This is a genomic window from Desulfovibrio desulfuricans (assembly GCF_024460775.1).
Taxonomy (GTDB): Bacteria; Desulfobacterota; Desulfovibrionia; order Desulfovibrionales; family Desulfovibrionaceae; genus Desulfovibrio; species Desulfovibrio desulfuricans_E.
In genome coordinates this window covers 285,332-343,002 of sequence record NZ_JANFYZ010000004.1, presented here as the reverse complement: position 1 = coordinate 343,002, position 57,671 = coordinate 285,332, and the positions used below count along the sequence as shown (strand labels likewise).

Annotated in this window: 45 protein-coding genes; 17 read left to right on the top strand and 28 right to left on the bottom strand. The window is 56.9% G+C overall.

Going from position 1 to position 57,671, the window contains the following annotated elements:
• The first annotated feature begins 46 nt into the window (after nucleotides 1-46).
• Nucleotides 47-631 (top strand): MerR family transcriptional regulator, encoded by a 585-nt coding sequence (locus NE637_RS07325; protein ID WP_192113128.1) that lies wholly within the window; start codon nucleotides 47-49, stop codon nucleotides 629-631.
• A 187-nt stretch (nucleotides 632-818) separates the two neighbouring features.
• On the opposite strand, the gene NE637_RS07320 is transcribed toward NE637_RS07325, so the two are convergent.
• The 3 genes from NE637_RS07320 to NE637_RS07310 form a co-directional block, all read right to left on the bottom strand.
• Nucleotides 819-1,283 carry a GNAT family N-acetyltransferase gene (locus NE637_RS07320; RefSeq protein WP_227118192.1) on the bottom strand — a complete coding sequence of 155 codons (465 nt, stop codon included), beginning with the start codon at nucleotides 1,281-1,283 and terminating at the stop codon, nucleotides 819-821.
• Between the two features lie 3 nt (nucleotides 1,284-1,286).
• The gene (locus NE637_RS07315) at nucleotides 1,287-2,024 is read right to left on the bottom strand and encodes a DsbA family protein (RefSeq protein ID WP_256267627.1); all 738 of its coding nucleotides are present in this window, start codon (nucleotides 2,022-2,024) and stop codon (nucleotides 1,287-1,289) included.
• Between the two features lie 97 nt (nucleotides 2,025-2,121).
• Nucleotides 2,122-2,511, bottom strand: coding sequence for a response regulator (locus NE637_RS07310; RefSeq protein WP_192113131.1), 390 nt, complete (start codon nucleotides 2,509-2,511; stop codon nucleotides 2,122-2,124).
• 305 nt (nucleotides 2,512-2,816) lie between these two features.
• Between NE637_RS07310 and NE637_RS07305 the strand changes: the two genes are divergently transcribed.
• A complete protein-coding gene (locus tag NE637_RS07305; RefSeq protein ID WP_022659024.1) occupies nucleotides 2,817-3,605 on the top strand; it encodes a ParA family protein in 789 nt (262 codons plus the stop codon).
• Nucleotides 3,606-3,613: 8 nt separating this feature from the next.
• Here the strand turns inward: NE637_RS07305 and NE637_RS07300 are convergent, their stop codons facing one another.
• Nucleotides 3,614-4,018, bottom strand: a complete 405-nt coding sequence (locus tag NE637_RS07300) for a hypothetical protein (protein ID WP_215647504.1) — start codon at nucleotides 4,016-4,018, stop codon at nucleotides 3,614-3,616.
• A gap of 394 nt (nucleotides 4,019-4,412) precedes the next feature.
• On the opposite strand from NE637_RS07300, the gene NE637_RS07295 reads away from it, so the two are divergent.
• A complete protein-coding gene (locus NE637_RS07295) occupies nucleotides 4,413-5,357 on the top strand; it encodes a ParB/RepB/Spo0J family partition protein (protein WP_215647505.1) in 945 nt (314 codons plus the stop codon).
• Between the two features lie 97 nt (nucleotides 5,358-5,454).
• On the opposite strand, the gene NE637_RS07290 is transcribed toward NE637_RS07295, so the two are convergent.
• The 12 genes from NE637_RS07290 to NE637_RS07235 form a co-directional block, all read right to left on the bottom strand.
• On the bottom strand, nucleotides 5,455-6,852 hold the full coding sequence (locus NE637_RS07290) for a transcription antitermination factor NusB (protein WP_227118191.1): 1,398 nt from the start codon (nucleotides 6,850-6,852) through the stop codon (nucleotides 5,455-5,457).
• A gap of 1 nt (nucleotide 6,853) precedes the next feature.
• Entirely contained in the window at nucleotides 6,854-7,672 is an 819-nt protein-coding gene (locus tag NE637_RS07285) for a DUF116 domain-containing protein (protein WP_192113135.1), read from the bottom strand.
• Between the two features lie 168 nt (nucleotides 7,673-7,840).
• Complete coding sequence (fmt, locus tag NE637_RS07280) at nucleotides 7,841-8,854, bottom strand: methionyl-tRNA formyltransferase (protein WP_227118189.1); 1,014 nt, start codon at nucleotides 8,852-8,854, stop codon at nucleotides 7,841-7,843.
• Complete coding sequence (gene def, locus NE637_RS07275) at nucleotides 8,827-9,345, bottom strand: peptide deformylase (protein WP_192113137.1); 519 nt, start codon at nucleotides 9,343-9,345, stop codon at nucleotides 8,827-8,829. Before def ends, fmt begins: the two co-directional genes overlap by 28 nt.
• Nucleotides 9,346-9,360: 15 nt before the next feature.
• Nucleotides 9,361-11,235 carry an aspartate--tRNA ligase gene (gene aspS / locus NE637_RS07270; protein ID WP_192113138.1) on the bottom strand — a complete coding sequence of 625 codons (1,875 nt, stop codon included), beginning with the start codon at nucleotides 11,233-11,235 and terminating at the stop codon, nucleotides 9,361-9,363.
• The gene (gene hisS / locus NE637_RS07265) at nucleotides 11,228-12,484 is read right to left on the bottom strand and encodes a histidine--tRNA ligase (protein ID WP_227118188.1); all 1,257 of its coding nucleotides are present in this window, start codon (nucleotides 12,482-12,484) and stop codon (nucleotides 11,228-11,230) included. The genes aspS and hisS overlap by 8 nt, the downstream gene beginning before the upstream one ends.
• 57 nt (nucleotides 12,485-12,541) lie before the next feature.
• The gene (purF, locus tag NE637_RS07260; protein ID WP_192113140.1) at nucleotides 12,542-13,945 is read right to left on the bottom strand and encodes an amidophosphoribosyltransferase; all 1,404 of its coding nucleotides are present in this window, start codon (nucleotides 13,943-13,945) and stop codon (nucleotides 12,542-12,544) included.
• A gap of 5 nt (nucleotides 13,946-13,950) precedes the next feature.
• Nucleotides 13,951-14,763, bottom strand: a complete 813-nt coding sequence (locus NE637_RS07255; protein ID WP_022659035.1) for a tetratricopeptide repeat protein — start codon at nucleotides 14,761-14,763, stop codon at nucleotides 13,951-13,953.
• A 9-nt stretch (nucleotides 14,764-14,772) separates the two neighbouring features.
• On the bottom strand, nucleotides 14,773-17,319 hold the full coding sequence (gene gyrA, locus NE637_RS07250) for a DNA gyrase subunit A (RefSeq protein ID WP_192113231.1): 2,547 nt from the start codon (nucleotides 17,317-17,319) through the stop codon (nucleotides 14,773-14,775).
• Nucleotides 17,320-17,531: 212 nt separating this feature from the next.
• Nucleotides 17,532-19,937, bottom strand: coding sequence for a DNA topoisomerase (ATP-hydrolyzing) subunit B (gene gyrB, locus NE637_RS07245; RefSeq protein ID WP_227118187.1), 2,406 nt, complete (start codon nucleotides 19,935-19,937; stop codon nucleotides 17,532-17,534).
• Complete coding sequence (gene dnaN / locus NE637_RS07240; protein ID WP_227118186.1) at nucleotides 19,937-21,091, bottom strand: DNA polymerase III subunit beta; 1,155 nt, start codon at nucleotides 21,089-21,091, stop codon at nucleotides 19,937-19,939. The genes gyrB and dnaN overlap by 1 nt, the downstream gene beginning before the upstream one ends.
• Before the next feature lie 150 nt (nucleotides 21,092-21,241).
• Nucleotides 21,242-22,579, bottom strand: a complete 1,338-nt coding sequence (locus tag NE637_RS07235) for a DnaA/Hda family protein (protein ID WP_227118185.1) — start codon at nucleotides 22,577-22,579, stop codon at nucleotides 21,242-21,244.
• A gap of 371 nt (nucleotides 22,580-22,950) precedes the next feature.
• Between NE637_RS07235 and NE637_RS07230 the strand changes: the two genes are divergently transcribed.
• The 3 genes from NE637_RS07230 to NE637_RS07220 all read left to right on the top strand — a co-directional run bounded on the left by NE637_RS07230 (nucleotide 22,951) and on the right by NE637_RS07220 (nucleotide 26,502).
• Entirely contained in the window at nucleotides 22,951-24,447 is a 1,497-nt protein-coding gene (locus NE637_RS07230; RefSeq protein ID WP_227118184.1) for a M23 family metallopeptidase, read from the top strand.
• 96 nt (nucleotides 24,448-24,543) lie between these two features.
• Nucleotides 24,544-24,768, top strand: coding sequence for a hypothetical protein (locus NE637_RS07225; protein ID WP_227118183.1), 225 nt, complete (start codon nucleotides 24,544-24,546; stop codon nucleotides 24,766-24,768).
• 237 nt (nucleotides 24,769-25,005) lie between these two features.
• Nucleotides 25,006-26,502, top strand: coding sequence for a sigma-54-dependent transcriptional regulator (locus NE637_RS07220; protein ID WP_192113145.1), 1,497 nt, complete (start codon nucleotides 25,006-25,008; stop codon nucleotides 26,500-26,502).
• A 152-nt stretch (nucleotides 26,503-26,654) separates the two neighbouring features.
• Here the strand turns inward: NE637_RS07220 and NE637_RS07215 are convergent, their stop codons facing one another.
• From NE637_RS07215 to NE637_RS07185, 7 genes are all read right to left on the bottom strand, one after another.
• A complete protein-coding gene (locus NE637_RS07215; RefSeq protein WP_227118182.1) occupies nucleotides 26,655-27,326 on the bottom strand; it encodes an RraA family protein in 672 nt (223 codons plus the stop codon).
• A gap of 50 nt (nucleotides 27,327-27,376) precedes the next feature.
• A complete protein-coding gene (locus NE637_RS07210; protein ID WP_227118181.1) occupies nucleotides 27,377-28,468 on the bottom strand; it encodes a mandelate racemase/muconate lactonizing enzyme family protein in 1,092 nt (363 codons plus the stop codon).
• Between the two features lie 66 nt (nucleotides 28,469-28,534).
• Complete coding sequence (locus NE637_RS07205; protein ID WP_227118180.1) at nucleotides 28,535-29,038, bottom strand: tripartite tricarboxylate transporter TctB family protein; 504 nt, start codon at nucleotides 29,036-29,038, stop codon at nucleotides 28,535-28,537.
• Nucleotides 28,986-30,539 (bottom strand): tripartite tricarboxylate transporter permease, encoded by a 1,554-nt coding sequence (locus tag NE637_RS07200; RefSeq protein WP_227118179.1) that lies wholly within the window; start codon nucleotides 30,537-30,539, stop codon nucleotides 28,986-28,988. Before NE637_RS07200 ends, NE637_RS07205 begins: the two co-directional genes overlap by 53 nt.
• Nucleotides 30,540-30,593: 54 nt before the next feature.
• Nucleotides 30,594-31,556 (bottom strand): tripartite tricarboxylate transporter substrate binding protein, encoded by a 963-nt coding sequence (locus tag NE637_RS07195; protein WP_192113149.1) that lies wholly within the window; start codon nucleotides 31,554-31,556, stop codon nucleotides 30,594-30,596.
• A gap of 89 nt (nucleotides 31,557-31,645) precedes the next feature.
• On the bottom strand, nucleotides 31,646-32,806 hold the full coding sequence (locus NE637_RS07190) for a UxaA family hydrolase (protein WP_022659048.1): 1,161 nt from the start codon (nucleotides 32,804-32,806) through the stop codon (nucleotides 31,646-31,648).
• Between the two features lie 4 nt (nucleotides 32,807-32,810).
• Nucleotides 32,811-33,095 (bottom strand): UxaA family hydrolase, encoded by a 285-nt coding sequence (locus tag NE637_RS07185; protein ID WP_192113150.1) that lies wholly within the window; start codon nucleotides 33,093-33,095, stop codon nucleotides 32,811-32,813.
• A gap of 333 nt (nucleotides 33,096-33,428) precedes the next feature.
• Here NE637_RS07185 and NE637_RS07180 point away from each other — a divergent pair, with 333 nt between their 5' ends.
• From NE637_RS07180 to NE637_RS07130, 11 genes are all read left to right on the top strand, one after another.
• Nucleotides 33,429-35,066 (top strand): sigma-54-dependent Fis family transcriptional regulator, encoded by a 1,638-nt coding sequence (locus NE637_RS07180; protein ID WP_192113151.1) that lies wholly within the window; start codon nucleotides 33,429-33,431, stop codon nucleotides 35,064-35,066.
• A 139-nt stretch (nucleotides 35,067-35,205) separates the two neighbouring features.
• Complete coding sequence (locus NE637_RS07175; RefSeq protein ID WP_227118178.1) at nucleotides 35,206-37,125, top strand: SurA N-terminal domain-containing protein; 1,920 nt, start codon at nucleotides 35,206-35,208, stop codon at nucleotides 37,123-37,125.
• Between the two features lie 222 nt (nucleotides 37,126-37,347).
• Nucleotides 37,348-39,177 (top strand): glutamine--fructose-6-phosphate transaminase (isomerizing), encoded by a 1,830-nt coding sequence (gene glmS, locus NE637_RS07170; protein WP_215647518.1) that lies wholly within the window; start codon nucleotides 37,348-37,350, stop codon nucleotides 39,175-39,177.
• Between the two features lie 256 nt (nucleotides 39,178-39,433).
• Nucleotides 39,434-40,228, top strand: coding sequence for a type III pantothenate kinase (locus tag NE637_RS07165; RefSeq protein ID WP_022659053.1), 795 nt, complete (start codon nucleotides 39,434-39,436; stop codon nucleotides 40,226-40,228).
• 132 nt (nucleotides 40,229-40,360) lie between these two features.
• On the top strand, nucleotides 40,361-41,662 hold the full coding sequence (eno, locus tag NE637_RS07160) for a phosphopyruvate hydratase (RefSeq protein ID WP_192113155.1): 1,302 nt from the start codon (nucleotides 40,361-40,363) through the stop codon (nucleotides 41,660-41,662).
• 189 nt (nucleotides 41,663-41,851) lie between these two features.
• Nucleotides 41,852-42,709, top strand: coding sequence for a bifunctional methylenetetrahydrofolate dehydrogenase/methenyltetrahydrofolate cyclohydrolase FolD (gene folD / locus NE637_RS07155; RefSeq protein ID WP_215647519.1), 858 nt, complete (start codon nucleotides 41,852-41,854; stop codon nucleotides 42,707-42,709).
• Nucleotides 42,710-42,733: 24 nt separating this feature from the next.
• Nucleotides 42,734-43,174, top strand: coding sequence for a DUF805 domain-containing protein (locus NE637_RS07150; RefSeq protein WP_215647520.1), 441 nt, complete (start codon nucleotides 42,734-42,736; stop codon nucleotides 43,172-43,174).
• A 140-nt stretch (nucleotides 43,175-43,314) separates the two neighbouring features.
• Nucleotides 43,315-44,394 (top strand): iron-containing alcohol dehydrogenase family protein, encoded by a 1,080-nt coding sequence (locus NE637_RS07145; RefSeq protein WP_192113158.1) that lies wholly within the window; start codon nucleotides 43,315-43,317, stop codon nucleotides 44,392-44,394.
• Between the two features lie 96 nt (nucleotides 44,395-44,490).
• On the top strand, nucleotides 44,491-45,678 hold the full coding sequence (locus NE637_RS07140) for a DegT/DnrJ/EryC1/StrS family aminotransferase (protein ID WP_192113159.1): 1,188 nt from the start codon (nucleotides 44,491-44,493) through the stop codon (nucleotides 45,676-45,678).
• 94 nt (nucleotides 45,679-45,772) lie between these two features.
• Nucleotides 45,773-47,461, top strand: coding sequence for a cytidine 5'-phosphate N-acetylneuraminic acid synthetase (locus tag NE637_RS07135; protein ID WP_227118177.1), 1,689 nt, complete (start codon nucleotides 45,773-45,775; stop codon nucleotides 47,459-47,461).
• Nucleotide 47,462: 1 nt separating this feature from the next.
• Entirely contained in the window at nucleotides 47,463-48,170 is a 708-nt protein-coding gene (locus NE637_RS07130; RefSeq protein WP_225530015.1) for a cytidylyltransferase domain-containing protein, read from the top strand.
• Between the two features lie 244 nt (nucleotides 48,171-48,414).
• On the opposite strand, the gene NE637_RS07125 is transcribed toward NE637_RS07130, so the two are convergent.
• From NE637_RS07125 to NE637_RS07105, 5 genes are all read right to left on the bottom strand, one after another.
• Nucleotides 48,415-49,830, bottom strand: a complete 1,416-nt coding sequence (locus NE637_RS07125; RefSeq protein ID WP_215647521.1) for a phospholipase D-like domain-containing protein — start codon at nucleotides 49,828-49,830, stop codon at nucleotides 48,415-48,417.
• 141 nt (nucleotides 49,831-49,971) lie between these two features.
• Nucleotides 49,972-50,394 carry a universal stress protein gene (locus tag NE637_RS07120; protein WP_227118176.1) on the bottom strand — a complete coding sequence of 141 codons (423 nt, stop codon included), beginning with the start codon at nucleotides 50,392-50,394 and terminating at the stop codon, nucleotides 49,972-49,974.
• 58 nt (nucleotides 50,395-50,452) lie between these two features.
• On the bottom strand, nucleotides 50,453-55,336 hold the full coding sequence (locus NE637_RS07115) for a response regulator (RefSeq protein ID WP_227118175.1): 4,884 nt from the start codon (nucleotides 55,334-55,336) through the stop codon (nucleotides 50,453-50,455).
• Nucleotides 55,337-55,461: 125 nt separating this feature from the next.
• A complete protein-coding gene (locus NE637_RS07110; protein ID WP_227118174.1) occupies nucleotides 55,462-56,202 on the bottom strand; it encodes a tetratricopeptide repeat protein in 741 nt (246 codons plus the stop codon).
• A gap of 102 nt (nucleotides 56,203-56,304) precedes the next feature.
• Nucleotides 56,305-57,519 carry an MFS transporter gene (locus NE637_RS07105; protein WP_225530016.1) on the bottom strand — a complete coding sequence of 405 codons (1,215 nt, stop codon included), beginning with the start codon at nucleotides 57,517-57,519 and terminating at the stop codon, nucleotides 56,305-56,307.
• Nucleotides 57,520-57,671 lie beyond the last annotated feature (152 nt).

The following is a 57,671-nucleotide window of genomic DNA, read 5'->3' as shown; positions in this document are numbered from 1 at the left end:
CCTCGTAGCGTTTTTCAGGCGTCCTTTGCCCGACGCGGGAGGAGACATGGCTCGCAAGGCTGTAGTTGCTGAAAGCCTGTTGAGTATTGCGGATATTTCGCGCCATTTTTCCTTGCCTGAATCCACCACCCGCTATTACTGCAAACGGTTTGCCCATTTTATCCCCAGTGTTGGCGATGGCCGCAGACGCCGTTATCGCCGAGAAACGCTGGATGTCATTGCGGCTGTGCTTGAACAGATGCAAAAATCCCGCACGGCAGCGGCGGTTGAAGATGCGCTCAACGCGCGCTTTCCGCGAAATGCCGTTGCTGTTGCAGATGCTGATTCTTCCACAGCCCTTGCTGAAGTTCCTTCGGGCAATGACTTTTTCCCTTCCGCCGCGCTTCAGATTCTGGAGCGCCAGACAAACGCTATTGAGGGCATTGCCCATTTGCTGCAACTTGTTGTGCAGCGCCTCCCTGCCCCAGGCGGCAGCAATACGCCAGAGGTCGGACAGTTGCGCCAGGAGGTTGCAAACTTGCGTGTTTTGCTTGATTCGTCCGAAAAAACGCAACAAGCCGATCTTGATCAGTTGCGCTCATGGATGACCAAGGTTATCCGCAATCGCGGTGGTTCAGGACAGTCAGAATAATTTTGCCAAAGCAAGCAGAAAGGCCGCGCAATTGCGCGGCCTTTCTCATGGTCATTTTTACGTTTCCAGACACATCGAAATCAGGAGCTGGTTGCGCTTTTGCCGCACCGTAACGCGACTGATTGACATGCCGCTCCGCCTGTCTACTCTGCGGATATACTCCGCCAGAACAGCACGCTGAGGCGTGTCACTCACCACCGAGCTTGCTGATTTTTTCCAGCCAGACCAGTTCAACCCCGTTTGCGGTTTGGCCCTTTTTGTACGGAACAAAACCAAATTTTTCATATAACCGCAAGTTGCGGTCACTTTTTGCGCTGGTGAAGAGTTCATACCGAGCGGCCTTTATTGCGGACAAAATTGCCGTCATCAAGGCTGAACCGTAGCCCCTGCCTTGCCATTGCGGCAGTACCGCAAGGCGGCCAATGTGGGCTGTACCTTCTGCATGGTGCGCCCTGACCGTTCCTGCCAGCGTCTGCCCGTCCAATGCCTTGAGCATGACGCCAACGCGCCATTCCTCCACCAGATCTTCAAGCGTTTGCGTGAGAGGCGGAATATCCCAATTTTCTACTTGCCTCGCTTCGCTTTCAAATGCGGCCTTTTGCAAGGCCAGTATTTGCGGCAAGTCGGATTCTGTAACTGGCAGGATTGCCATGTGCTACTTGCTGTTTTTCAGCGCCATATCAATAGCGCTCTTAAAGAGATCAAGCGGCAGAGCTCCGCGAACCACAAGGTTGTTCACAAGAAAATACGGAGTCCCTTCAATGCCGAGCTTTTGGGCATCCATCTGATCTTCGGCAATGATGTCTGTAACCTTTTTGCTGTGTACATCCTTGGCAAGGCGCTTCATGTCCACGCCAAGGCCTTCGGCAGTCTTTTTCAAAAAGGTTTCACCCTCGGCAATCAGCTTGTCCCTGTCTGCAAACAGAGCCTTGTAGAACTGCCAGGCCTTTTCTTCACTCTGCTGGGATATGGCTACAAAATATGCTGAGGCAATGTTGGCTGGCCCTTTGTCGTCCAAAGGCATGTTTTTGAAAACAAGGCTCACGTCTTTGCCGTATTCCTGCAAAATCACGTCCACAGTTTTGGAGGCCTGCTGGCAAAAGTGGCAGGTAAAATCAGAAAAAGCCACAATGCGCACCTTGGCCTTGGGTGATCCCATGACCGGACGGCCCTCTGTTTTAACCGTTTTGGTCACCTTCATATCCTGCGCCCACTGGGCCTCAAGGCTGTGCTGACGGCGCAGATTTGACCCCTGCTGTGCGATATCAAGTACAGATTCGCTTTGCCTGCGCAGCACATCCATGACCAGTTCTGGCCGCTCACGGAACAGCTTTTCAAGCAGTTTTGGCAGATTTTCTTCCGTGACTTCCACAGCATTTGCAACGGCGCTCATGCCGGGCACAATCCCAGCAGCCATGCTAGAGGCCAATATAAAGGACGCCATCAATTTTTTACTAAGCATACACTATCCTTATTTTCTGCGCTCTCACTTAGCCCTGCTCCGCCTCAAGGCGAATCTGGGTAGCGGCATCTTCAATTTTAAAGAGCAGCTCATCAATGTCAACAGGCTTCATCAGGTAACCAAATGCTCCCTCGCTCATGGCCTGAACAGCGAGCTGCATGTCCGCATGGCCAGAAAGCAAGATCACCTGAGTTTTAGGCCATCGGGAATGAATAATCTGCAAGGCGGACATGCCATCCATAACCGGCATTTTTACATCCATAATTACAATGCCAAAGGGGAACTGCTCCATGGCATCCACGGCCTGTTGCCCGTTAGCAGCGGATTGGCACTCATACCCTCGGCGACCAAGGCGCTTGGAGAGTATTCGCGTTACATCTGATTCGTCATCAACCAACAGCACTTTTGCTAGTTCCATACTTTCTCCAGCCAAGAGATTGTGCCATTTTTTTACGCGCTTTAGCTTTACGGAGCAAGTTTTGTTGCTCAATATGCTTTAAGCCTTGACGCTCTCAATACTCTCTTTTACAAACAACCCATTGCAGCTTTCAGCGCCGCCCTCATGTTTCATGTGAAACACGAAGTTTTTCCCTTCAAGTGAACCATGAAATGGCGGCAAAGCCAGAAATTTCATGCTCGTTGACGTATCTGCTCCTGACAGGATCGCCTGATGGTTGAAGCAGCAGTTCCTCTAAAATCAGTCAAAATGACTGGGAGGCCTCAATGGCGCGCATTATTTCCATCGCGAATCAAAAGGGCGGGGTGGGCAAAACCACCACTGCCATCAACCTTTCCGCTGCTCTTGCAGTCATGGAAAAAAAAGTTCTGCTCGTTGATTGCGATCCGCAGGCAAACAGCACCAGCGGCATAGGCCTGCACCAGGAAGACCTGCACGGCGACCTGTACAACACCTTTTATGAGCCAGAAAAGTTGAAAGAAAATATAGCCAAAAGTCGATCGCCATTTTTGGATATTCTGCCCGCTAGCACCAATCTGGTGGCAGTTGAACTGGAACTGGTGGACAAAATGGCCCGCGAATTTTTTTTGGACGAATGCCTCAAAAGCGTGCGCAACGACTATGAGTATATTATCCTCGACTGCCCTCCTTCTCTGGGGCTTTTGACGCTCAATGCCCTCTGCGCGTCACGCGAACTGCTCATTCCCCTGCAATGCGAATTTTTTGCGCTTGAAGGCATCGTCAAGCTGCTGCAAACCTATGAACAGGTGAAAAAAAGACTCAACCCCGATCTTTCTCTGCTGGGTGTAGTGCTGACCATGTATGACACGCGCAATCGCCTGACTCGCGAAGTTAAAAACGAAGTGCGCCGCTGCTTCCCCGAGCACCTGTTTGAAACAGTTATTCCCCGCAACGTACGCCTTTCTGAAGCGCCCAGCCACGGCAAATCCATCATCCACTATGATATTAAATCAAAGGGTGCGGAAGCATACCTTGGTTTGGCCAAAGAAATCGTGCTGCGCAGGCCAAGCAAAAAAAATACGGTTCTGCAATAGGGACAGGCTTATTCTTTTGGGGTGGAGTGCTCTACCGCAACGTGCTTGTGAAAATGCTTCTGCCGAATTGTGGTTCCGCATGCACGGCAATGAAAAACAAGTAGGCCGCCAATATTCGCATTAGTCAGAATAAACGGACGTTGGGGATCATTGCGCCAATCCTCGGTGCTGGCAGCACAGTGGGGGCAGGTAACTGAAGGGCTGTAGGGATATTTGAAATCCCAAAACTTCATAAGCTCTTCAAAACTTTCCAGCGGGCCGGCGGTCTGTTCGAGTTCTTGCGGCTTTGCGTCGGCTGCCAAAATGCTGCGAACCTTGGGTTCCATTTTTTCCCAGAGGGGCCAGGGAATGATCACAGAAGAAATATTGCCCTTGATATCGGTGATATACTGAAGCTGCGGGTTATCCTGCATGACGAGTCCTTGAAGTAAAAAGCGGGGCCAAACCAAAGTCGAACTTTGGAGCAAAAAAGATACGCCTCGCGCAAGAGCAAAATACTGCCCATTGCGCAACAAAAACAGCCAGGCAGATTTCTGCCAGAAAACAATAGCGCATAAGGTGCCGCGCCCCAAGGGCAAATGTCAAGGAGACTGCAACGAAGTGCAGGTGGTTTGCACAACAAGGTTGCGCCCCTTAAAAAGCCCCTGCAACGTGCAGCAAAAGTTTAGCACATACAAATTTTGAATGAAGGCAATCACACAAGCGGTTTGTCGAAACGGCAATCCGCAATGACAACGGACCTGCACCACTGGGGTCCGGAACAATGGTTGTATTGCCGCAACCACAGCTTATGCTGGAGGGATAAAAATGAGCAGCAGCAAGGGATTGGGCAGAGGGCTTGACGCACTGTTTGGCGGAACCGCGCCAAAGCAGGAACCGCAAGGGCAGGAGAGCGCTGTTAACCTGATGCCGATTACGGCCTTGCACCCCAACCCCAATCAGCCGCGCAGGCACTTTGACGATGCCGCATTGCGGGAACTGGCCGATTCCATCAAATCGCAGGGGATTATCCAGCCGCTGCTGGTACGTCCGCTGGGCAGCGAAAATACCTACCAGATTGTTGCGGGCGAGCGCCGCTGGCGGGCAGCGCAACTGGCAGGTCTCAAAGAAGTACCCGTTTATGTGCGCCAGTTGAGCGATAAAGAGGTCATGGCTGCTGCTCTTATTGAAAACTTGCAGCGCGAAGACCTCAACCCCATTGAAGAAGCCGAAGCCCTCCAGGCCTTGCGGGATGCCCTGGAGCTAACGCAGGAGGAACTGGCAAGTCGACTTGGCAAAAGCCGCCCAGCAATCGCCAACGCATTGCGTTTGCTGCAACTGAGCGCAACTGCACGGGCCGACATTCAGGCCGGATTGCTCAGCGCGGGGCACGCGCGCTGCCTGCTGGGCATTGATGCGCCCATTGCTTCCGAAGCGTTGCGCCAGCGCATCCTGAGCCACAAACTGACCGTGCGCGAAGCAGAAGACGCAGCCGCCTTCTGGCGTGGGCACAACGCCCTGCCATGGGAACAGGAGGACACGACTCCGCAACCTCGCGCCAAAGCCCCCAGAAAGAAAAGCCCGCAATTCAAGACGTTGCAAATGAATCTTTGCTCCAGCATTGGCTGCAAAACGCAGGTAAGCGGCGATGAAAACAGCGGCCGCATTGCGTTTGCATACGGCAGCCGCGAAGAACTTGAACAGCTTTTGCAAAAACTGGGTGTGACCCTGCCGGAAGCTGAAGAAGAATCTACAGAAAATCCCGCCGGATAAGCAGCGGGAAAATACGCGAGCAGAACAGATACCCTGCCAATCCAAAGATAAGCGCAACCGGAACATTCCGCATTGCGCTTATCTTTTTTTAAAGGGATCAAACCTTACGTAGCAAAGCGCCATACATGCCCTCAAGCCAGGGGTGCTCATGTGGAGTCTGCCACTGCCTGAGCACCTGCAGACCATCTGATTCGCGCACAAGGTGCTCAATCTGCTTTTCATTCTCATTGGGCCGCAGCGTACAGGTAATATAGGCCATCTGGCATCCCGGCCGCATCTTTGCCGCAAGACTGAACAATATGGATTGCTGCAATCCCTCATGGCTATTGCCCTCGTGTGGGGGCCTACGGCGGATATCAGGCCTGCGGGCAAGCACGCCAAGCCCGGAACAGGGAGCATCCACAAGCATATGACCATCCCAATGTTCAAGGGGTGGTTTGACTGCATCGGTTAGGGCAACAGACGGACAGCCAAGTCCCAGCCGCGAGCACTGCCCCGGCAAGCCCGCAAGGCGCTGCATGCTGCGGTCTGTGGCTAAAGGAACCACAATCCTCCGCTCAAGCAGGGCAACAGTCTTGCCGCCAAAACCAGCGCAGACATCCCAAACGGGTTTTTCCCAACCATAGAGGCCAAGCTCTTCAAGAACAAGCTGCGAACCTGCGGATTGATACGAAAGCGCGCCTTCGCGGTGCAAGTCGTGCAAGGACTGACCACAAACAGCAGACGGCTGTGCACCCGGCGCAAAAGCAATCCCCCACTGCCCTACCGCTTCGCCTCCACTGGCAAGCAGTGCCTCTCGCAATGACATGGCAGCGGAATACTGTGCATTTACGCGCACTGCACTCCAGGGTCGATCAAACGACCGGCGGGCAAGCTGCAAGGCAGCATCGCGCCCGTAGTGCTTGTACCAGTGCCCCATGATCCACAGCGGCAAAGAATAGAAAAGCGCCATGTGCTCCGCGCATCCGGCTTCCGCGCCGTGCGGCAGATAAAAATCCTCATGCATGGGGGCGTCTGCAAGGCGCTGTACTGAACGCAAGGCCCCGTTGGCTACACGGGCCAACCCTTGACCGTACAAGGCCTGTGCAGTCTCTACAGCGCTAAAAACAGCGGCATGATCCGGCACCTTGTCCTGAAAAAGCAGGCCATATACCGCAAGGCCCAGCACATGCAGAAGAGGGTGCGGCAAAGATTGGGGGCGCGGCAACACTCTGGACAAAATAAACGCAATGCGAAGTTCCGTTCGCAAGTATCCGTATACAAGCTCTGAGCACAGATTGCGCTCAACCGGGGCAAGTCCTGAAGATTCTGCGCTGCAAGCCACAGATGAAGCGCTGGAGAATGCCGTTGCAAGCGCCTGCTGGGCTGTCATGCCGGAATCAACCAACAATAAGGCCCACAGCGCGCAGTGACGTGCCGTGGGGGAAAGCTTGCGAATTTTCCCAGGCAATGGCGCAACAGCAGTGCCAGATTGGGCAACGCGAATTTTAGCCATATTATGCCCTGCCCTGATGCAAGGGTTGAGAAAGGCCAAGAAAAATCCGTACGGCGTCTTCCAGTGCCTTCATAGGCACAAGCGTATCAACGCACGGCCCATGCGGCCTCTGGTTGAGAACGCCAAAAACTGGCAAAGGATAACTGTCCTGAATGCCGGATGTAAGGTCACGTTCGCAAGCAACAGCAATAATGCAGCGCGGGCGCGTTTGCACCACAATGCGGCGGGCAATGGTGCCGCCCGTGGCAATGGCAAGCCGCACGCCATATTTGTCCCTCAAAGCAAGTAACTCACCAACCGGGCATTTGCCGCAACGCTGACAGTTGTCCGGATTATGAACAAGCCGCTGGGGGCACAAGGCCTGCTGAACGCAATGCGGTAAAAGCAGCAAAAGCTCCTGCGGCTGCGCCGTACAGCCACTGGCAAGCACCAGTTCGTTGTTCACCTTGATAAAGCTGCGCCGCACTCTTCCTCTGTCAATACCAACTGCCTTTGCAAGCAATTCCATAAGTGGAAAAAACAGACGGATGGTGACATGCCGCACACTGTCTACACCAGGAAGAGATTTACCCGTATAAATATGAAATATAAGAATAATGCAGAGCCATAACAAGGCGATGATAACAACAAAACCAAAACCCATGCTCAGCGTAGGCAGCCAGTGTTGCGTAGAAAAAAAACCAACCCACGGCAAAATAAGAAAAAACGCAACCCCGAGGCACAGCAGAAGGCACGAGGCCAGCATGAGCCCGATAAAAACGCGCTTTCGCGCACCACCATACTGCTCTGGCGGCAAAGAAAAGGGCGACTTACGAAACATGTGACCTCGGTTTGATGAGTCAGAAGCAAAAAATAGCCTTGAGCCTAAAAATCGCACAAAACTGCCCTTATGAAAAGCGCAAGCACGCAACATGATGCATAGGTCAAAAAAAGAAAAAACGAGGCTCAAAAGAGCCTCATTAAAAATACCCATTGCGGAAAAAAGACATTACTCCCCTGGTTCAGGAGCTCTTGCCAGACCGCAAACACCCCTTGGCAACCCGCGCAACACTCCGTTGAGCAGATCACGCACGGACATCTCTTTTTTCCCTTGAGGCTTGACCGTAGACAGCACATACCAGCAATCAGCGCAGGCAATGCTCAACCCCTCAGCATCGATCCGCAATGTACCCGGAACATGGCCTTGTGCAGATTGCCCCACCCTGCCAGGAGCAAGAATGAGCGAAAGGGGGTCGCGTTGCTTGCCATCGGAATCAACAGTTTCAAGCACAGCACGCGCACCTGGCCACGGGGTAACACCCCGCACCCGCGCATGTACCTGCACGACAGGAAGCGACCAGTCGATAAAGCCGTCTTCCTTGGAAATTTTAGGAGCGTAGGTGGCGAGAGCATCGTCCTGATCCACAGCCTGTGCCTTGCCATCAAGAATATCATCAAAAACGCGCACAAGCAGTTCTGCGCCAATTCCTGCAAGGGCATCGTGCAGGGAACCGGCCGTATGCTCACCGATGGGCAGGCCATCGGTGGCGAAAACCGGCCCCGCATCGAGCTTGCGCACAATGCGCATAATGGAAATGCCAGCTCGGGCGTCAGGATGCCAGCCTTCCATCACTGCCCGCTGAATAGGGGCAGCACCACGCAGGCCAGGCAAAAGCGAAGCATGCACGTTGATGGTATCAAGCGTGGGCATGGCAAGGACAGCGTCCGGCAAAATGAGGCCATAGGCCGCCACAGCCAGCAGGTCTGGTTTGAAAGCCGCCAGCTCCGCCTGGGCTTCTGCACCCTTCAGGCTGGCAGGCTGCATGACGGGCAGGCCAAGTTGCAAGGCGAGCTTTTTTACAGGAGATTCAGCAAGTTTGTGGCCGCGCCCTGCTGGTCTGTCCGGCTGGGTGTATACCGCCACTATTTCGCCACGAGGCCAGGCCGCCAGCCTTTTCAGGCTGGCGGCGGCAAACTCGGGCGTTCCCATAAAGACTATACGGCACTTTTTCGTTTGAGCCATTTTTTCACCTTGCTGTCGTACAGGGTGCGGCGCAGGCGGCTGATCTTGTCGATAAACAGTATGCCGTCCAGATGGTCATATTCATGCTGGATAATGATGGCCGGGAATTCTTCCAGATCTTCATCAATGATATTGCCGTCCAGATCCGTTGCATGCAGGTGCACGTTGCTCATGCGCTTAACGTCGGCCCTGTAGTTCATGGGAACAGAAAGGCAGCCCTCCTGTTCGCTCAGAACTTCCTCGCCGGAGAGGGTCAACACAGGGTTAATCAGCACCCTGGGCTGCTTTTCCTCGTCCTTCATGGCCGGATCCATCACAAGCATACGGATATTGCGCCCGACCTGCGGCGCAGCAAGGCCAACACCAGGGGCAGCGTACATGGTTTCAAGCATGTCGGCAGCAAGCTGGCGAATGTCGTCCGTCACCTCGGCAACAGGTTCACAAACCTCTTTGAGCCTGGGGTCAGGATAGGTGACAATATCAAGAATCATGCAGACGTCTGCCTCCTACGCTTTGTCGGCTGTAGCGCCGTCCTTTTTCTGCTCTGCGCCGGGCACTTCACGCAAGCGCAGACCGAGATCCCGCAACTGACGCGAAGACACCGGGGAAGGCGCGTTGGTCATGAGGCAGGTTGCCTTCTGCGTCTTGGGGAAGGCAATGACATCACGGATGCTGGACGAACCAGAAAGCAGCATAACCAGCCGGTCAAGGCCAAAAGCCAAACCGCCATGCGGCGGCGCACCAAGATCAAGCGCCTGAATGAGGAAACCGAACTGCTCTTCGGCCTGCTCTGGCGTAAAGCCAAGAGCTTCAAACATACGGCGCTGCACTTCACCGGAGTGGATGCGGATGGAACCGCCGCCCACTTCGCAGCCATTGAGCACCATATCATAGGCGCGGGCGCGCGCCTTGGCCGGGTCAGTAACCATCAGTTCCATATGGCCGGGCGCAGGCGAGGTGAAGGGATGGTGGCAGGCCACATAACGCTTGGCTTCCTCGTCGTATTCGTACAGCGGAAAGTCCGTAACCCACAGGAAGTTGAAGCTGTTTTCAGGAATCAGCTTCAAGTGGTTGGCAAGATGCACACGCAGGTTGCCAAGGGCGGCGTTGACCATGGAAGCCTCGCCCGCCTGGAAAAAGACAATGTCGCCGACCTGAAGATCAAGCGCTTCTGCAATGCCCTTGCGTTCTTCGTCCGAAAGGAACTTGGCGATGGGCGACTGCCATTCGTCGGCCTTGATCTTGATCCAGGCCAGACCCTGAGCGCCATAGATTTTGACAAATTCGGTAAAGGCATCAATTTCCTTGCGGGTCATGGATTCGCCGCCAGGAACCTTCATACCCTTGACCAGCTGCGCAGTGGCAAAAAGCTTGAAGCCGGAGCCACGCACAATATTCGTGATATCCACAAGCTCAAGGCCAAAACGGGTGTCGGGCTTGTCCACGCCATAACGGGCCATGGCTTCGTCCCAGGGCATGCGAGGGAAGGGAAGAGTCAGATCCTTGCCCATCACGTCCTTGAACACGCGGGCCATGAGGCCTTCTGCGATGCCCATGACCTGTTCTTCATCCGCAAAGCTCATTTCAAGGTCAACCTGGGTGAACTCGGGCTGACGGTCGGCACGCAGGTCTTCGTCGCGGAAGCAGCGCACGATCTGGAAGTAACGTTCCATACCGGCAACCATCAGCAGCTGTTTGAACAGCTGGGGCGACTGCGGCAAAGCGTAAAATTCACCATTATTCAAACGGCTGGGAACCAGAAAGTCGCGGGCCCCTTCAGGGGTGGACTTGGTAAGCACCGGGGTTTCCACTTCCGTAAAGCCGTTGTCGTCCAGAAAACAGCGGGCGGCCTGCGAAACCTTGTGGCGCAAACGCAGATTGGCCTGCATGCGCGGACGGCGCAGATCAAGATAACGCCAGGTAAGGCGCAGGTTCTCGCCGGCATCACTACGGTCTTCAATGGCGAAGGGCGGCGTTTTGGAGGTGTTGAGCAGCTTCCACTCGTGAGCCACGATTTCAATCTGGCCAGTGACCATATTGGCGTTGACCATGCCTTCGGGGCGAGGACGCACCTTGCCCTTGACCGCAAGCACATATTCCGAACGCAGAATATGCGCGTTCTCGTGCGCAGCAGGAGCAATATCCGGGCTGAAAACAACCTGCGTGAGGCCGTCACGGTCGCGCAGGTCGACAAAAATCAGGCCGCCGTGGTCGCGGCGGTACTGCACCCAACCCATCAGGCAAACATCTTCACCATCATTGGTAATGGTCAACTGACCGCAGGAATGGCTGCGCTGCCAGTCACCAAGCTCAGTGACAAATTTCTGGTGTTCGCGCTGCACATCCTGCTGCGCGTCCTGCGTCTGCATCTGTTCAGTCATTGTTGGTTCCCGTTTGCAAGAATTGGAGTACGCCTGACTGCGGCACAGAGCACTGCTCGCCGCTTTCAAGGTTCTTAACGACCACTGTGCCCTGAGCGGCTTCATCAGGGCCAATAATCAGACAATGCCCAGCGCCGGACTTTCCAGCCTGACGCATAAGGCTTTTAAAGCCGCCTTCACTGAAATTCATCTCGCCAGTCAGCCCGGCGTCACGCAGCTTCTGGGCAAGCTGCCAGCCCTGAGCGCGGCTCTGGGCGTCCATGGCAACCAGATAAAAATCGGCTGCCTGGCCACTGCCCTCGCCCATCATGAGGGCAAGGCGTTCCATGCCGCAGGCAAAGCCAACGCCCGGAACATCAGGCCCGCCAAGGCTCTTCACAAGGCCGTCATATCTGCCGCCGCCGGCCACAGCCGCCTGAGCGCCAATGCTGCCGCTTACCACCTCAAAAGTAGTGCGGCAATAGTAGTCAAGACCGCGCACAAGCCTATGATCAAGCTCAAAGGCAAGCCCCTGCCCTTGCAGCAGCTCCAGCACCGTATCAAAGTGGGCGCGGCATTCGGGGCAATTGTAATCAATAAGCTTGGGGGCATTGTCCGTAATGGCGCGGCAGCCGGGCTGCTTGCAGTCAAGCACGCGCAAGGGGTTTGTTTCCACCCTGCGGGTGCAGTCCGGGCAAAGGGCGTCCTTGTCAACTCCGGCAAGGTATTCGAGCAAGGCCGCCTTGAACTTGGGGCGGCATTCCGAACAGCCAAGGGAATTGATCTTGAGCGTCAAATCCGTAAGGCCTAGGTCTGACAAAAAGCGCAGCAGCATGCTGACCAGTTCTGCATCAGCCATGGGGCTGTGGCTGCCAAGGCACTCGCAGTTGATCTGGTGGAACTGGCGCATGCGGCCCTTCTGCGGGCGTTCATAACGGAACATGGGGCCAGTGGTGAACAGCCGGCTCACAGGTTCGCGGTTGGTCAGCCCGCTCTCGATATAGGCGCGCATAACACCAGCCGTGGCTTCAGGCCGCAAGGTAAGCGAACGGCCTTTGCGGTCAGGAAAAGTATACATTTCCTTTTGCACCACATCGGTTTCCTCACCGATGGAACGGCAAAAAAGCTCCGTAAATTCCAGCAGCGGCGTACGCAGTTCCACAAAACCGTAGCGTCCAAAAACCTGGCGCGCGGTATTTTCAATACGCGTGAACTGGTCGCTGTCCGGCGGAAACATATCCGCAAAACCCTTGATACGTGCAATACTCATGGCTTCCTCATAAAAAACTGGCTGCCCTGACGTGCAAGACGGCGCGAAAGAAATGGTCTACCTGCTGGCGCAAGGGGATTCAAGGCTGAATTTTCCGGCGCAGTCGTCACAGGGCACGGGATATTCGCCAGTGAAGCAGGCCATGCAATAATGCTGCGGCTTGCTCACAGAACCCAGCAAGCCTGCGATGCTGAGATAATGCAAAGAATCCACATCCAGCTTGCGGGTAATTTCCGCCAGATTGTGCTGAGCTGCAATAAGCTCCCCGCGTGAAGAAAAGTCTATGCCATAAAAGCAGGGAAACTTGACCGGCGGGCTGGAAATGCGGATGTGCACCTCTTTTGCGCCCAGCTCCCTCAGCTTTTTGACGCGCGTCATCATGGTGGTGCCGCGCACAATGCTGTCGTCAATGATGCAGATGCGCTTGCCGTCAATCATTTCGCGCACAGGGTTGATCTTAACCCTCACCCCAAAGCTGCGCATGCTCTGCGAAGGCTGGATAAAGGTACGCCCCACATAATGGTTGCGGATCATGGCATGCTCATAGGGCAGGCCGGAGCGTTGGGCAAAGCCAAGTGCGGGATAAATGCCCGAATCCGGAAAGGGCATCACGTAGTCCACTTCCGGCGCAGATTCATCAGCCAGATTCCAGCCCATTTTTTTGCGGCACAGATAAACCTGCTCGTCAAAAATATATGAGTCAGGCCGGGCAAAATAGACCAGCTCAAAAATACACTGGCGGGGCTTCTCGGGCAGCGGCCCCATAAGGTGATCGCTGCGCACGCTGTTGCCGTCTACAATAATCATCTCGCCCGGTTTCACAGAACGTTCAAAATCGGCCTCAAGCAGATCAAAGGCGCATGTTTCGGAGGCGAACACGGGGCTGCCGTTCATACGGCCAAAAGCCAGAGGATGGAAGCCGTGGGGGTCGCGCACCGCCACCATAACGCCGTCTACCATAACCAGCAGACAGTACGCGCCGCGAACCCGGGCGCAGGTTTCCTTGACTGCGCCGGGCAGATCGTTGTGCCTGAGCGCGCGCACCAGCAGATGCATGAACACTTCCGTGTCATTGCTGGTAGAAAATATGGCGCCCTCGTTCTCGAGGTCTTCGCGCAGCTGCGCGGCATTGACCAGATTGCCGTTGTGCGCAAGCACCACATCCCGCCCCTTGAAATGGGCAAGAAATGGCTGGGCATTGCTGCTGGAGGAACGCCCGGTGGTGGAATAGCGCACATGGCCTATGGCCGTTCTGCCTGTCAGAGCCTTGAGGTGCCCCTCTGAAAAAACATCGGGCACAAGGCCCATGCCCTTGTGTTCGTGTACGCCGTCGGTGTCAAAGGTAACTATGCCCGCGCTTTCCTGGCCGCGATGCTGCTGTGCATACAAACCGAAATAAGCCAGACGAGCCGCTTCCTCGTGGTCATAAATGCCGAATACGCCGCATTCGTGCTTGATCATAGGCCTTACTTCTTCAGTTTTTTGCGCAGATGCGCAATGCGATTATCAATGACCGACGGATTGGGATAATCGTCGCGGGCCAGTTCAAAGTTTTTCAGGGCTTCTTTTCCCTTGCCGAGCTGTTCAAGGGCATCAGCCAGCAAATAGCCCGCCAGACCACGCAGAATCTTGTCCGGATCGCTGTCCAGTATCTGTTGACAAAGGTCAGCCACATCCTGCCAGCGTTCCCTTGCCATGTTCTGGTCAGCAAGGTCGTACATGCACATTATTTTGTCATGATCCGCCATGGGCAGAGCAAGACACTGCTGCAAGGTATCTTCGCCTGCGTCAAACCTGCGCAGGTTAAACTGCATGGCCGCCAGCCTGCGGTAACCATCCACAGTTTGCTCCGCCGACAGGCCTGCAAGACCTATATAAGCATTCCAGGCGTCCGCGGCACGGCCATAACGCCGCAAACCTTCGTTTACCTCGCCCATACGCCGCAAAATAACAGCGCTTCTGGCGTCATTGTCTGCAAATTCCGCCAGCATGGTTTCAAGGCATTCAAGGGTGGCGCGAGGTTCCTGCCCGGCGGCATTGAGCACCACCAGCAACTGCTGCCACGCTTCCCAACGCAGGTCAGCATCCCGTGCCTCACGCAGATAACGCTCAAGCAGCCTTTCGGCAAGGGACCAGTCGCGCAAAGAAACTGCGGTGCGGGCTGCGGAAAGGTCATCGCCCACCATGCTCTGGTCTTTGCAAGCGCACAAAAAGCCAGCAAAAACCAGGCACAGACACAGGGTCAAACCCTTGCCGCAAACCCGCCGCAATATTTTCATCAGCTATGGTTATTCTTCACCGTCATCGTCCGCACTGTCGTCAGCAAGCCCTTCGGACTCGGCAACAACAGTCGCAGAAGCGACATCGGTCAAATCGTCATCGTCCATTTCGGCGCTGGCGTCCCTGCCGGTCTGCCCGCCTTCGTCCACACGGTCAAAGCCCACCACATGACCGCCTTCATCAAGGCGCACGAGCATAACGCCCATGGTGGCGCGGCCCTTGCTGCGCACATCGTCAACGCCGATGCGCACAATCTTGTTGGAAGAGGTCAGCAGGATAAGACCATCGTTGTCGCGCACAGGCATTGCACCAATCACAGGCCCGGTCTTGGCCGTCACCTTGAAGTTGATGATGCCCTTGCCGCCGCGCGATTGCAGGCGGTAGAGATCAACGCTGGTGCGCTTGCCATACCCATTGGCGGAAATGGACATGATTTCGGTGGTCTGGTCGATATCCTTGACGATAACCGCCGCCACCACAAAATCCTGCCTGCGCAGGGCAATGCCCTTGACGCCCGTGGCCACGCGGCCCATGGGACGCACATCGTTGCAGGCAAAGCGGATGGAGAAACCGTCCGCCGTAGCCAGAACAATGTGGTTGTTGTCGCGGATGGGGCGTACCACCACAAGTTCATCATCCTCACGCAGGCCCACGGCCATGAGGCCTGTTTTGCGGCACTTGGCGTACAACGAGGCGGAAGAACGCTTGATCATGCCCCTCTTGGTAATGAACAGGAAGAATTTGTCTTCGGCAAATTCGCGCAGGGCGAGAACTGTCGTAACCCACTCGTTTTCTTCAAGCGGCAACAGGTTGTTGATATGCACGCCCTTGGCCGTGCGGCTGCCCTCCGGCACCTGATGGACCTTGAGCTGGTGCATGCGCCCCTTGTTGGTGAAGAGGCACAGATACTGGTGATTGGTAGTGGACAAAAATTCCTGCACGTAGTCGTCATCCGAGGTGTGCAGAGCCGCAATGCCCTTGCCGCCGCGTTTCTGCTGCTGATAATTCTCAAGCCCGGTACGCTTCATGTAGCCACGGCGCGACAGCGTGATGACCACTTCTTCGTCAGGGATGAGATCTTCAATATCAATGTCGGTCAGGGCTTCGCGCAGCACTTCCGTACGGCGGGGCGTGGCGAAATTATCGCGGATTTCGGCAATCTCGCGCTTGAGTTCGCTGCGCAGCACTTCGGCATTTTCCAGAATGGAACGGTAGAATTCGATCTTCTGCAGCAGATCCTTGTATTCGTTCATCAGCTCTTCGCGCTGGAGACCCGTCAGGCGCTGCAACCGCATTTCAAGAATTGCCTTGGCCTGCACTTCAGAAAGCGCAAAACGCTCCATCAGGGCATTACGGGCTTCTTCCGGATTGGCGGAAGCGCGGATAAGGGCCACCACTTCATCGATATTGTCGATGGCGATGCGCAAGCCTTCCAGAATATGCGCGCGGGCTTCGGCTTTTTCCAGATCGTAACGCGTGCGGCGGATGACCACCTCACGCCTGTGATCCACAAAGCAGGAAAGCGCCGTCTTAAGGTTCAGCAGTTGCGGGCGGTTGTCCACCACGGCCAGCATGTTGATGCCGAAGCTCGTTTCCAGCGGCGTGAACTTGTACAGGGCGTTGACCACAATGTCGGGGATGGTGCCGCGCTTGAGGTCAATAACAATGCGTATGCCCTTGCGGTCGGATTCATCGCGCAGGTCGGTGATGCCGTCAATCTTGCGGTCATTGACCAGAGCCGCGATTTTTTCCACCAGAGAGCTTTTGTTGAGCCCAAAGGGAATCTCGCGGATAACTATGCTCTGCGCGCCCTTTTTGCGGTCTTCAATTTCAATGCGCCCACGCACCTTAACCGTGCCGCGCCCGGTGTGGTAGGCATCGTACAGGCCTTTGCCCGCGTAGACAAAACCCCTGGTGGGGAAGTCCGGCCCTTTCACATAATCCATGAGCTCATCGATGCTGCACTGCGGGTTATCCAGCAGCAGTTGCAGGGCATCGCACAGTTCACCCAGGTTGTGGGGCGGAATATTGGTGGCCATACCCACGGCAATACCCGAGCTGCCGTTGAGCAGCAGGTTGGGAACCTTGCTCGGCATGACCGTCGGTTCCTGAAGGGTGTTGTCGTAGTTGGGGCGAAAATCCACGGTGTTCTTGTCCAGGTCGTTCAAAAACTCCTGGGCAAGCTTGGACATACGCACTTCGGTATAACGCATGGCAGCAGCGGCATCACCATCAATGGAGCCGAAGTTGCCCTGCCCGTCCACCAGGGGATCGCGCATGGAAAATTCCTGCGCCATACGTACCAGTGCGTCGTACACGGCAGAGTCGCCATGCGGGTGATATTTACCGATAACGTCACCGACGATACGCGCGGATTTTTTGTGCGGACGGTTGTAGTTGTTGGCAAGTTCGTACTGCGCAAAAAGAATACGCCTGTGAACCGGCTTAAGGCCATCACGCGCATCCGGGATGGCGCGCCCGATAATGACCGAAAGGGAATACTCCAGATACGATTTGCGGAGTTCTGTTTCAATGCTGATCTGCGGCTGCTGCATATCTGCCACTGCGGGCCTCGCTGCTGTTATTTGGGGCTGGAAGGGCAAGCCTTCCTGAATACAAAGGGCCTGAGCCCTGCTGCATCCCCATTTTACGTGTCATGCGGCGAAAAACCTTGTTAAAAATCAGGCTGTTCGCTTCACGCTATTGATATATTCACAGGAAAGCGTGTGGAACTGTCCGGCACGGACAGCCCACACAGATTCTCCTTTTAAATATCCAGATCCTGTACGGCCAGGGCGTTGCGCTCGATAAAATCGCGGCGCGGTTCCACCCGGTCGCCCATAAGTTCCACAAAGGCGTCAGAAGCTTCGTTGGCATCTTCCACCGAAACTTGCAGAAGCACGCGATTTTCCGGGTTCATGGTGGTCACCCAGAGCTGGTCGGGGTTCATTTCACCAAGACCCTTGTAGCGCTGGATATTGATGCCCTTGCGGGCTTCATCAAGCACCATGCGCATGAGCGTAAACAGATCCTCTGCGGCAACTTCGCCATCCTTCTTGCGCAGGGTAAAGGCAAAAGAGCCGCACTGCTGGCGCAGTTCGTCAAAGAGCTGCCAACCCTGTTTGTAAAGACGGGAGGAGAAAAACTCCATGCCCCTGCGGGTGTGGTGCCCGCCGGTATTTTCAAACACGGCAAACAGGCGCTCTTCCTCGTCTTCGCTCTTTTCCCGCTCAAGGGTGAGCATGTAACCGTGACTGTTGAGCCATTCGGTGAGCTCGCTGTCCTGATTTTCAAGGTTATGAGCGTCAATCTGCTTTTCATGGGTCACAAGGGCCATGAAGAGGTCACGCGGGGTGCCGGACATTTCGGCATCGTTCACGCGGCCTTCGGCCTTTTCAATGTGTTCCATGAGGCTGATGAGCTCCTTGCCTCGGAATTCCTTGCCGTTGGAGGCCACCACGGTCACGTCTTCGCTCACGCGGGTGAGCAGAAATTCGTTGAGCGCGGGGTCGTCCTTGATGAACTTTTCCATGCGCGAATTGTGCACACGGTACAAAGGCGGCTGGGCGATGTAGACAAAGCCGCGCTCCACCATTTCCTGATACTGCCTGAAGAAAAAGGTCAGCAGCAGGGTGCGGATATGCGCTCCGTCCACGTCGGCGTCTGTCATGATGATGATTTTATGGTAGCGCAGCTTGTCGAGGTCGGTGTCTTCCTCGCCGATGCCTGCGCCCATGGCGGTGATGAGCGCCTTAACTTCCTTGTTGGCAAGCATCTTGTCAAAGCGGGTGCGTTCCGTATTCAGGATTTTGCCGCGCAAGGGCAAAATAGCCTGGTTTTTGGGATTACGCCCCTGCTTTGCAGAGCCGCCTGCCGAATCACCTTCCACGATGAACAGTTCGGATTCAATGGGATCCTTGCTCTGGCAGTCGGCAAGTTTGCCGGGCAGCGAGTTGTCGGAAAGCGCGCCCTTGCGGCGGACAAGCTCCTTGGCGCGGCGGGCTGCGTCCCGCGCCCGCGAGGCGTCCACGGCCTTGTCGATAATGAGGCGGATATCCTTGGGATTTTCCTCAAAATACACATTCAGGCGGTCATACACCACACCGGCAACCAGACCGGCAATCTCACTGTTGCCAAGCTTGGTCTTGGTCTGCCCTTCAAACTGGGGCTGGGGCAGCTTGACGCTGATAACGGCGGTAAGGCCCTCGCGCACGTCATCACCAGACAGCGAGGTGTTCTTCATCTTTTTGACCAGGTCGGCCTGGCCCTTGATGTAGCCGTTGATGGCGCGCGTGAGCGCAGTACGGAAACCCACAAGGTGGGTGCCGCCTTCCTTGGTGCGAATGTTGTTGGCAAAGGTGAAAATGTTTTCCTTGTAGCCAGCATTGTACTGCAAGGCAAAATCCACGGTAACATTATCAACAATGCCTTCACCAAAGATAATGGGGTGAATGCCCTGCTCGCCGGAGTTGAGGTCGCCCACAAACTGGCGGATGCCGCCCTCAGCATGGAACACATGGGTTTCGCCGATGCGCTCGTCGATGCATTCGATTGTCAGGCCCTTGTTAAGATAGGCCAGCTCTTCAAAGCGCTTCTTCAATGTTTCATATGAAAACTCGAGAACTTCAAAAATCTCTTCGTCAGGTTTGAAGCGAACGGTGGTGCCGTGCCCTTCAACGAAGCCCTCGCTGATAACCGCCAGTTCGTCCTGCGGTACGCCACGGGCGTAGTGCTGGCGATAGCGTTTGCCATTGCGGCGCACAGTGACTGTAAGCTCTTCAGAAAGGGCGTTGACGCAGGAAACACCCACGCCGTGCAGACCGCCCGAAACCTTGTAGCTCGAGTTGTCAAACTTGCCGCCAGCATGCAGCTTGGTCATGACCACCTGCACGGCGGGCACGCCTTCCTTGGGATGAATATCCACAGGAATACCGCGCCCGTCATCGCGAACAGTCACGCTGTTGTCAGCATGCAGAATAACAGTGACCCGCGAACAGAAGCCGGCCATGGCTTCGTCAATGGAGTTGTCCACTACCTCGTACACCAGATGGTGCAGGCCGCGCGCGTCTGTAGAGCCTATGTACATGGCCGGGCGCTTGCGCACAGCCGAAAGGCCTTCCAGAATGGTAATGGAAGAGGCGTTGTACCCGCCGTTGCCGGTTTCAGGAGCCATTAAACGTCTTCCTCGCTATAGTAGGTCGTTTCAGAAACCTTCATGGGCATGATGATAACCGTATAATCGGCATCATCGGCGCCGCGGATACCGCAGGGGCCTTCAGAGCCGGTAAGCATCATGTCGATCTTTGCAGAAACAAAGTGTCCCAGCACGTCAAGCAGGTTGCGCGTGGGGAAGGCAATGCGTTTTATATCGCCATTATAAGCAACTTCAAGGCTTTCATTGGCCGAGCCCACATCCTGCCCCTGGGCGGAAAGCAGGGCTTCCCCGGCAGAAAGATCCATGTAGGTGCAGCGGTCGCTCTCGGTATTAAAAATGAGGATACGACCAAGCGCTTCGATGGCTTCCTTGCGGGCAAGAGTCATGGGGTGCATGTCTTCGCTGGCAAGCTTGCTCATGAAGATGTTGTAATCAGGGTATTCGTGGGCGGCGCGGGGCAGGCTGAGCGTTTCAGCGCCATCCAGGCTGCGCAGATACAGGCGCTTGTCGGTGATGTTCAGTTCAATTTCATCCACGCCAAGCCATTTTTTAATGTCTGCCAGGTATTTCTTCTGGATCAGCATGCCCCCTTCGGGCAGACGCTCGGCCAGCTCGTCATGGGTAAAGGAAACAAGGGCAAACTGGTGGCCATTGAGACCGCACACGTCGATGCGTCCGTTGCCGCGCGGCTTCATGCACAGGCAGGCAATGGCGTCCATGGCGTCGTCGTCGCTGATGCAAAAGCCCACCTTGTCCAGAATGTCCTGCAAAAAGTCGCCAGACCAGGTGACGGCGTTTTCAGCAGGAAAGGCAGAAAAATTCTGAAACCACTCCGCTCCGCTCACAGGCAGCTTGTAGGTGCGACGTCCCTGTTCCAAAAGCAGATTGCCAGAAGTTTCATCAAGGGTGAGGTGCAGAACACCCGTGGGCAACTGACGCACAAGATCCACAAAGGCTCTGCCCTGAACGCCTATAAGGCCAGGCGCGGCCACTTCGGCAGGATAACGCCCGGTAAATTCAATGTTGGCGTCAGTGGACATGACTGAAAGGCTGCCTTCTTCAGCCTTAAGCCAGATGGAGCGCAGATACTGCGCCCCTGCCTTGGCAGGAATGATGGCAGCTGCCTTCAAGAGGCCTTCGATGATCTGCTCTTTGTTTACAGTAAGTTTCATATGTTTTTTCCTTACTATTATAGTCGTCTGTGTCTATGTTCTTAAGACAGATAACTTGCTTTTATCATTGAAAAATCAAGTGAACATCCCAACACCGTCCAAGGAAACACCGGGAACATTTTCCCGTATTTTCGCCCGGTTGGCGGGCTGCTATTGTGCCTTGAGCTCCAGTTCTGTCACTAGTTGTTGGAGCGCTTTGTCACTAACTAGAATTTTCTTAATTTTTTTAATAGCATATATGACAGTACTATGGTCTTTTCCGCCAAAGGCCCGGCCGAGTTCCGGGTAGGAAAGACCCAGCTTGCGCCTGCATATATACATGGAAACCTGCCGCGCCAGCACGAGGTCTGGCCGGCGTTTGCCGCCAAGCACGTCTTCGGGCCGCAGATTCATGGCCCGGGCCACTACGCCAAGAATTTCCAGACAACCTGGTGTTTTGTCGGCCACGCCCGTGCGCACAATGTTTTCAAGGTCTGCCTGCGACAATTCGCACCCTGTAACGGAACAAAAGGCCGCCACCTTGAGCAACAGCCCCTGCAACAGACGAAACTGCGAACAGCGCTGCGCAATGAACAGCAGCTGTTCCCGCGTGAGATTCATGTGCCGTTCTTTGCTCATGGCCTGGAGATAGCGCATTCGCACATCAAGATCAGGCTCCATGAGTTCTACCACAAGCCCGCTTTCAAGGCGCGAACGCAAACGTTCGTCCAGAGCCTTGAGAGCCTGCGGCTGACCCGTGCAGGCAAAGACCATCTGCCCGGGCTTGCCGTCCTGCCCGATGCTGCGTGGGCAGGCATCCATGCAGGATACCAGTTTACGTTGCCATGCCGGCTGCCCGGCAAGATCCTGAATATCATCCAGCAGCAGAACATCACACTGTTGCCAGAAAATTTCCGGCCTGCGCACCCATGCCGGATTGTCTGCGCAAAAGCGCGCAGCCGCAGCAATAATTACGCGGCTACCTGTATGCCCTTCTGCCAGGGTGGCTGCCATGGATCGCAAAATATGGCTTTTGCCTGTGCCGCTGTGCCCACAGAGCAGAAAGGGATTGTAGGCCACATCGGCGCGTCTTTCTGCAATCTCCTTGGCGGCAGCCAGGGGAAAGGCATTTTTTGCATTGGCAATAAATGCTGTGAAGGCATCGTTTTCAATTCTGGGCGCTGCGGGGGTATCCGTGCGCACCATAAAATTTTGCTTGTTCTGATCGGCAGTTTTTTGCTCCACATGCGGGAGCGACCATGTTTGCGCGTGCCCCAGGGCGGGCTGCTCGTATACTATTTGCGGAAGCTTTTTGTCGGCAAAGCGGCAGGAAAGCGCCTGTTCAAAAAGATCGCGCTTTTGCTGGTTGAACCACGCGGCAAAATAAAAGTGGGGAAAGCCGACGGTTAGTGTATCGCCTTCATGACACAGGGTAAGGGATTCCAGCCAGTCTCCCCTGTCGTTGGCTTTTTGCTGTGCCAGTATGTCCCGCAACTCGTTTTTCAGCATAGCGTATGTGGCCTGTCCATAGGCCTGTGGATAACTGTTCCTTCCGGGGCGTTGCGCCAAGACATGTCGGCATTTCAGGCAGGGCCCACAGGCCTTGTATGCCGGATTTGGCGCGGTTCTCGCCATGAAGGAACAAAGAGCATGCATACCATAAAGCTTAATATGAAACAAGTGCCGCCATATCCAATGGCCTCCAGGCTCCCCGTCCGGCGGTGAAAAACAGGGAGGATCGATGATATGGGTCAGCGGCATGGATACAGTTTTTATAATATATTGCATTACCTGTTAAAATCTGTGAAAAACCTCAATGCCTGTTAAGGCGGCTGGACAAGGAACACCACGGCAGGTATACGTTTGCAATGTTTTTGCACATGAAGATTCGCTGGATACTGGTCGCGGCCCTGTTTCTGCTTTTTGCAGGTTTGTTTGCCTGGGAAAAGGGTTGGCTTCCGTTCGATCCGTTACAGGCTGACATCCCCGTTTCTGGCGTGCAGTCTTCTACTGATCAGGCAGCGTCTGCCGACGGCGGGGAGAACCCTGCCAATGCTACCAAAGCCCAGGGGGTAGAAGCCGCCTCTCAGGCAAATATTGCTGAAGGTGACGGAAATAGCGGAACAGACCTGACGCAATCCGCTGCGCCGGACGCTGCAAATCCAGATGAAGAATCTGCCGCCCCTGGCGAAGAAGTGGTCAAGGGCACGGTTGAGAAAGGTGATACTGTCATCAAGATTCTTGCCGGGGCAGACAGCCAGGCCGTGCAGGATTATATAAGCGCCGCGCGCCGTGTTTTTTCCATGCGGGCTTTTCGCGATGGCCAGCCCTACGTGGTTGTGACCGATGCCGCCACGGGCAAGGTAAAGCGTTTTGAATACGAAATAGACAGCCGCCGCCGTTTGGTGGTGGAGGGCATGGAACAGCCCGTGGCCCGGGTGGAGGCCATTGAATATGTCACCCTGCTCACCACCATGAGCGCCACTATTGACGACAATCTTTTTCAGGCAGTGGCCGATGCCGGGGAAAGCCCGCAAATGGCCCTTAAGCTGGCAGAGCTTTTTGGTTCGGAAATCAACTTTATCCGTGATCTGCAGGAAGGCGATTCTTTTTCGGTGCTGGTTGAAAAACGCTACCGGGAGGGCGAATACAAGGGCTATGGGCGTATTCTGGCCGCGCATTTCACCAACAAGGGTAAAACCTTTGAGGCCTACCTGTTCCGCGAAGGAAACAAGGCCGCCAGCTATTATAACAGCAAGGGCGAAAACGTTCGCAAATCACTGCTGCAGGCTCCCCTGGCATTCACGCGCGTGACCTCGCGCTTTACAAAAAACCGGCTCCATCCCATATTGGGATATAGCAGACCACATGAAGGTGTGGACTATGCCGCTCCCACGGGTACGCCAGTCAAGGCTGTGGGTGAAGGTGTTGTTACGCAACGTGGCTGGGCTGGCGGCTATGGTAACCAGGTTATTGTGCGTCATGGCGGTGGGTTGGAGTCTTTGTACGCGCATTTGTCCGGCTATGCCCGGGGCCTGCAAAGCGGGCAGAAGGTGCGTCAGGGCCAGGTTATTGGTTTTGTGGGCATGACGGGCCTTGCCACTGGGCCGCATCTTGATTTCAGGCTGCGGCAGAATGGTAAATTCGTAAATCCCGCCAAGGCCATTAACCCCAGAGGCGAACCGGTCAGCAAGAGCGCCATGAGCGCCTTTGAAAAAGTTATGGCTGTGGAACTGGCAGCGCTTAAGGGAGAAAAAACTTTTCCCGAATATACTGTGGACAGCATTGTGGTCGACAAGGTGGATCTGCCGCAGCCTGAAAAATCATCTGAGCCGGAACACAAGACAGAAAAGCGCAAAAAGAAACATAGAAACTAGTTTATGTTAAGCTCGTAAAGTTTTTTCCGACAGGCACGCCACATCTCGCAGACGGATGTGCGGCATTGAGGCGGACTTTCCGCCCAGGGGGGCTTTATGACATACTACGACCCAGCATCCGGGCTTTCTGTTATCGTGCTGCCGGGTTCTCCCGGCAATCCGGACTCCATTACGTACTACCCCTCCATTATCAACGATTCCACGGCGGCTGCGGAAGCCCTGCTTGCGGAAGAAAGCGCCAAATCCTTCATGCAGACCCAGTGGCGGCTCGCCGCCTCCAACATGGTGGGGATTGGCGTTATTGCCAGCAGTTGGGCCTGAGTGTCGTTTGTCACGAAGATGCGAATTTTTTGTTAATTATTCAATATATTATATAAAAAATATAACATATTGACCACTTCCATGCTGATATTTCAAGGCAGGCCTTTGCCCAAGCAACTGCCAAATCTGGCTGAAAGTTACACTGTTTTCCTCCTTTTTTGCTGCAAGTAACCGAACATGGTCTGTTTTGGGCCTTGGCGGTTGCATTGTGAAGCGCGAAACGATACAAAAATTCTCATGTCATCGCGCCGTCTTCTTTTTCTTACCCCCGCTCAGGCAGTCACTGCCGTCTTTCCAGCGTTGCGAAATGCGGGCTATGAGCTTGGCATTGCAGAAAATCTCAAGGGCGCTTCCGTTTTTATAAAAAAATCCGGGCCGGACGTGATTTTTTCACGCCCCGCGTTGCCGGGTTTTCGTGTGGAAGATCTGCTTGCAGTTGGCGCGGAAGACCCCAATTTTCCCCCGGTCATAATTATTACGGACAAAGGCAGCCCTGAAGAGGCCGAGAGGCTCATGGGCCTGGGCGCGCGGGACTACTGGCTTGAGCCGCTGGATGTGGACCGTGTGGCCGCTGTGGCAGGCCAGAAGCGCAAGGCTGCCCCGGTTCCGGCTGTGTCCACCCTTGGCGGACACAAAACCCGTCACGAAGGTTCCGGCCCGCGTATTGTGGGTGAGCATCCGGCCATTGCCCGTGTGCTGCAACTGGCCCGCCAGGTTGCCGGATCGCGCGCTACAGTGCTGATTACCGGTGAATCGGGGACTGGTAAGGAAATGTTTGCCCGCTACCTGCATGCCATGAGCAAGCGCGCGGAGCAGCCCTTTGTGGCCGTGAACTGCGCCGCCCTGCCGGAACACCTGCTTGAGAGCGAGCTTTTTGGGCACGAGAAAGGTGCGTTCACTGGCGCCATTGCCCGCAAGCCTGGCAAGTTTGAACTTGCCGATGGCGGCACCCTCCTGCTTGATGAAATTTCTGAAATGGATCTGGCCCTGCAGGCAAAGCTCCTCCGTGTGCTTCAGGAGGGCGAGATCGACCGCGTGGGCGGCACCGAGACCATCAAGGTTGATGTGCGCGTGCTTGCCACTACCAACCGTGATCTTGAAGGCTGGGTAAAAGAGGGCAAGTTCCGTCAGGACTTGTATTTTCGGCTGAACGTTATTCCTCTGCGGCTGCCTTCGTTGCGCGAGCGCGGGGATGACGTGCTGGAACTGGCCAGATTTTTCATCGGCATGTATACGCGTGAATACCAGTTGCCTGCCGCCCCCCTTTCTGAAAGCGCAATTGCCTGGTTGCAGCAGTATGATTTTCCCGGCAATGTGCGCGAACTGCAAAATCTGATGGAACGCGCAGTGCTGCTGGCTAATGGCCGGCCTGTTGAGCCTTGCCATTTTCTGCTTGAAAATGAAGACTGGCCGCTGTTTGAAGAAGAAGCTCCCCAGTCGGCTGCTCTGGTGGAAGAAGCCCATGCCAACGCATTGGCCGCTTCTGCGGCTGTTCAGGATGTTGACGCACCACGCTCGGGTGAATATGCCCCGGCACCGGGCGTACCGGCTGGAGAGAACCGCATGCAGGGCGCTGTGATCCCCTTGCACGAGATGGAGCGCATTATGATTCTCAAGGGGCTGGAGGTAACCTCCGGCAACCGTACGCAGGCCGCCGATCTACTGGGTATTTCAGTGCGCACGCTGCGCAACAAGCTGAACGAATACCGCGCTGCCGGGCACCCCATCGACTGATATTGCACGGATAATTTTTTCTGACATATATAAAAACGCCCGCAGATGCGGGCGTTTTGCGTTACTATGGTTCGCGCCTGATGCGGAGGTGGGCGCGCGGAGGGTCTTTTGCAAGACTACCCCTCCCCCGCAACTACCCACCATGAAAGGTACTAGCTGTGGATATCGCAGCAGCTTTTGGCGAGTTTGTCATAAAGCCATGTCATGTCCATTGAACCGTGTTTTTCAATTGATTGCAGCTTTTTTAAACCAGCTTCCGTAATTTTGCGGGCCTGTTCCGCCACAGAAGCTGCCTCCTGCCGACGGATGGACACAATGCCGTCCGCATCCGCCACGATCAGATCACCGGGCTGAATAACCACGTTGCCCATGCTGACAGGTATGTTGATTTCGCCGCAGGCGTCCTTGTATGGCCCGTTGGGCGACACCGCCCGCGCGTAGACGGGAAAATCCGTCTGCCGCAGGGCTTCGGCATCACGCACGGCTCCATCAATCACAAAGCCTGCCAGACCGCGAGCCTTGCCAAGTGCCGCTACAATTTCACCAGCTACGGCTCTTTCCGTATAGCCCGCGCAGGATATTACCAGCACGTCGCCGGGTCTGGCGTTGTCTACAGCATAGTAGAGCAGCAGATTTTCACTTGCTGGCAGATTGACGGTATAGGCTGTACCCAGAATGCGGTTGTTGTTAAAGGGCTTGAGCGCTGACGGCAGGGCGGCGTTGCGGCCCAGAGCGTCGCAGATGTCCGCAACAGCCAGATCAGCGTACTGGCGCACAATTTCAGACGAAAGGCGGTCAATCTGACAGTTGATGGCATACCGCATGTTTTGTCCCCTGCGCTGAATGCTTGCCCACCTTTGCCAAGCGGGGTTGATCAAATGTCTATACGGTAATGCTTAACAACATCCTCATTCACGTCTATGCCCAGCCCCGGCGCGTCAGAAACTGTTATTTTGCCGTGGACAGGCCGGAAATCCGGGCTGATGAAGCTTTCTTCAATGGGGGTGGTGCAGATTTCCATTTCGTTGCCAAAGGGGTTTGCCATGACAAAATGGGCTGTGGCCGCCACACCTGCGCCGTAATAGAACGAGTGGGTTATCAGGGGAATATTCCAGGCTTCTGCCATGCCCAGAATTTTGCGGCAGCAGGACAATCCTCCGGCCTTGATAACGTCGGGCTGTAAAATATCAACGGCGTTTTTTTCAATCAGGGTTTTGAAGCCATAGTGGGTGTATTCATTTTCGCCTGCGGCAATGCTGATGTTGCTGCGTTCGCGTATGAAGCTCAGACCATCATAATCATCCATGGGGCTGACGGGCTCTTCAAGCCAGCGGAGGGAATATTTTTCCATGCGCTGCGCCATGGTAACCGCTTCCCGTCTGCTCCAGCAGCCGTTGACATCCAGCGCAAGTTCAACGTTGTCGCCAATGGCTTTTCTCGTTGCAGCCACAGATGCCACATCCCGCTGGTGCAATTTGACCATATGATAGCCGTCTCCGGCCTGGGCCGCGGCGTCTTCCGCTGCTTCTTCCGGCGTCGGGTATGGAGGGAGGCTGGCGTATCCACGAATGGAACTGTGGTGCGCGCCCCCGAGTAATTTGTAGACCGGGAGGCCGCTCATTTTTCCCAGGATGTCCCACAGGGCGATTTCAACGCCGCTGATGGCGTTCAGTACCATCCCTTTGCGCCCGTATCTGAAGGTGGCGATGTACATTTTTTGCCACAAGGCATCGATGCATGTAGGGTCAGCGCCCATCAACCGGGGTTTGAGAGCTTCAACGATGAATTTTGCCACGGCGCATGGCGTGAGCCGCCAGGCTTCGCCAATTCCGGTTATTCCTTCATCCGTGTGAATTTTTACCAGTACATGGCCGTCGCTTTCAGTGTTAAAACATTTTTCAGATTTTGAAGCCTTTATTTTTTGCGGAATGCGCAAAGGTATAGCCTGCACATCAGTAATTTTCATCCCACACATCTCCATGTAATGCAGTGAATCACAACAAACTTGCCGATGTTCTATTCAGGCATGTTTCTAAAAAAACATGCCTGTGGGCGTGGGTACATTGAGCAGTTTCACAAAGCTGAGCCAGATCAAGAGGCAAAATATCAGGGAATACAGCATGCTGACTTTGGCCAGATGCCCAATACCTTTGTTTTTGTCGCCCAGAATCATGGACGTGCAAAAAATAAAGGCAGCCGTGCTGACAAAGAAGCCAAGGATTGATAACAACACCGCGTAAATCAATGCTATTGCGGCAATTATTGCTACCTTTTTCCAGGCAACGGCTTCGGTTTCACAAGAAGTATTGTCACGCCGTTTCAGGTATATCCCCTTACCGACAAACCACACCCCGCCAAGGGCGATCACCGTAAGAAGCGCCGCAGGAAAGACGCGCGTCACGTCTTCCAGCTCTTGCATCTGCACGGCGAAAGCGGCGCTGATTGCCAGAAAACACAGTCCGCACAGGATATCTTGATTGCTTTTACACATTGGCATTCTCCGGGCGTTCATCCTGACAGCGACATTTTGCTTCATTTTCCTGCATACGCAGTTTTTTCAGGTGCAGCAGATACGGGGTGGCCAATGAAAGCGCCAACGCAAGCACAAGCACCTTGCTGATGGTGCTGTTGAGCATGATGGCAGGGAGGCCGCCCGGCACGGAGTGGGCAAGATCAAGGCACTTGCCAAGGTTTTCTTCAATCATGGGCCCCAGAATAACGCCCAGGGCCATTGCCCCGGTGTCCATGCCAAGCTTGCCGCCAAAAAAGCCCACAAAACCGAACACCATAACAACCCATATGTCGATTATGCTGTTGGAAATGGCATAAGCGCCAATATATGACAGAACCACAATGCCAATGGCCACAAAGGTCAGCCTCAGCGTCAGCAGTTTTGCCATGCAGCGGCACAGAACAAAGCCAATGGGAATCATGAGCAGATTTACGGCAAACTGCGAAAATATGAATGTGTAGGCCAGATCGCCTGTGGCAGAAAAAATCTTGAATCCAGGCTGGATGCCATGCGCCATAAGCGCCCCAAGAATCACGGCTGCAACGGCGCTGCCGGGAATCCCCAAGGTCAGCATGGGGATAAGAGAACCACCGATGACCGCATTGTTGGCGCTTTCAGACGCGGCAACACCCTCTATGCATCCCTTGCCGTAAATGGAAGGATCTTTGGCCCATCGTTTGCTCTCATTGTATGCGATGATGGAGGCAATTTCTCCGCCTGCTCCGGGCAGCATTCCCACCCATGTGCCAATAAGCGACGAGCGCAGCAGAATTTTTTTGCATCGGCGGGCGAGGTATGAGGCTGTTTTTCCAAACGTGCCCTTGCGGGGATTGTAGTCAGCCACAAATGTTTTATCAGTACCAATCAGATAAAGCACTTGCGAGAACGAAAAAAGGCCAATCATGCACGGGATGACGGAAACACCCTGAACCAGGCCGTAAGAACCAAATGTGAACCTGGGTACGCCAGCATTGGGATCAATGCCAATGGTGGAGATAAGCAGCCCTATCGCGCCAGAAACAATACCCTTGCCCATGTTTCCGGGGCTCATAACGGCAATGGTGCTCAAACCAAAAAGACACAGCCAGAAATTTTCCGGCCCGCCGAATTGCAGGGCAAATCGAGCCAGAGCGCCAGCAAGGAACAAAAGGAAGAATACACCTACAATGCCGCCAAAAGCAGAGGAAAGCAGCGAGGTATACAGGGCTTTGTCCGCTTCGCCGTGTTGCGTAAGCGGCCAGCCGTCAAAAGTTGTGGCAACAGAAGAAGGCGTACCTGGTGTGCAGATGAGCACCGCCGAGTTGGAACCGCCGTAAATGGCGCCTACATAAATGGCGCCGAGCATGACAAGACCCGAGGTAGGATTCATGGCAAAGGTCGCGGGGACCATCAGGGCAACACCCATGGTAGCCGAAAGACCCGGCAGGGCGCCAATGACTATGCCGCCTGTGAGGCCGACAACCATAAGGAAGATATTCAGGGGATCAATGAGGTTCAGAAGCGATGGAACGATAAACTCGGTCATATGTGGCTCCTGGGGACAGGATGGCCAGTCTGCTGCCCATCCTGTCCAAAAAATCTATTTGAGTAGGCCGGCTTCTGAGAGCAGAGCTTTGTCTTTTTCCTCGACAGATCGGATGTAGGCTGCTGTGGCAGCTCCATCCAGGTACTCCGCAGGTTGGCCGGCTTTTTTCATGTCCGCCAGATATCCGGGATCGTTGCAGATTTTCTTAAAAGTTTCCCGCAAAAACGCCATTTTGTCCGCGGGGGTGCCCTTGGGGGCAGCAAAAATGCGCCGTATGTCAGAAACAAGATTCACGTTTTGTTCACGCAGGGTCGGCACATCGGGCAAAAAGTCATTGCGCTTTTCTGCCGCAACATTGAGCACATTAAATTCGTCAATGGAGCGCATGACATCGTTGATATTGCCAAAAATCAGATCAACTTCGCCGCCAAGCAGGGCCGCGTTCTGATCAGCGGCTCCTTTATAAAAAACACGGCTCAGCTTCACATCAGGGAAGAGTTTGTTGAACTCCAGAAACATCAGATGATGGCCGCTCAGCGGGCCGACAAGCCCAACCCTGACTGCATTGGGAGAAGCCTTTGCGGCATCAATAATATCCTTGAACGACTTGAACTTACTTGACTTAAGCACGGCGATGCACTGTGGGTCGTTGACCACCTGGGCAATGTATTCAAAGCTGTCTGCATTGAAAGAGGCGCGCTGTGCAAGGGATTGAAGTACGAGATGCGGGACGTTAAGGCCGCCGATGGTGTAGCCATCAGGGTTTGCCTTGGCTATTTCCGTAAAGCCGATAATGCCGCCAGCGCCGGGTTTATACACAAACACCCAGGGTTCTTTGACATATTTATCCCAGTACTTTTGCATGATGCGTGCTTGAACATCACTGGAGCCACCTGCGGTAAAAGCAATGATCATGCTGACGGGTTTGTCTGGGTACGCGGCGGCAACCGGATGGGCAGCCATTGAAATGAGGGAGAGGGCGAGGAAAAGGCAAGGTAAAATGGCTTTGAACTTCATCTAGGCCTCCTTTTCGAAAGCAGTATCATTCCTTTTTTGGGGAGGAAAGTATCCTGGGAAAGCAACTTTCCCAGGATACATAACGCAACTTAGGCGCTTTCGTACAAACGGGTCATAATGAATTCTCTGTGTCCCAGAACTTCAGCGGATGTATTGCGTCCATTGCAGGTGCGGAACATCATTTCAAGCAGCTTGTCGCCAGCGGCATCAAGGTTGATTTCGCGGCGCAGAATACCGGAAACGTCAACATCGATGTGCTCGCTCATGGTGCGCACGGTACGGGGGTTGGCCGAAAGTTTAATCACCGGCAGAATGGGATTGCCGATGATGTTGCCCTGGCCCGTGGGGAAAAAGTGCACCACAAAACCGGAGGCCGCGCAGAGCGTAACCATTTCAGCAGCGGCGGAAGAAGAATCCATGAACCACAAGCCGGGGCCGGTGGGCATTTCAGCCTTGTCGAGGCAGCCGATAACAGGGGCTTTGCGGCCAATTTTCTGCACATTGCCCAGGGCTTTTTCTTCAATGGTGGTCAGGCCGCCTTCAATGTTGCCCTTGGTGGGCTGGGAGTCGCTGAGATCGTCTGTTTTGTGGTCGTCCACAACCTTGGCGTAGCGGTCAAAAAAGCCCTTGAACTTGGCCCGGACCTCATCGTTGGCGCAACGTTCCATAACCAGATGTTCGCCGCCGGTGATCTCAGTGGTTTCACCAAAGAGGGTGGTGGCGCCCTTTTCCCACAGTTTGTCAAAAGCGTTGCCAACGGTGGGGTTGGCGGCAATACCGGAGGTGGTGTCGGATTCACCGCACTTGGTGGAAACCCACAACTCGTTTACCTTGCATTCGGTGCGTTGCAGTTCGGTGGCGAAGTGCATGAATTCCTTGGCCTTGCGGGAGGCGCTGCAAATGGTTTCAAGGTCGCCGTGCTGTTCGATGGCAAATCCTTCAACGGGCTTGCCGGTCTTGGCGATACCGTCTACCACGCGCTTGGTCCACTGGGGCTCAATGCCGATAACGATAACGGCGGCAACGTTGGGGTTGGAGCCCACGCCGATCAGCGTGCGGAAATGCAGGTCAAGGTCTTCGCCGAACTGAAGGCGGCCATAAGCGTGGGGAAGAGCCAGGGTGCCCTTGACGTTGTTGGCTACCGCTTCGCAAGCGGCGTTGGAAAGATCGTCCAGGGGCAGAATGATAACGTGGTTACGGATGCCCACGCGGCCATTTTCGCGGCGATAGGCCATAAATGTCTGTTGCATCAGATCACCACCTTTTGGTTTTGACGTTGTGGACATGCAGGTGCTCGCCACGCTTGATGGGCTGCACAACCTTGCCAATGTCAGTGCCGTACTTGATGACGGTGTCGCCCACAGCCATATCCTTAAGGGCAATCTTGTGGCCGATCGGAATGTCGTTCAGCGTTTCAAAGTCGATGCTCTGGTTGCCGTCCATGACCCAGCCATTGAGCTTGTCGCCTTTCTTCACCCCTTCGACAACGATAACGCCGACGCTATCGCCGGGTTCGTGAACCACAAAATGGGTTACCATACCGCTCTCCTTTAATAACATTGCTATAAAAAAGTTTTTTGAAGCAAAAACTTAATGGCAGTATGAGCAAAACAAGAGTACATTTTGCAAAATTATTAGTTTGCATCTGTGGAGTATTGTATATCCACACATAAATACCAATAATATTTTCTGCCTTTAAGCCTTGCTGCAAGATATAGAGCAATTGGTGTGCCAAAAAGTATGCTGCCAGATATCTCATGAGAATGATGGACTTATTTTCACAAACTTGATTGAATAACCAGTGAATACATTGATTTATTGGTAAAAATGATTATATTTGGGCATAAAATTACCCAAATACAGGCGGACAGAATGAAATATAAAATTACCCCTAAGGGGCTGAGCAGCCCCTCTCTCACTGTCGGACAGGTTGTTCACCATCTGGCGCGCATTGTGGCCGGAAAAATCGACAGGAACGCTTTCTTTCAGATTTTATCCAAACAACTTCGTGAACTTTTTCATTATGACAGATTTTGTATTAATCTCTATGACGCAGAACGGGAATTTCTGAACCTGTTCACCGCTGCGGACGGAACCGTGGTAGAATCGCTTTCAAATACGCGCATAGCGCGCAACACGGTTGCTGGGCTTGCCATATCCTCGCGCAAACCTGTGGTTATTAATGACCTTTCTGTGCATAATCTGGGCGATGGCCCCATGCCGCTCTCGTCAGTGGGCCTTAACGCAACTATTGCCCTGCCCCTGATCATCAACCGCGAGGTCATTGGCACGCTGCACGTCTCCTTTGTAAAACAGCCTGATAATATTGTTGAAATTCTGAATTTTCTTATTGAGCTTACGCCAGTGCTCACGGCTTTTCTGTTCGCAGTCCTGGCTGAGGAACGCATGGCAAAGGTCAGGCCAGTGACGGAGCATTCCGGCAGAATGCAGGATGACTCAAGCAGTATTCTGCTTGAAAGCAAGCTGCTCGAGACGCCGCCCATGGTGCGCACAATGGCTGTGGTGCGCAAAGTTGCAAAGTTGAACATTCCCGTGCTTATCACCGGGGAAACCGGTACAGGTAAAAGCATGCTGGCGCGTTGGCTGCATCGTCACAGCCCGCGAAGGGAAGAAAACTTCGTAAAGGTCAACTGCCCTTCCATCGCCCCCACGCTTTTTGAAAGCGAAATGTTCGGCTATGCAAAGGGTGCTTTTACCGGGGCCACAGCCAAGCGTATTGGCCGTATTGAACTGGCCCAGCACGGGACCCTGTTTCTGGATGAAATTGGCGAACTTGCGCCGGAAATGCAGAGCAAACTGCTGCTGGTCATGGAAGAAAATTCCTTTGAGCGCGTGGGCGAGGCTGAATCCACGGGCGTGGACATCCGCGTAATTTCAGCCACCAATATTGATCTGGCAGCAGCCATGGCCGAGGGGCGACTGCGGCGGGATCTGTATTACAGGCTCGGTTCAGTGGTTGTGCGTATGCCTTCGCTGCGGGAGCGCAAAAGCGATATTCCCCTGTTTGTGGACCACTTTATTCATCAGTTCTCCAAGGAATACGAGATACGCCCTCCCCGGCTGAGCCGTTCCGTGGTGCAGGCCCTGCACGGGCATTCATGGCCCGGCAATATCCGTGAACTGCGCAATGTGGTGAGCCGTATGCTGCTTCATTCGCTGGATTCGGCGGTCACGGAGGATTTTGTTTTGGAGGCCCTGCACCAGTGGGAACCTGAATCTGCTGAGAAACAGCCTTGCGAATCAGCCGTTTCTGAGGCGGGCGGAATTTCTGGGAGCGTTGCTGCCCCGGTATCTGGCGGCCCAGGCAGCGTGCAGGCGACAGCCCCGGAGCGCCTCCCCACACTTGAAGAAAATGAGCGTGCCCATATCGAACGGGCGTTGCGCCAGTCCGGCGGGCGAATTTCGGGGCCGCGAGGAGCAGCGGTGCTGCTGGGCGTGCCGCGCTCTACCCTGCAACACAGGATGCGCAAGTTGGGTATGGACAGGTAGCGTTTTTTGCTCCCGCTCGCGGTGCCGCAAGTCGATAGGTGGCTATTTTCTTTCGTACTGTTCCTGTTGTTGAGTTTCCCACAGTTTGCGCTTATGATGCCTCCCTATCTTTTGGGAAATACCGCATCTCGGAGTAAGCATGCTTGAGTATATCCGTTCCAATTCGCAGTCTCTTGGCGTCAAACTGGCTTTTGGCCTCATTATCCTTGTCTTTGTTTTCTGGGGCGTGGGCAGTATGAAAGACCGGGGCGCGGGCAATGTGGTCGCCATGGTTAACGGCGAGCCCATTACTGTGCGTGATTTTGAACTCGCCTATCGCAATGCGGAAGAATCCGTGATGCGCAACAACCCCGGCGCAACGCGCGAGCAGGTTCGTCAGGGGCTTGGCCGTCAGGTGCTGCGCGATCTGGTCAGCCAGACTCTCGTGCGTCAGGAAGCTGCCAGCGCGGGCATTACCGTGACGCCGCTCGAGCTGCGCATTGCCGTGGGGCAGATTCCGGCTTTCCAGAACGCCAAAGGGCAGTTTGACCCTCAGGCCTACAAGCGGGTTTTGGAAATGCAGCGCATTTCGCCCGCGCAGTACGAGCATGACATGAGCGAAGACCTGCTGCGGCAGAAGCTCTTTGCCCTGGTCACTGCCGCAGCATGGCATGACCCTGCCGAAGCCCAGAACCGCTACAACTTCCTGCGTGAACAGCGGGTGCCTGACTACATCTTTATTCCTGCTGCCGATTTCATGGCAAATGCCAAGCCTTCGGATGCGGAAGTCGCCGCCTATTACGACAGCCACAAGGCTGAATTTGCCATTCCTCCCAAGGTGGACGTGGCATATATTCGTATTTCGCCAGAAAATCTGGTCAAGCCCGAAGCCATCAGCGAGGCTGACGCCCGCAAGTGGTACGATGCCAATCTCTCCCGCTTCAACCAGCAGGAAGAGGTCAAGGCCGCGCACATTCTTGTGCCGCTGGCCGAAGACGCCGCCGAGGCGGATGTAAAGAAGGCCCAGGAATCTGCTGCGGCCATTGAAAAAGAACTCAAAAGCGGCAAAAGCTTTGCCGATGTGGCCAATGCCCACAACGGCCCCAATGCTGCCGGCCCCGGCGGCGAGCTTGGCTGGATCAAGCGCGGCACCACGGTCAAGCCTTTTGAAGACACGGCCTTTGCCCTTGAACCCGGCAAGGTTTCCGCGCCTGTGCGCAGCCAGTTTGGTCTGCACATCATCAAGGTGGAGGAAAAGAAGGGCGGAGACACGCAGCCCTTTGCCAGCGTTGCCGCCGATGTGCGCAAGGCCATTGCCAAAGAACAGGGTGCGGACAAACTGCGCGATGTCCTTGATAACCTCATTGAAGACAACATCCTCGGCAAGCCGCTTGAAAAAAGCGCGCAAGCCCTGGGGCTGGAAGCCCAGCAAACGGGCATGGCCTCTGCGCAGGAGCTGCAGCAAAAGATAGGCATCAACGCCGAAGCCGCCGCGAGTCTTGAAAAGACCCCGGCCAATTCGCCGGTGGACAGGGCGCTTGAAGCTGGTGATGCCTATGTGGTGGCCCGTGTGCTCAAGGCGGAACCCGCATCCACCGCGCCGCTTGAAGCTGTGAAAGATAAAATTTTTGCCCGTTTGCAGGGCGAAAAGGCCCTTGCCGAAGCCATGCGCACAGCGGCGGAGCGCCGCAAGAACCTCGCGGACGGCCCCATCAACCCCACAGTTAAGACGGGCATGGGCATCAAGACCGCCAACCCCATGGATCGCAGCGGAAGCCTGGCAGATTTTGGGGCTGACCCTGAGCTTGCCGCGGCCCTGTTCCATGCCAAGGTGGGCCAGTGGCTGCCTGCGGCCTTTGCTGTCAACAGCCCCAAGGACGGTCAGGGCGCCGTGCTCGTGCATGTTGGCGCTGTGCAGCCTCCCGATCCCGCAGAGTGGGACATGATCAAGGACATCATGGTCAACGCCGTGGAGCGCGAGCGCCTTCAGGGCATGTATGAAACTTTCATGCAGCGTCTGCTTTCGACCGCCAAGGTTGAAGTGCACAACATGGATATTGTGGACAGAAAGAACATGTAGTTCTGCCCTGCCGATGGCCCAGCGCCCCCCGGCGCGCAGGCGACAGACACATTGAACTCTCGACCGGAACCGCGTATTGCGGTTCCGGCCTTGCATATTTCCCCCCAACCCTCTCCGTTCTGGCGGCAGGGATATTTACAAAACGACATACCTACCTATTTCTCACAGGTCGACCGAGTGGTCTGTGAACGGGCCTTGCCCGGCGATAAAAGGAGGCACTCTATGTGCGGCATTATCGGTTATGCGGGTCACAGGCCTGCGGTACCCGTTGTAGTTGAGGGCTTGCGCCGTCTGGAATACCGTGGGTACGATTCTGCGGGCGTGGCTTTTGCCCGTCAGGGCGATCTGCATGTGGTGCGCGCCACCGGCAAGCTGGCCGCGCTGGAAGAAAAGCTCGCCCACGAAGAAGGCGTGACCACCCCCACGAGCGCCATGGGCCACACCCGTTGGGCCACCCACGGCGTGCCCGCCGAGCGCAACGCCCACCCCCACCGTTCCAACGATGGCACACTCGCCATTGTGCACAACGGCATCATTGAAAATTATCAGGAAATCAAGGCTGACCTGACGGCCAAGGGGTATACGTTCAGCTCAGAGACAGACACCGAAGTGCTGGTGAACCTCATAGCCGAACGCCGCAAGACCGAGCCTGACCTGTTGCACGCTTTTGCCGCCGCCCTGCGCGAAGCGCACGGCGCATATGCGGTCTGCCTTATGGACAAAAACGAGCCCGGCGTCATCTACGCCGCGCGCATGTCTGCTCCGCTTATCTTTGGTCAGGGCACAGGCGAAAACTTTGTGGCGTCCGACATCCCGGCCTTTCTGCCCTACACGCGTCAGGTGGTGTTTCTCGAAGACGGCGAGCTGGTGCGCGCCACTGCTTCTGACTACGCCATCATGCGCCTTAAGGATCTGAGCCCGGTGCAGCCCGAGCCGCAGACCATCCAGTGGGACATGCAGGCCGCGCAAAAGGGCGGCTACCGTCACTTTATGCTCAAGGAAATTTTTGAGCAGCCCCGCGTTATCACCGATGGCCTCACTGGCCGCATTGAAGGCGACCACAGCGATGTGCGCCTTGCGGAGCTGGACAGCCTGCCTGTGCCGCGCCGCCTGCACATCGTGGCCTGCGGCACGTCTTACCATTCCGGCCTGTGGGGGCGGCATCTGCTGGAGCATTGGGCGCATGTGCCCGTGCAGGTGGAAATCGCCTCCGAGTTCCGCTACCGGGACACCCTGCTGCTGGATAAGGACGACATGGTGCTCGTCATCAGCCAGAGCGGCGAAACCGCCGATACCCTGGCAGCCCTGCGCATTGCCAAGGAAAAAGGCGTGACCGTGCTTGGCCTGTGCAACGTGGTGGGCTCGTCCATTGCACGTGATGCCTCCGCCGTGCTCTACACCCAGGCCGGGCCTGAAATCAGCGTGGCCTCCACCAAGGCCATGTGCAGCCAGATGCTCATGCTGGCCCTCATGGCCCTGTACTGGAGCAAGCGCAACGGCACCATGTCTGCGGACGAAAGGCGTAAGATAATCCACATGCTGGAAAACCTGCCCGCGCTGCTGGACGCCTCGCTGCCCGCCATGCACGAAAAGGCGCGCGAGCTTTCGCGCAAGTACGCCCAGGCCCGCAACTTCTTCTATCTTGGGCGCGGTCATTGCTACTCCCTGGCTCTGGAAGGCGCGCTGAAGCTCAAGGAACTTTCGTACATCCATGCGGAAGGCTACGCGGCTGGCGAAATGAAGCACGGCCCCATTGCCCTGATCGACCCCTCGTTCCCCACTTTTGCCCTGGCGCTGGATGATGTCCTGTTGCCCAAGGTGAAGTCCAATATGGTCGAGGTGCAGGCCCGGCAGGGCAAGGTTATCGCCCTGACCAACGAAGGTTTTGACCTTGGCGCGGAAGATACCTGGGTTATCCCCTCCCTGCCCGCTCCTCTGGCGGGCTTTATGGCCCTGCCTGCGCTCCAGCTTTTCAGCTATGAAACCGCCGACTACCTCGGCAAGGATGTGGACCAACCCCGCAACCTGGCCAAGAGCGTAACGGTGGAATAGACATATCAGCCCCCGGCGGGAACTGCGTCGCCGGAAAAACAGTTGCCCCGCGCCTGTCGTGCAAATATATCCGCCGGCAGGCGCGGGGCTTGCTGTGGTGCATCTGTTGTCCGGCCTGTCCGGTGTCTGATATTCGATTCAGTCATATCCGGCAGGCAATTGCCGCCTAATGCCCTGATTCTGTGCGGCTTGCCTAGTGCGGGCAAATTGGGCATAATCCGGCTCTGTAACCTTTCAGGCCTTTGCGGAGGCGCACATGCAGCCCGAGATTCTGCTTTTCGACATAGGCAATACATCCATCAAGATTGGGCTGGGCAACGAGCGTCATGTGCTGACCTCGTACACCCTGCGCACCGATACCGCCCAGTCGGCGGACAATTTTGGTCTTACCCTTCTCACTCTTTTGCAGCATGCGGGCGTTGCGCCAGCGCAACTCAAGGCCTGCGTTGCGTCTTCTGTGGCGCCCGGTTTTGACCCACTGCTGCGTGAGGCTGTGGCCCGCTATGTGGGCTGCCCCTTGCAGCGAGTGGGCAAGGAACTGCCCGTTCCGCTTGAAAACCGCTATGAACGCCCCGCGGAAGTGGGCGCGGACAGGCTGGTGGGGGCCTACGCTGCACGCCGTATGTATCCGGAAACACCTTCTCTGCTTATTGTCGATTTTGGCACGGCAGTGACCATCGACTGCGTGAGCGGCGATGCCTACATGGGCGGCCTGATATTCCCCGGCCCGCGCACGGCCCTGACCGCGCTTTCGCGCGAGGCCGCCAAGCTGCCGAGGGTCAACCTTGACGTGCGCGCCAACGAGCCTACGCCGGGCCGCAATACCACCACCAGCATCCAGCACGGTCTTGTTTTTGGTTTTGCCTGTATGGTCGAGGGCCTCACACAGCGCCTCAAGAGGCAGATGTCCGGCCCGGTCAAGGTGCTTGGCACAGGGGGCTTTGCCTCTTCCATCGCCCGAGTCAGCAACGTGTTTGATCAGGTGCTGCCCATGCTCCTGCTCGAGGGCCTGCGCAGGCTGCACTACGAAGAACCCGGCACTGACGAATAGCGCCATGAATCCAGCCCGCCTGTCAGGCGGCTCACTGACAAATTTTCTGATCGATATGATCCGCAGACCACCGGCCTTTGCCCGTGGCAAGCATTTTCGTAAACAAGCCCGCCAGGGCAAAAGGAGTAGACAATGAGCAGCATTGCTTCTGTTTATGGCCGTGAGATTCTCGATTCGCGCGGCAACCCCACTGTTGAAGTGGAAGTGACGCTGGAATCCGGTCACAGTGCCCGCGCAGCGGTGCCCTCCGGGGCCTCCACGGGCAGCCGCGAAGCCCTGGAAATGCGTGATGGCGACAAGAGCCGTTTTGGCGGCAAGGGCGTGACCAAGGCCGTTGACAACGTCAACGGCGAAATCGCCGAAGCCATTGTCGGCATGGACGTGCTGCGTCAGGTGCAGATCGACAACACCCTTATCGATCTTGATGGCACTGACAACAAATCCCGTCTTGGCGCCAACGCCATGCTGGGCGTATCCATGGCCTGCGCGCGCGTGGCTTCCGAATTTCTTGGCCTGCCGCTCTACAAGTATCTTGGCGGCATCAACGCCAAGGTGCTGCCCGTGCCCATGATGAACATCATCAACGGCGGCGCGCATGCTCCCAACAATCTGGATATTCAGGAATTCATGATCATGCCCGTGGGGGCCATGACCTTCCGTGATTCCCTGCGTATTGGCGCGGAGATTTTCCACACCCTTCAGGCAATCCTCAAGAAGGACGGCCACGTGACCAGCGTGGGCGACGAAGGCGGCTTTGCCCCCAACCTGAAGAACCATGATGAAGCCTTTACCTACATCATCAAGGCCATTGAAGAAGCGGGTTACAACCCCGGTTCCGAAGTGGCTCTGGCCATCGACGCGGCGGCCAGCGAATTTTATAAGGACGGCAAGTACGTGCTTGGCGGCGAAGGCAAAACCTTCAACAATGCCGAAATGAGCGACTGGCTGGCCGAATTCACCCAGAAGTACCCCCTCATCTCCATCGAAGACGGCATGGCCGAAAGCGATTGGGACGGCTGGGGCATGCTGACCGCCTCTCTGGGCGACCACATCCAGCTGGTGGGCGACGACGTGTTCGTGACCAACCCCGGCATTCTGGCCGAGGGCATTGATCAGGGCGTGGGTAACTCCATCCTTATCAAGCTCAACCAGATCGGCACGGTTACGGAAACCCTGGACACCATCGAAATGGCCAAGGAAGCTTCGTACAGCACCGTTGTTTCGCACCGCTCCGGCGAAACCGAGGACAGCTTCATTGCCGACCTCGCCGTGGGCGTCAACGCCGGGCAGATCAAGACCGGTTCACTTTGCCGCTCCGAACGCATGGCCAAGTACAACCAGTTGCTGCGCATTGAAGAAGAGCTGGACGATGATGCGGACTTCTTCGGCCCCATCATGGCCGAATACTATCTCCAGGCAGAAGACGAAGACTAGGTTTCTCCGCCCGCAGGTCAGGCCGCGCTACGGCAGGGTCTGCGGGCTTTTCACAAGCTGATCGCGTATGGACCTCCAACCCGCGCGCAACCATATTGGAAGGGCGCGGGTACCACCAGCGACCGTCGCACCGGCCGGGCGCGGCGGTCGCCCTGTTTGCGGCGGCTATCTTATTTTTTGGAGTTTGACATGATCTTGATTGACGGCAAAAAAACCGCCGCCGACATCCGGGCGGAGCTTGGCGCGGAAGTGGCCGCCGCACGTGCCGAGGGCCATCGTGCGCCGGGCCTTGCGGTTATCCTTGTGGGCGAAGATCCTGCCTCGCAGGTCTATGTGCGCAACAAGGAACGCGCCTGCGCCGAAGCCGGTATTGTTTCCTTTCCGCACCATTTGCCCGCCACCACCAGCCAGCAGGATCTGCTGCAACTCATTGGCGAGTGCAACGCCAATCCAGCTGTGGACGGCATCCTGCTGCAACTGCCCCTGCCCAAGGGGCTGGACGCGCAGGAATGCCTGCTGGCCATTGATCCGGAAAAGGACGTGGACGGTTTCCACCCTGTGAGCGTGGGCCGTCTTTCGCTGGGCTTGCCGGGTTTTGTCTCCTGCACGCCCGCCGGGGTCATGGAGCTGCTGCGCCGCTACGACCTGCCCACCAGCGGCAAGAAGGCCGTGGTTGTGGGCCGCTCCAACATTGTGGGCAAACCGCTGGCCATGCTGCTGGCCCGTTCTGGCCGTTTTGGCGATGCCACGGTGACCGTATGCCATTCGCGCACGCCCGATCTTGCCGAGCAGTGCCGTCAGGCCGATTTTCTGTTTCTTGCCATGGGCAGGCCCCGCTGCATCACGGGCGATATGGTGCGCCAGGGCGCGGTGGTCATTGACGTGGGCATCAACCGCACTCCCGAAGGTCTGTGCGGCGATGCTGACTTTGCCAGTGTAAGCCCCAAGGCGCATGCCATTACGCCTGTGCCCGGCGGCGTTGGCCCCATGACCATTGCCATGCTGCTGAGCAACACCGTGCAGTCATGGCGGCAGCACCGGGCCTGATCTTGCCCGCTGGAGGGAGAGCGCATGGAATTCAGGGATGCCGTAAAAATCTGCCTGACCCAAAAGTATTGCAGCTTTAAGGGCCGGGCCTCGCGCTCCGAATTCTGGTGGTTCTGCCTGTTCACGCTGCTGATCAATATTGCGGTGGCCATCGTGGGAGCTATTGCGCCAGCGCTGGCTTCCATCATCAGCGCCGTGCAGGCCCTGTGGTTGCTGCTGCCAACGGTGAGCGTGTCAACGCGCAGGCTGCACGACCGCGACCTTTCCGGCTGGTGGCAGATGCTGCCGCTGGCAGCGGCGCTGCCTGCCATAGCAGGGGCCGTGCTTGAAGCTGATGGTCTGCTGGTGCTGGCAGGCAGTGCGGCGGCTCTGGCGAGCCTTGGGCTTCTGGTGGTATACGCGCTTAAAGGAACCTCCGGATCCAACCGTTTTGGCTCTGATCCACTTGACGACAGCGGGGTCTGAGGGCCACCATATGAAGGTTGTGCCGCCCTTCGGCGACAACAGGCGAAAATCCGCGCCAATGGCCCATTGCTGGCCATCTTGCCAGACGTTCGGCTATAGCGTATGGCCCGGTCATCATCTGCCATATTGAGAGGGCAACTATGTTTCGCAACGCAAAGAATGTCGGTTACTATATGATTGGTTCGGGCAGCCTTGCCCAGCTTGGCGATCTGATCGGCGCGCGCCGCGCCGCAGTGAACGGCCCTGCCGTGTTCTTTATTGACCATTTTTTTGAAGGCAAGGATCTCATTGCCAAGCTGCCCGTGGAAAGCAAGGACATGGTGGTCTATGTGGACACCACCAACGAACCCACCACTGACAGCATTGACGGCTACACCGACAAGGTGAAGGCCTTCCTCAACGGCGTGGCCCCCTGCGCCCTGCTGGCCTTTGGCGGCGGCTGCGTGCTTGATACCTGCAAGTGCGTGGGCAACCTGCTGAACAACCCCGGCAAGGCCGAAAACTATCAGGGCTGGGAACTGGTCAAGAATCCCGCTCCCTACAAAATCGCCGTTCCCACCCTTTCCGGTACGGGTTCCGAAACCTCGCGCACTGGCATCATCTGCAACGAGGAAAAGAACATCAAGCTGGGCATGAACAGCGACTACACCATGTTCGAGCAGGTGCTGCTCGACCCTGACCTGACCGCCAGCGTGCCGCGCAACCAGTATTTCTACACGGGTATTGATACCTACATGCACTGCTTTGAGAGCATCACCGGCTCCTACCGCAACGTGGTGGTGGATTCCCTGGCTGAAAAGGCCATTGACCTCAGCAAGCAGGTCTACCTTTCCAGCGACATGATGAGCGATGAAAACCGCGAAAAGCTCATGATCGCCTCCTTCCTGGGCGGCATGGCCGCCGGTTTCGTGGGCGTGGTGCATCCCCTTTCCGCTGGTCTCAGCATGGTGCTGCACATGCACCACGGCATTGCCAACTGCCATGCCCTCACCGTGCTGGAAGACATCTACCCCAATGAATACAAAGACTTTATGTCCATGATGGAACGTCAGGGCATCGACCTGCCCAAGGGCATCTGCCAGGGCCTTACCGATGCGCAGTACGATGCCCTTTACGGCGCCAGCATTGTGCACGAAAAGCCGCTTTCCAACCGCCTTGGCCCGGATTTCAAAAAGATCCTCACCAAGGAAAACGTTATCGAGCGCTTCAAGCGCATGTAGCCGCGCGCGGCGCAACCAGCGCCACCGCTTGCAGTGATAACCGCATATTGTGCGCCGTCGGGCCTTCCGGCGGCGCATTTGCCACAAGGAGTCCTCATGGACCTTAAAGTGAATTTCAGTGGCCGCGCCATCCGCTACACGGAAGAAGAAATCGCCGTGGTTGTCGATGTCATGCGCAATGCCGACACGCTCACCCAGGGCGTGCACATGCGTGATTTTGAAAGCAAGTTTGCCAGCTATCAGGGCGTTGCCCAGGGCAGCTGCTTTGTGACCATGAACGGCGTTTCGGCTCTGGAACTTTCGGCCCAGTTGTGCCGCTTCAAGCCCGGCGATGAAGTGGTCATGCCTTCGCATACCTTTACGGCCTCTGCCTACCCCTACATCAAAAAGGGCGCCACAATGGCCTGGGCTGACGTTGACCTTCTTACCCGGGTCGTCACAGCCGAAAGCATCGAAAAAGCCATTACGCCCCGCACCAAGGCCGTTGTTGTGGTGCATCTGTACGGTTATGTGGCAGACATGGTAGGCATTGCCGCCCTGTGCAAAGAGCGCGGGCTTATCCTCATCGAAGACGCGGCCCAGTCCATCGGCTCCGAGCTGAACGGCAAAAAGGCTGGCAGCTTTGGCGACATGGCCGTTTTCTCCTTCCATTCGCACAAAAACCTCACCACCCTTGGTGAGGGCGGCATGCTCTATGTGCGCGATCCCAAGCTGGCGGCCCTGGTGCCAACCCTGCGCCACAACGGGCATTGCGGCTATGATTTTGAACGGCCCGACTACTGGAAGCCCGCCATGGGCAACGTCGATCTGCCCATGCTGGACGGGGAACCCCTGCAGCCCAACAACTATTGTCTTGGCGAAGTGGAATGCGCGCTGGGGGCCAAGCTCCTTGAGCGTATCGACGCCATCAATGACGAAAAGCGCGCCCGCGCACTGCGCTTCATTGATGCGCTGGCGGATTTTCCCGAGCTGGAGTTCCACCGGGAGGATTCGCGCCGCCACAACTATCACCTGCTGGCCGCGCGCATGACCACGGGCACCGAAGCCCGCGACCGCTTTATACGCGCCATGTTCAATGAAAAAGGCGTGAAGTGCGTGGTGCAGTATATTCCGCTGGATCGCTACGATTACTACCGCCGTCTGGGCATGGGCAAGGCCGACTGCCCCAATGCCGACACCTTCTTTGACGCCATGATTTCCTTCCCCTTCCAGCACTGGCTGACGGATGAGGAATTTGACTACATGCTGGCTTCCACCCGCGAGGTTCTGGCCAGCCTGCGCTAACGCGGTCTGTATTGCCCCGGACGGCATCGGTTTCACGATGTTGTCCGGGGTTTGCTCACTGCGCCCTGCTCCTTCCGCACAGCCGAGAACACACGTGAAAGAACGCTGCATCGTCATACCTGCCATCAAGAAAAATGCCGTCATTCCTGACCAGCTTGTTAAAAAACTGGCCGGGGTTACGCTTGTGGAACGGGCCGTCAATACCGCGCGCGGCGTCTTGCCCGGCGATGATATTGTTGTGCTGACCGACAGTCAGGAGATCGCGCTCATCTGCGAACGCGCGGGCGTGCGGCACCACTGGAACAAGGATCTGCGGTTCACCAGCCTTGATATTGTTACCGAAATGCGCGGCCTGCTGACAGAGCTTGCACGGGAATACGAGCACTGCATGATTTTGCGCGCCTCCTGCCCTCTGCTCACATGGGTGGATGTGGAAGACGCCTGGAAGCGCTTTCGCGAGGCGCAGGCCGATAGTCTGGTGACGGTCAAAAGCATGCGCCAGCGCATCTGGAATGTGCAGGGCGAAGGGCTTGAGAGCCTGCTGGACGAAGACGCCGGACACGACAGCGAAAAAATGCTGGTGGTGGAAAGCCGCGCGCTGATCATTCTGCGGCTTGCCCTGCTGGACAAGGCCAACGGCCACACGCTGGGGCGCGGCAAGATAGTGCCGTATTTTCTCAACGACAGGGCCATTGAAATTCAGGGCTATCAGGACTGGTGGATCTGCGAGCACCTTTTGCAGCGGCGGCATGTGGTCTTTGTGGTGGCTGGCTGGCCCGCCATCGGCATGGGGCATGTATTCCGCGCGCTGATGCTGGCGCACGAGATCACCAATCACAAGATCAGCTTTGTCTGCACGCGCGAGAGCGAGCTGGCGGTGGAAAGCATTGCCCGCAAAGACTACAAGATCGTGCGCCAGGGCAACGAGGAGCTGGCAGACACTGTGCTGCGCATGCGGCCCGATCTGGTGGTCAACGATATTCTGAACACCACGGCGGCCTATATGGCGCGCCTGACCACGGCTGGCGTGCGCTGCGTCAATTTTGAGGATGAAGGCCCCGGCGCGGACTGGGCGCGGCTGGTGGTCAACGCCCTGTACGAAGACAGGGACAGCAACGAGCGCCTGCGCTACGGGCCAGATTATTTTTGCCTGCGCGATGAGTTTCTGGGTGCGGCGCGCAATCCCTTCCGCCCTGAACTCAGAACAGTGCTCATTACCTTTGGCGGCACGGATCTCAATGACTGCTCGCGCCGGGTACTGGACATCATCGAACCCATCTGCCGGGCCTACGGCATCCGCATCCGCCTTGTGGCGGGGCCGGGCTATGCCCACAAGGACGCCATGGAGGCGCATCTGGCACGGCTGGATAACCCGCTGGTGGAATTTACCTGGGCCACCAACGTCATGAGCCGCATGATGGAAGGGGCCGACCTCGCCATCTGCTCCGCAGGGCGCACGGTGTACGAGCTGGCCCACATGCGGATTCCTTCAATGGTGCTGGCCCACCACGAGCGCGAGGCGCGCCACACCTTTGCCCGCCCACGCAACGGCTTTGCCTTTGTGGGCATTATGGACAGGGTCAGCGATGCCAAGATTCGCAATGTTTTTCTGGCCATGCTCAAAAATCCCCGGCGAAAACGCTTTTGGGATCGCCAGAACGCCCTTAATTTTACGGCCAACAAGGGGCGCGTTGTAGCCCTTATGCAGAATATCCTGCAGGAAGGCGCAGCCGCCCCTCAGGCGGCGGAAAATGCCGCTCCCGCAGAACCGCAGCAAGCGTAACATGCTCCACAAAGGAACACCCATGCGCAAGACCGGCAAGGTTATAGCCATTGTTCAGGCCCGCCTCGGCTCCACGCGGCTCCCCATGAAATCGCTGCTCTGTCTGCGCGATGTGCCCGTTATAGACTGGGTAACGCGGCGGCTGGCGCAGGCGGCAAAGCTTGACGGCATCATGGTGGCCGTGCCGGATACGCCCCTTGACCGTGTACTCATGGAGCATCTGCAAAGGCGCGGCGTGCCCTGCGTTGCCGGTTCGGAGGACGATGTGCTGGCGCGTTTCTGTCTGGCGGCCCGCACGGCGGATGCCGGGCGTGTGGTACGTGTGTGCGCCGATAATCCGCTCATCTGGGCCGGGGCCATTGACCGGCTGGTGGATTTTTACGATCAGGGCGGCTGGGACTATGCCTATAACCATATTCCGCGCAACAACCTCTGGCCAGACGGCCTTGGTGCGGAAATCCTTTCACGCGATCTGCTGGAAGAACTGGACGCCAAGGCCGCCCAGACCTCGCAGCGCGAGCACTGTCTCAACTACATATGGGACAATGCCGCCAGCTTTAAAATAGGCACGTTTGATCCGGAAGAAGACTGGCTGCGCCGCCCCGAACTCAAGCTGGATATGGACAGGTCTGACGACTTCTGCCGTCTGGCGCTCAAGCCCATCCACCCCGACATGGACGCAAGGGACATTGTGCGCGTGTTTGGCTAGGGGCCTTTTCCCAATAATTCTTTTGGCCAGTCACTGCGACATCCAGCATTTTTTACTCCAGTCATGGACAGAAAGCGTAGTCTCCTGTCGTAAAAAATACTGTTTTCCTTGTACTCGGCGCAAAATTTTTTATTGAGAAACAACCCCCTAGTTTGGTTCAGGGATGCATGCTCAAGCCCCCAAGGTGTTTTTTGGCCCGGAATACGGGCTGGGAGATTCCTTGGGGGCTTTTTGCGTGGGGTGATTACAGATATGGCGAAAATATCCAGCAGGCGGCATTGCGCAGCTTTACGGGCAAGGACAGGGCTGCAAGGTAATCCCTGGTGATTTCGCGTCCCGTGATGATGGCCCTGTCGATGTGGGCGGTAATCTGGTCGTGCACATCCGGGTTGAACACTTCCATGTTCAGCTCAAAGTTCAGACGCAAGCTGCGGGCGTCCAGATTGGCTGAACCTATCTGTGAATAGTAGCCGTCCACGGCCAGCAGCTTGGTGTGAGCAAAGGGGGGCTGCTGGTACCATACGCGCACGCCTGCTTCCAGCAGGGTGGGCAGCAGGCGGTATTGCGCCCAGTGCACGTAGAACAGATTGTTTTTTTCAGGCAGTACAACACGCACGTCCACACCGCGTTGACCGGCGGAACGCAGCGCGGAGACAAGCCCGTGCGAGGGTAGAAAGTAGGGCGTCATGATGCGCACGGAGCGGCGGGCCGCATTGATGACGGCGCAGTAGATGTCGTTGAGAATGTCCGCCTCTGAGCCGGGGCCGTCCATGATGATGCGGCAGCGGCTTTCGCCGCGCGGCAGGGTAGTGGCTGGCGGCAGGGGCGTGTAGTTGTTGGTGCAGAACCCCCAGTTGAGCAGAAATGCACGGCGCAACTGGTCCACAATGGGGCCTTCGCACTGAAAGTGCATGTCCTGCACATACTTGGTCTTGCCTGCGGCGATGTTGTCGTCCGCTATGTTCATGCCGCCGGTAAAGGCCACTGTGTCGCACACCAGCATTTTGCGGTGGTTGCGCAGGTTGATGCTGAAATTGGGCGGAAACAGGCGCGGCGGCATGAACAGGGCCACGCGCACTCCGCGTTGGGCAAGCTTTTTCCACGGCTTGCGCACGGAATAGAGCATGCCGATGCCGTCCACCAGCAGGCGGGCGTCCACGCCGCGCTCCGCAGCGCGGGCCAGGGCCTCGCCAAAGGCCGTTGCAACCTGGCCTGCGTTGAAAATATAGGTGCAGAGAAAAACGTGGTCCTTGGCATTGTCTATGGCAGCAAGCATGGCCGGGTAGGCCTGATCACCATTGCGCAACGGGGTGACGGCATTGCCGGTGCTCAGGTGCTGCTCGGTGAGCACACGCCCGATGTGTTCCATGCGGGCTATGCTGTCAGGGATATTTTCCGGCGGAACCTTGGAAAAGGGCGGATGGGCGTAATCCGGCTCCAGAGGCTGCTGCCGCCGCATGATGCGGCTGGCCCTGCTTTCTGCTCTGCTGATGCCAAAACAGGCATACAGGATGGGGCCTACAACAGGCAGAAACAGGGCCGTGACAGTCCAGCCAAGGGCCGCGCGGGGGTCGTGTTTGGTCAGCAGGGCATGGCAGACAGCAACCCACGAAAGTATGTGGGCGACAATAAGGCCCAGTGTTTCAAAAAATAGCAGCATTGTTTTCCCACAGTGAGAGCGCGTCAGCAGTGGGTGCGCGCGGTTAAAGGCCGGGCGGCGCGGCGTCTGCGTACAGGGCGGGTTAGATACCAGCCTTTACAAACTATTGCGCCGCCTCAGCCAGCACAGATGGCGCGGTGCCTAGCGGCGTATGGCCAGCAGCGGCGTGTCGGTATTGCGCAGCACACGCTCTGTGATGGAGCCGAGCAGCATGTCTTGCAGCCCGTCGCGTCCGTCAGTGAACATGATGATAAGGTCGGCATTTTCCTCATGCGCCACGCGAATGATGGTTTCAGCCGTGGTGCCTTCTTCCACACGGCAGCGAACAAACCCGGCGGGTTTTTCCATTTCCGCAGCTACAGTGTTCAGCAGAGTTTGCCCCTTGGCCTTCTGCTCCGCCAGAAGTTCGGCGTGGGCCTCGCCGCCCACGATCTGGGGCAGCGGCTCAAAAATGTGCAGGAGGACAATATCGCCGCAGGCAAGGTTTTTGGCGTGATTCAGGGCAGACTTGGCACGGTCCAGACCGTTTTTGCCGCTCACAGGAATAAGAATGGTCTTGTACATGGCTTCCCTTGGGTCAAAGGTTATTGCAATGCTGGTTGCGCCTGAGGAACGTGGCCGATCAGCGGCGCGGTGTCAGGCCGATGCGGTTGCGTTCAACCGCCACGGCCAGCTCGGGCAGCAGGTCGCGTAGAGCGTTCATGTCATTGGCCTTGGCGGCGCGCTCCACGCAACGGGCCATACGGGCCAGCACGCGGAAGCCAAAGGCGTCAGATTCCGTGGCAATGCGGTTGGCCGCATCACCCACCACCGCGCAGCGCCGGTTTTTGAAACCCTGTTGGGCATCGTCCATGGCGGCATCAAGCCGCGCCACAAGCTGCGGGATTGTTTGATCCGTTTCACGCGGGGCTATGGGCTGCACAGGAGCCTGCGGCGCAAATACGGCTGGCTGTGGCTCCACGGTTCTTTGCTCCGCAGGGGCCGCACGATGGCTCACTGCCTCAGGGGCCTGTGCAGGTGCTGTTTCACCGGAGTGACTGCCTTGAGGCGCATGCTGGGCGTTGTCATGCCCGTTATGGCGCAGGGCTTCTGCGGCGCCTGCAATGAAATTCATAATGGAATTGCCAGTTGCCTTGCCCTTGAGGTGGGCGGCGGAACGCTGAGGTTCCGCAACTCCGGCAGATGACCCTGCCCGGGGCGTGCCAGCAAGTGCAGGGGACTCGGCCTGCACATCATCCTGACGTGGCATGGCCGCCAGATCCGCCATGAGATCGGGCTTGCCGCCTGGCAGAGGTTCGTTGTCAGCCCCAAGGGGGCGGTCGCCAGCGCTGCCCAGCAGTTTGAGAATGAGCCGCCCCGTTGCGGTGCGCGGCATTTCAACCTGACGGGAATGTCTTTCATCGTCAGCCTGACCGGAATCCTGCTTGGAACTCTGGTCGACCGTACCGGAGGCCTCATCCTGCCTGGCGGGCTTGGTCATGGGCATGGGTTCGCCCACCCATTCCCCGGGGTGCGCGAGACTGGGGCTGACATAGCTTTTTTCTTCTCTGGCGGGCGCAGCAAGCGGAGGAGTGGGCGCGGTGGCAGACAGGGCATCCCGTGCGGGCGTCTGGGGTATGCCTTGCCCAAAGCCTTGCCCAAAGCCTTGCGCTGGCCGGGGCGCAGGGCTGGCTGTTTTGATGGGGGTGCCAATGGGCATAGGTTCACCCACCCATTCATCCTGAAGGCTGTATGTATCCCATGCGCCCTTGCCAGCAGGCGCGGGAACATCAAAGGCTGCGTTGTTGACAGGAGACAGCGTGGCTTCTCCAGCCCTGCCTGTCATGGCCTTGAGAGGGTCGGCGCTTTCGGCGGTGGGTTGTTCTGCGGGCTGCTCTGCTGGTTCGGGCATATCTGGATCCGAAGGCAGGGAGGCCTCGAGAAATTCTGCCGGGGTAACAGTTTCCCTAGCAGCAGGGGTTGGGTCGGAAAGCTGTTCCGGCTCGGGCCAGTCGAGAGTCTCGAGGGCCTCAGGCGTCTTGTCCGCCGGGGCAGACATTTGCTCCGTTGCTTCTGGAACAGGTGTAACTGCGGGCGTATCTGTGACGAGTTCCGCCTGTTCCACTGGTGCAGAGGCGGGGTTCTCTTGTTGCGCTGCCGCGTCTTCCGCTTCGGATTCCCGTGCTGATTCAGGCTCTGGCTCGCTCGTCTGCGAAGCAGCGGGGGCTTCTGCCGCCCACTGCGGGCCTTCAAGGCCAGCCGAGGCCATAAATTCAGCGTCAGTGTTGTTCGCGGCCTGCGAGGGCTCCTGCTGCGAGGTTGCAGAGTCAGCTTCCCGCGGTTCTTCTGTCGATGGCTCCGGCAATATCTCCGCAATAATTTCTGGTTGCGCTTCGGGCTGATGCTCTGCGTCGGCCTGCATACCCAAAGGCTCCGGCTGGGCCGCATCCGGCAAAATATCCAGCGGTTCAGCCTGCTCAGGTGCGGTCAGTCCTTCTACCGGGGATGCTTCTTTTTCGACCGGGGCCGCACCAGCAGGGGCAACATCGGCAGGAGCGGGAATAACGGCGGCAGGTTCCTCCATGGAAATTTCTGGAGTGTCCGGCATGGCGGCAAGCGCCTGCCCGGCATCCTGCGCAGTGTTCTCGGGCGGCAAAAGATCCGTCAGTTCAATGGGCGCATCTTCTTCTGCCTGAGGGGAATCTTCCATCATGGGCAGGAGCATGCCAGACTGGTCGGCGGTGCCAAAATTCAGTGATTGCGTGGACGACAGCAGCGTCAACGGTTGAGAATCCATGGATGCGCCAGTACCCGGCAGGGCATTCTGCAAGGAAGCATCGTGGCCGAAAAGGTCGGGTAGCTGGTTCTGCTCCTGCGCCTGGATGCTGGTGGCAGCATCGACGGATATGTTCTCGGGTTCGGGCGAGCCGACCTCGTGAACGGGCAGGGGAATATCCTCTGCGGGCGGCACTGGGGCACTTTCTTCTGCCGCAGGGTCAGGGGCCGACACTGCTGACACAACCGGTCCGTGGTCTGTAAATCCGGCTTCGTCCAGTACTTCGCGCAGGGTAGCGGCAAAGGCCTCCGCATCCACAGGTTCGAGCAGGGCGTGGGTGTAACCCGTGTCTGCCAGCTCATCCCAGCGGGTATTGTCCTTGGTGACGGCAAGGGCCTTGAATATGGGCAGCCCGACTTTGAGGGCTTCGGCTTCAAAGCGGCCCAGAGCGTCCGCCTCAGCGGGGCCGTCGTGGGGGTACTGGGCCACGAGCATGAGAGCGGGGGCCTCGCGATTGCATTCCAGCGCTTCGCGCATGCTGCGGGCCTGGGTGCTGTTGCAGCCGAGGGTGGTTATCATGTGGGCCAGCGCCTGACGGTCAACGGCGCTTTCGGCCACCACGGTAATGGTGGGCGCGCGTTGTGGTTCCGGCGTAGCTTCTGTTCCGGTTTCGTTCTCCAGCGGCTTCAGGCGCAGGGTAAAGGCAATGGATGTTCCCTGCGGGCCGCATTCCACATTGAGGTACCCGCTGTTGGAACCGGCCAGTTCCCATGCGCGGGTGAGCGCCAGCGAAGATCTGTCGCGCGGCGGGATGCCCGCCCCGGTGTCGGTCACGGTAAACAGCAGATGCCCCGGATCGGCGGTTTCGGGCACTCGGCGTACAGAAAGGTGCACAGCGCCTCTTGTGGTGGCCCGCACGGCGCTTTCAAGCAGCAGGCCGAGGGTTTCGCGCAGGGCTTTGGCCTGCCCTTCATACATGTGCCCCAGCAGGGGGGGCATGTACCACGCAAGACCGATGCCCGAGTTCTCGGCGGCAGTGGTCACGGCATCGTGCGCCTCGCGCACAAGGTGCTGCAGGTTGAAGGCCGTGCGCTGCTCGCCCACGCTGGTCTGGTCCAGCTCCTTGCCGGGGTTGTCAATAATTCTGGCAAGATCGCCAGCAGCGCCAAGCATGTTTTCAGCATACTGGCGCACCGCAGGGGGCAGGGAGCAATGGCCGAGAGCCGCGCCCTCGCGCATGAGGCGATCCAGCGGCGGGCGCAGCAGGTTCTCCCACATGCCGGGGTCAACGGCGGAGGCTGACTTTTTCTGGTTTCTGGCAGGCGCTGCAACTGGTTCCAGATCGGAATTGTCAGAAATATCCACCGGCAGGGCGGAAAAGTCAGCGGCGGTTTTGCCTGTAACAGCAGAGGGCGGCAAGAGACGCAGATTGGGGTCGTCCAGCGGAGTGTCAAGGCTGATGGGGCCATCGTTTGTCCCGGCACCAAGGCTGGAACTGATCAGCGCCGCATCCAGCGCGGCGGAGTTTCGTTTGTCCGCCGCTGCGGATTCGCGCTTTGTGGCTTTCTTGCCCTCTTCGGCCTGGGCAGCGTCACGCGGCAGGCCTGTTCCGGCAATGAGCAGGGCGCTCAGGGCCGTGCCCCACAGGGGAGCAGAGGCCAGCAGATTTGCGGCGTAGCCGTAATCAAGCCCCATGACGCCCGCAGCCACAAACAGGGGCGGCACAAGACAGCCCAAAAGAAAACGCCGTGCGCCGCCAAGGCCCATGATGGCTCCGCCAAGGGCGCTCAGGGTAAAGATCACCGTGCAGGCAGGCCAGAGGGAAAGAAAACGAATGCTCCAGCTAAAACCGGGAAGGAGCGGCAGCAGGGCCAGTGCCGCGCCCGGCAGGGAAAGCAATATAAACTGGGCGTCCAGCAGGGGCGAGCGGCCCCTCGTGCGCATAAGATGACGGCCCACGTGGGGCAGAAGCATAAGCGCCAGACCAGGCGCGAGAACCGCCAGAGCCTGATTAAGGGTTATGCTGCCGGAGCCGTAGGCAGGCATGCCAAATATGCCCTGCGCCAGTGCAACACCCACGTAAAGCGCTGTCCAGATGCGCCATTGGCCCCTTTCGGAGAGCCCGCGCAAAAGGCACAGCAGCATGACCACGGCAAGAGCCAGCAGGGCGGCAGTGCCCGCAAGGCTGCCCCAGTTGGAGGCTGCGTCCTGCGGGCTGCGCAGCATGGGTGAAAACCAGATGCCCGGCAGGCCGTCCAGGCGGATATAGCAGGTGATCGGGTCGGCCCCCGGTTCGGGCAACAGCATCACATTGCGGTGACTCGGGAGAATCTCGCGCCATTCAACGCTGTCTGTCGCCGGGTTGGCGGCTGGTTCGTACAGAACAGGGTCAGCCGGAACATCGGGCCCAATGTCCAGCAGCATGGCCTGCGAGCGTCCCCCAGCGGGCAGAGGGGCCAGGGTAAAGCGCAGCCACATCACGCCGGTGACTCGCGGCAGTTCCTTGACGTTCAGGGGTTTGAACATCTGGCTGTTGGAAGGGGCGGCAGCCTCCTCCACATCCATGGTTCCCGTCACGTCAATAAAGTATTGCAGGTCGGGCAGCAGCGGCGTGTTTGCAGAACGCAACACGGGCGGAATCATGCCGCTGTGCGCCGTGGAAGGCGCTCCAATACCTGCGCAGGTTATGCACAAAAAAAGGGCGCAGGCGCGCAGCAACGCACGCGAAATGCCGGAGGAAGTGAGAGTCATGGTCGTTCCGCCTGTATGATCACCGATCTATCTATGGTCTTTCCCCCTTCAGGCGCGAATGCGCCTCCAAATCCGATGCAGGGGGCGGTTTGTCGTGCTGGGACGGCTTTTAGCCGCAGCTGCACCTAGCGCAGGTTTCTGATTACGTCAGAAACGGACTGCCCGTCAGGAGCGCGCGCAGCGGGGTTGACTGCCAGCAGACGTTGCCATGCCTTCATGGCGTCATCCTTGCGCTTGAGGTCGAAGTAAAGCACCACGCCCTCGTTGAACATGGCGTTTTCATGCCGGGGGTTCACGCTGGAGGCGCGGCGGAAACTCGTCACGGCCTTGTCGTATTCGCCAAGCTCGCGGTACATGATGCCAAGGTCTGTCAGCACATCGGCATTGTCGGGCGCAAGAGCCAGAGAACGTTCGTAGGCGCTGGCGGCCTTGCGCGACTGGCCGGTGTCAAAATAGAGGTTGCCAAGGTCTGTCCAGTTATGCGCGTCCTTGGGGTTGGCAAGGACATTTTGTTCCATGGAGGCGATTTTGGCTGCCAGCTCAGGCGGAATGGGAGGCTGGTTGTCCTGCTTGGCCTGGCCGGAAGGCTGAGCGGAAGGCTGCGAGGCCGTCTGCGTCTGGCCTGCGGGCGTCTGCTGCGCTGGCTCCTGCGTGAACACTGACGGCACAAGGCTGCCCACATAGACGCCCAGCACAAGGGCCACGGCGATGCCTACAAAAAAAACACCCTTGCTGACCTTGCTGATGCCGTGGGGCTGTTCAGCCTGGGGGGCTGTTTCCGGGGTGGATGTGGTGTCGGCGGGCGCGGAAGGCTGCACTGCCGTGGGAGTATCTGCGGACTTTTTTTTGGGCTTTTTGTTTGCCATGTATTCCTCGTGGCTTGGGAAATATCTTTATCCATCAGCCTACAACCGGAGGAAAAAAGAGGCAAGCCCGCAGCTTGCGCACCCCTGCGCCATCCCCCCGGTTCAGCGCGTCCGTCCACCGTGGACAAGGCGATATATACCAACAGAAGCCAAAACTACGATGCTCAGGGTCAGATACATGCCGCTGTAGCCCATTGAGGGGATAAGATGGCCGAATATGTAAGGCCCAAGGCCGATTCCGAGGTCAAAGAATATGTAGAATGTTGTGGTCGCCTGCGCATAGCGCGAGCGTGAAACCAGCGAGAGGGATACCGCCTGCCCCACAGACTGAAAGTTGGCAAAGCCCACGCCCAGCAGCAGCCCCGCGCCCAGCAGCGCGGCTGCGCTTTCGGCGCGCGAAAGCACATACAGGGCCAGAGCCGTGAGCAGCAGGGCGGGGTACAAAATCACGTGTTCGCCGTGTCGGTCAAACAGGCGGCCGCTATGGGGCCGCGTAAGCAAGGCCGCCCCGGCGTAACACAAAAAGAATATGCTGGCGGTGCTCGTGAGGTCGTGCTCCGCCGCAAAAGAAGGTAAAAATGCCTGTATGCAGCCATAGCTCGGACATACGGCAAGAGCCACCAGCGAAAAGCGTACCACTCGCGGGTCAATATAGCTGTACAGGCTCAATACCGGGCGCGCAGGGTGGCGCATGGGCGGCAGGTTGCGCAAAAAGCAGAAAATACCCAGGCACAGCAGACTGATGCCCGCATTGAGCAGCATGAGGGTGTGGTATCCGTACCTGAGGGAAAGGAAAATGCCCAAAAATGGCCCAAGGGCCAGCGCCAGAGCGGCGCTCATGGTAAAAAGGCCTATGCCCAGACCATGAAAACGTACAGGAACAACGTAAGCCACAATGGCTCCTGTGGCGGTTCCGGCCACGCCCACGCCAAAACCGGCCGCAAAGCGCTGTACAAAAAGCATGGGGAGCGAATCCACCATAAAAAGGCCGCCAATGCTCGCGGTGAACAGCAGCAGCCCTGCCAGCAGGCAGGGCTTGCCCCCAAATGTGGAAAGCTGGTTGCCGGTAAGGAATCTCCCCACAAGGCAGCCGATGACCATGATTCCGGAGGTCAGCCCCGCTGTGCTCAGGCTGGTGCCAAAGGTTTTTTGCACATGGGCCGTGCCCGTGACAAAAATGAGATAGTAGTCCGTCATCAACAGCATGTTGATGCAGGTGACAACCAAAAAGCTGCCCCGGCAAATGGCGGCAAGGGCCTCGCGCAAACTGGCATCAGTCTGCTGGGCTGCGTGGAGGCGACGGTGTTTCATGGGCATGATCTGGCCTCGCTGACAGGGTTCAAGGCAGTTCGTTGCGCTCGCAACGATTTATGACCCTCTGCCCCTGCACTTGTCAAGGCAAGCACCACAAGCGTAGCCTTTTCCTGCGGTGCTGACTGCTGCAATCCATAGGGCGCAGGCTTGCAGAG

What these genes read in the sequence shown, in the direction of transcription:
- def (WP_192113137.1), bottom strand. Translation starts at nt 9,345, where the DNA reads ATGATTCTTGATATTGTCACCTATCCTGACCCCAGGCTCAAAGAGGTT.
- NE637_RS07140 (WP_192113159.1), top strand. Translation starts at nt 44,491, where the DNA reads ATGGACCTTAAAGTGAATTTCAGTGGCCGCGCCATCCGCTACACGGAA.
- glmS (WP_215647518.1), top strand. Translation starts at nt 37,348, where the DNA reads ATGTGCGGCATTATCGGTTATGCGGGTCACAGGCCTGCGGTACCCGTT.
- NE637_RS07315 (WP_256267627.1), bottom strand. Translation starts at nt 2,024, where the DNA reads ATGAGCGCCGTTGCAAATGCTGTGGAAGTCACGGAAGAAAATCTGCCA.
- NE637_RS07210 (WP_227118181.1), bottom strand. Translation starts at nt 28,468, where the DNA reads ATGAAAATTACTGATGTGCAGGCTATACCTTTGCGCATTCCGCAAAAA.
- NE637_RS07110 (WP_227118174.1), bottom strand. Translation starts at nt 56,202, where the DNA reads ATGGCAAACAAAAAGCCCAAAAAAAAGTCCGCAGATACTCCCACGGCA.
- NE637_RS07205 (WP_227118180.1), bottom strand. Translation starts at nt 29,038, where the DNA reads ATGAAGCAAAATGTCGCTGTCAGGATGAACGCCCGGAGAATGCCAATG.
- NE637_RS07180 (WP_192113151.1), top strand. Translation starts at nt 33,429, where the DNA reads ATGAAATATAAAATTACCCCTAAGGGGCTGAGCAGCCCCTCTCTCACT.
- NE637_RS07215 (WP_227118182.1), bottom strand. Translation starts at nt 27,326, where the DNA reads ATGCGGTATGCCATCAACTGTCAGATTGACCGCCTTTCGTCTGAAATT.
- NE637_RS07220 (WP_192113145.1), top strand. Translation starts at nt 25,006, where the DNA reads ATGTCATCGCGCCGTCTTCTTTTTCTTACCCCCGCTCAGGCAGTCACT.
- NE637_RS07130 (WP_225530015.1), top strand. Translation starts at nt 47,463, where the DNA reads ATGCTCCACAAAGGAACACCCATGCGCAAGACCGGCAAGGTTATAGCC.
- gyrA (WP_192113231.1), bottom strand. Translation starts at nt 17,319, where the DNA reads ATGCAGCAGCCGCAGATCAGCATTGAAACAGAACTCCGCAAATCGTAT.
- NE637_RS07195 (WP_192113149.1), bottom strand. Translation starts at nt 31,556, where the DNA reads ATGAAGTTCAAAGCCATTTTACCTTGCCTTTTCCTCGCCCTCTCCCTC.
- eno (WP_192113155.1), top strand. Translation starts at nt 40,361, where the DNA reads ATGAGCAGCATTGCTTCTGTTTATGGCCGTGAGATTCTCGATTCGCGC.
- NE637_RS07145 (WP_192113158.1), top strand. Translation starts at nt 43,315, where the DNA reads ATGTTTCGCAACGCAAAGAATGTCGGTTACTATATGATTGGTTCGGGC.
- NE637_RS07190 (WP_022659048.1), bottom strand. Translation starts at nt 32,806, where the DNA reads ATGCAACAGACATTTATGGCCTATCGCCGCGAAAATGGCCGCGTGGGC.
- NE637_RS07295 (WP_215647505.1), top strand. Translation starts at nt 4,413, where the DNA reads ATGAGCAGCAGCAAGGGATTGGGCAGAGGGCTTGACGCACTGTTTGGC.
- NE637_RS07105 (WP_225530016.1), bottom strand. Translation starts at nt 57,519, where the DNA reads ATGCCCATGAAACACCGTCGCCTCCACGCAGCCCAGCAGACTGATGCC.
- NE637_RS07120 (WP_227118176.1), bottom strand. Translation starts at nt 50,394, where the DNA reads ATGTACAAGACCATTCTTATTCCTGTGAGCGGCAAAAACGGTCTGGAC.
- purF (WP_192113140.1), bottom strand. Translation starts at nt 13,945, where the DNA reads ATGATCAAGCACGAATGCGGCGTATTCGGCATTTATGACCACGAGGAA.
- folD (WP_215647519.1), top strand. Translation starts at nt 41,852, where the DNA reads ATGATCTTGATTGACGGCAAAAAAACCGCCGCCGACATCCGGGCGGAG.
- NE637_RS07255 (WP_022659035.1), bottom strand. Translation starts at nt 14,763, where the DNA reads ATGAAAATATTGCGGCGGGTTTGCGGCAAGGGTTTGACCCTGTGTCTG.
- NE637_RS07200 (WP_227118179.1), bottom strand. Translation starts at nt 30,539, where the DNA reads ATGACCGAGTTTATCGTTCCATCGCTTCTGAACCTCATTGATCCCCTG.
- NE637_RS07165 (WP_022659053.1), top strand. Translation starts at nt 39,434, where the DNA reads ATGCAGCCCGAGATTCTGCTTTTCGACATAGGCAATACATCCATCAAG.
- NE637_RS07305 (WP_022659024.1), top strand. Translation starts at nt 2,817, where the DNA reads ATGGCGCGCATTATTTCCATCGCGAATCAAAAGGGCGGGGTGGGCAAA.
- NE637_RS07225 (WP_227118183.1), top strand. Translation starts at nt 24,544, where the DNA reads ATGACATACTACGACCCAGCATCCGGGCTTTCTGTTATCGTGCTGCCG.
- NE637_RS07150 (WP_215647520.1), top strand. Translation starts at nt 42,734, where the DNA reads ATGGAATTCAGGGATGCCGTAAAAATCTGCCTGACCCAAAAGTATTGC.
- dnaN (WP_227118186.1), bottom strand. Translation starts at nt 21,091, where the DNA reads ATGAAACTTACTGTAAACAAAGAGCAGATCATCGAAGGCCTCTTGAAG.
- aspS (WP_192113138.1), bottom strand. Translation starts at nt 11,235, where the DNA reads ATGACTGAACAGATGCAGACGCAGGACGCGCAGCAGGATGTGCAGCGC.
- fmt (WP_227118189.1), bottom strand. Translation starts at nt 8,854, where the DNA reads ATGGCTCAAACGAAAAAGTGCCGTATAGTCTTTATGGGAACGCCCGAG.
- NE637_RS07185 (WP_192113150.1), bottom strand. Translation starts at nt 33,095, where the DNA reads ATGGTAACCCATTTTGTGGTTCACGAACCCGGCGATAGCGTCGGCGTT.
- NE637_RS07325 (WP_192113128.1), top strand. Translation starts at nt 47, where the DNA reads ATGGCTCGCAAGGCTGTAGTTGCTGAAAGCCTGTTGAGTATTGCGGAT.
- NE637_RS07320 (WP_227118192.1), bottom strand. Translation starts at nt 1,283, where the DNA reads ATGGCAATCCTGCCAGTTACAGAATCCGACTTGCCGCAAATACTGGCC.
- NE637_RS07235 (WP_227118185.1), bottom strand. Translation starts at nt 22,579, where the DNA reads ATGCTGAAAAACGAGTTGCGGGACATACTGGCACAGCAAAAAGCCAAC.
- NE637_RS07300 (WP_215647504.1), bottom strand. Translation starts at nt 4,018, where the DNA reads ATGCAGGATAACCCGCAGCTTCAGTATATCACCGATATCAAGGGCAAT.
- NE637_RS07290 (WP_227118191.1), bottom strand. Translation starts at nt 6,852, where the DNA reads ATGGCTAAAATTCGCGTTGCCCAATCTGGCACTGCTGTTGCGCCATTG.
- NE637_RS07285 (WP_192113135.1), bottom strand. Translation starts at nt 7,672, where the DNA reads ATGTTTCGTAAGTCGCCCTTTTCTTTGCCGCCAGAGCAGTATGGTGGT.
- hisS (WP_227118188.1), bottom strand. Translation starts at nt 12,484, where the DNA reads ATGAGTATTGCACGTATCAAGGGTTTTGCGGATATGTTTCCGCCGGAC.
- NE637_RS07125 (WP_215647521.1), bottom strand. Translation starts at nt 49,830, where the DNA reads ATGCTGCTATTTTTTGAAACACTGGGCCTTATTGTCGCCCACATACTT.
- gyrB (WP_227118187.1), bottom strand. Translation starts at nt 19,937, where the DNA reads ATGGCTCCTGAAACCGGCAACGGCGGGTACAACGCCTCTTCCATTACC.
- NE637_RS07175 (WP_227118178.1), top strand. Translation starts at nt 35,206, where the DNA reads ATGCTTGAGTATATCCGTTCCAATTCGCAGTCTCTTGGCGTCAAACTG.
- NE637_RS07115 (WP_227118175.1), bottom strand. Translation starts at nt 55,336, where the DNA reads ATGACTCTCACTTCCTCCGGCATTTCGCGTGCGTTGCTGCGCGCCTGC.
- NE637_RS07310 (WP_192113131.1), bottom strand. Translation starts at nt 2,511, where the DNA reads ATGGAACTAGCAAAAGTGCTGTTGGTTGATGACGAATCAGATGTAACG.
- NE637_RS07230 (WP_227118184.1), top strand. Translation starts at nt 22,951, where the DNA reads ATGAAGATTCGCTGGATACTGGTCGCGGCCCTGTTTCTGCTTTTTGCA.